Genomic DNA, 57,671 nt, shown 5'->3' on the forward strand with positions numbered 1-57,671 from the left:
AATCAACTCAGCGCATTAGTGAATTTTTAGGCTCAATTAAAATCTCTTTACCTACCCTACTGCTCACTTTTCTCGGGCGGCGTCCAGATAGGTACATCAGCGCGCTCGGGTTCTTGCCAGTCTTGCTGCATCGCGCTGTTGAGTGATTCCTCCAGTTTCATAAACAGCTCACCGTAACGTGGGCTAAAGCTGATGCCGCCTTCAATCTCTTGCCAGGCGTTAAACAGCTCGTCCTCGTGAGCCTGCTCATTTTGCACAAACGACCAGGTCATTTGTTTCGCCCGCATGGGATGCACGCCCATGGCCGTCAACGCGTGGCCACCCAGTTCCAGCGCGGAGTGGTAGGTTTCACTGACCACATCATCGGCGCCAGCTTTACGCAGCTGATACCCGTGCCCGCGGTCAAAGGCCCGCGCCAGCACCCACACGTTAGGGTAATAGTGCTTAACATGCTGGATCATGTGCACCGCGCGATCACGGTCGTCAATGGCCACCACCAACATTCGGGCGCTTTCGATGCCCGCTCGTTCCAGAAGGTCCGAGCGGCTGGCATCACCAAAGTAGCTTTTGATATTGATCCGCCGTGAGTTTTCAATCTGCTCAAGCTCAAGATCCAGCACGACCATGGGAATATTATTAGCTCGCAGCAAACGGCAGATGATCTGCCCAAAACGCCCTACCCCAGCAACGATTACCGGCGCCTGTTCTTCGATATCATCAGCGTCGCGCGCCTCCCCTTTCGCACTCAGGTAACGGGGTAGAACAAGTCGGTCATAAGCGATAAAGAGAAGCGGTGTTAAAAACATTGAAAGCGCCACCACCAGCGACAGAATCTGCGCGGTATCCGGCGCAATAACACTGTTCTGTACGCTGTAGGTCAGCAACACAAACCCAAATTCACCGGCCTGGGCAAGGCTGAGCGCAAACAGCCAGAAGTTACTTCCACGGATCTTGAACAGCCAGGCTAGCGCCAGCAAAACGATGGCTTTAACCGCAATGACCGCTAACCCCAATGCAACGACCGTGACCCACTCGGCCGCCAATACTTCAAAATTGATCCCGGCGCCCACGGTGATAAAGAAAAGCCCCAATAAAAGCCCTTTAAATGGCTCTATATTGGCCTCAAGTTCATGCTTGAATTCACTGTTGGCAAGCACGACGCCCGCTAAAAATGCGCCTAACGCGGGTGATAAATTCACCAGGCTCATCAGTGCGGCAATACCAATTACCACCATCAGCGCGGTGGCGGTGAATACTTCGCGAAGCCCTGCCCCTACCACGTAGCGAAACAGCGGCGGGCCCAGGTAATAACCGCCCGCGATAACCGCGACAATGGCCCCGATGACGACCAGGGCATGGGCCCATCCAGGAAGATGCGTTACCAGATTAAAACTGCCGTGGTCATCTCCACCGCCACCGGTTCCCATCAACTCCGGCAGCGCCAGTAGCGGAATCAACGCGAGCATAGGGATTACGGCAATATCCTGAAATAGCAGCACCGAAAAAGCGCTACGCCCGCCCTCGGTTTTAGCCAGGCCTTTTTCATTTAACGATTGCAGTACGATAGCGGTGGAGGAAAGCGCAAAAATTAACCCAACCGTTAAGGCGGTTTGCCATACCAGGCCCAGCCACCAGGCAATGGCCGTACCCGCAATGGCGGTTATCACGACTTGCAACCCGCCAAGCCCCACCAAACGGACCCGCATTGCCCAGAGGCTTTTGGGGTCTAGCTCCATACCGACCAGAAAAAGCATCATCACCACGCCAAATTCGGCAAAGTGCTGAATAGTGGTGGTCTCTTGCCCTACCAGTCCAAAGACCGGCCCAATGGCAACCCCGGCCACGAGATATCCCAGCACCGACCCCAAGCCAAACCGTTTGGCAAGCGGCACTGCGATTACTGCCGCCAGAAGGTAGATAAATGCCTGGATAAAATAAGCCGTCATGCCGTACCCCTTAATCAAGATGACGGTATAGTAATCTATTACCGTCTGCGAACAAGCACCTTCCTCAAGACCCATTAGCGCTGAGCATTTAACGCCTATCCGTCTGCTTTCTCATCAATCCTATCGCTAACCCCAATGCCAGCCCTATTTCTTCCAGCCCTATTTCTTCCAGGCCTATTTCTTCCAGGCCTATTTCCAAGTCTGGGAATTACTTGACTTCTTCGCCAATCAATATATCGTACTAGTACGCTAGTACAGCCTTTCTATTATCGGTGCGCTCATGTCTTCAAAGAATTCGTCTTCACATGATTCCTACCACACCGAATTGATTACCTATCTATTGGCGATTGATAGCCCTGACGCCATGCATGAAGCGCTAAGCAATCTGCTAACGCCAGCGGAATATCTGGAAATCAGCAAACGGCTGCAAATTTTCAATCTGCTTCGTGAGGGAGTTCCCCACCGCAAGATTGCGGAAATGTTAGGGGTTGGCATTGCGACCGTTTCGCGTGGTTCACGCGCGCTAGGCACTTCTCACTCATTAATGGACCGCTGAACCATGACCATCCAAGCTACGCCTCAACAACACAGCCCGCGCCCGTTTACGCTGCCGCGTAAACCTCACTACGTCACGCTCGCGGCAGACTGTGATTTCTTTGCCTTATTCAAGAAGATAGAAAAGCAGTTTGCTACCTGCTACATGCTGGAGTCACTGGGCGAAGATAGCCATATGGCGCGCCATTCGATTATTGGCTTTGACCCTGAGTACACTATTTACGCGAATGGCCAAACGCTGAGTATTGAAGAGCGCGACGGCCATACCGAGCACTATTCAAGCGACAACCCTTATGCCCTGCTGCGTAGCCTGATACCGCAAAATATTATTTCGCGAAAATATGCCGGCGGGCTAAGCGGCTATTTAGGCTACGACGCGATGCAATACTTCGAGCCTACGCTTTCGTTAAAGGCCAATGATGACTTCGATACGTTTCGGTTTGGGCTTTATAAAGACGGGCTTATCCTCGACAAGATGACCGGCGAGGTAACCTACTTCTATTACGACCATAGCCGCTTTGATTTTCTGCAAACACTTATCGACGCCGAGGATATCGAGAGCGACGAACTGAAAATTACCGCGCTGGGCGACACCATGAGCCAGGCAGAACACGCCGCGGCGGTCGCCAAGGTCAAGCAGGATATTATCGACGGCAAGGTGTTTCAGTGTGAAGTCGGCTTTAAAAAGCGCTTTCGGGTAGAGGGCGATACGGTCGCCCTTTACGATCAGCTGCGAACAATCAACCCTTCGCCCCAGATGTACTATATGAAGTTTGGTGAACAGAAGCTGATTGGGGCAAGCCCTGAGCTGCTGTTTCGTCTACGCCAGGGTGAAATGGAAACTTTTCCCTTGGCAGGTACGACGACGCGGGGGCAAACGGCACAGGAAGATACCCAACTGGCGCGGGCGCTGCTTAACGATCCCAAGGAGATTGCCGAGCACAATATGATCGTTGATCTGCACCGTAATGATATTGGCCGGGTTGCCCAGTTTGGTACCGTTAAAGTGCGCAGCCTAATGGATATCAAGCGCTTTAGCCACGTTCAGCATATTTCCAGCGAAATTGTCGGCATTATTGCAGAGGGCGAAGACATGTTTAGCGCCCTGGCCAGCAACTTCCCGGCCGGCACGTTGACCGGCGCGCCCAAGATTGAAGCCATGAAAATCATCGATGACCTGGAAACCGATGGCCGCGGACCGTATGGCGGCGCGGTGGGCCAGTTTTCGTTTAACGGCGACTGCACTTTTGCCATTCCTATTCGTACCGTGTTTGTAAATGGCGAAAACGCTTATGTGCAGACCTGTGGTGGCAACGTGTTTGATAGTAACGCAGACGACGAGTATGAAGAGATTCGACGTAAATTCGCGGGTACACGTAAAGCCCTAGCGCCCTTTATGGATTCGGAGAGCCCGGCATGAAAGTGTTGATCATCGATAACTACGATTCGTTTACCTACAACCTTTATCAGTTCATTGGTGAGATTCTCACTACGGAAAAAAACCGCGGCTCGCTTGACGATTTTGACATTATCGTTGAGCGCAATGACCAGATTGAGTTTGCCGATATTGTCGCGATGGCGCCTGACCGTATTATTATTTCACCCGGGCCCGGCTCGCCCGATGACCCGCGCTACTTTGGCGTATGTGCCGATGTAATCAAGGAGTTGGGTAAAACCACGCCCCTGCTGGGGGTTTGTTTAGGCATGCAAGGCATCGTGCATGTGTTTGGCGGCAAGGTGGTAAAAGCGCCATTACCCATGCATGGCAAGATCAGCCCGGTCACCCATGATCAGCAGTCGGTATTTAAAGGCGTACCCGACCAGCTAGAGGTAATGCGCTACCACTCGCTGATTGCCGATGCAGACTCGCTACCTGAATGTCTGGAAGTGACCGCTACGGTGGGTAGCTTGCAGGCTGCTGACTTTGAACAGCGCAGTCGCTGGAACACTGTCGGCGAGTTCGAGCTAATGGGGGTCAAGCACCGCGATTATCCGATTCACGGCATTCAGTTTCATCCGGAATCCTTTGCGACCGAAGGTGGCAAAGAGCTGATTGCCAATTTTTTGCTGGCATAGCGATTGATTGACATTGCTTAACTGCATAAAAAAACTGGGGTTGCGGTCTGCAACGCCCAGTTTTTTTAGTGTTGAAGGATGAAGGCTTAAGCGTAATGCCTCCGTTAACGCCCTTTGCCTTCATCACCCAAGGTAAATGAGGGCGGGTCACTGGCGGGGAACGTATCTTCGACCGTATCGTCCACGTCGCCTTCGGTCCAATCGCCATTGACGCTATCAGCCGAGTAAACCGTGTAATCTTCGGCAAGCGTCAATTGACCATAATTTTCGCTCAGGTCATTTCGCTCTACCCAGATCCGATTACCGTCTGATTTGAGTATTTCAAGTTTCGTTTCAGCACTGGCATCCGACACGGTGCCTAGTACACTCCCATCCTGGGTATATATTATGGCATCTTGCAGCTCAGGCTTTGCCATCACAAGGTCCTCCATTGATATCCGAGTATCAATACCTTAGTTGGCGTTCTCATACTTGGGCAAGGTACGGGCGTCAACTTTGCTTTATAGCAATATTGAGATTTCTAAGCCTCATTTGCTTATTGAGGATAACTGTAACCAAAGCCCGTGCAAGCGCCTAAAAAGCCTAACGTTTTGTTTTGGGACGCGGTGCTTTTCCACGTGCAGCGGGTTTTCCAGCACTGGGGCGAGCTTTACTCGTGGGCTTGGCACTGCGCTTGCCTGCCGCTGCCGGTTTCCCCCCCGAGGCGGCTTTTGCCTTGGGATGTGTCTTGCCAGCCGCACCGGGCTTACCCTTAACGCTTGAGCGCGTTTTACCCGAAGCTGATTTTCCAGAGGCAGCTTTACCATTAGCCGGTTTACCAGAGGCCGCTTTACCAGCGCTGTGGGATTTTACCCCCGGCTTGCCCTGACGCGCATTTTGGCCGTTTTGCGTGCGGGGCTTGGCTTTCGGTTTAGCCTGTTTGGGCGCTGCCGGGGTAGCTTCAGAGCCCTCGGTAAGCGTGATAATCGTATCGATCTCTTTGGGCGTTAAATCGCGCCAGTCCCCTAGTGCTAACCCTTTAAGCGATACGTTCATGATCCGAGTGCGAATTAGCTGAGTAACCTCGTAGCCAAAATATTCACACATACGGCGAATCTGGCGGTTCAGGCCTTGCACCAGCGTAATCGTAAACGCAAACGTGGAGACTTTCTCTACGCTGCACTTTTTGGTCACCTGCCCCAGAATCGGCACGCCTTTTTGCATGCCTTCAACAAATTCATCCGTGATCGGCTTATTGACCGTCACTTGATACTCTTTTTCGTGATTGTTGTTGGCGCGCAGGATCTTGTTAACCAGATCACCGTTATTGGTCAGAAAAATCAGACCCTGGGAGTCTTTATCCAGCCGACCGATGGGAAAAATACGCGCGCCATGCTTTACAAACTCAACGATATTGTCTTTTTCACTCGACTCCGTGGTGCTCACAATGCCCACGGGCTTATTGAGCGCAATCAGAATCAGATCTTCCTCTTCCTGAGGCTCGATCTCCTGACCATTCACTTTTACCCGGTCGCCCGCCACCACCTGATCACCCGTGGTGGCCCGTCGGCCGTTAATCCAGACGTTACCCTGCTCCACAAACCGGTCCGCCTCTCGGCGCGAGCAAAGGCCGCTTTCACTGATGTACTTATTGATTCGGGTCGATTTTCGTAATGACATAACACGCCGTAAGGCTAAAAGGAGTTAAAAGCACCGCTAAAAAGAGGAGCCTGGCTGTTTTAAAAAGGCGATCTCTTCATCGGTTGATGCCCTCCCCAAAACCGCATTGCGGTGTGGGTAGCGGCCAAAGCGATCAATAATCACCTTATGGCGAATTTCAAAATCCAGGTTGTTTTCAAGCCCTGGCTGGTCAAACAGGCTAAGCGCCAGCGCGTGAATTGCCTTGGACTCGCTGTGCATATACGGCATATATAAAAAGCTGCGCTCTGCGGGGCTTAGCTCATCATCCGCACCTGCCGCCACGGCTTCCTGTGCCAGGGCTAAGGCCAACGCATCATACCCAAAGGCGCGGGCGTTATCGCGGTACATATTGCGAGAAAATTGGTCAAGCACAATAATTTCGGCCAAGCGGCCGTGGGAGGTCTCGCGCCATGAGTAGCATTCACATTGGGCAACTCGGGCATACAGCTCTGCAAACCGGGTAACAATTATCCGATCCATCTCGAGATCTTTTTTAAACCATTGCGCTGGCGTTAGTTCGTTAAACCAGAACTGTAGCACCGCTTGGGCATCTGGATTCATTGACGACTCCTGAAGTGTTAATTTATGCCGCCAGCGGCGCTGGCGGCATAAGCACAACTAGCCTGGGCACCTAGCCGGTATTGCGTAAGCCCGCGGCAATACCCGCCATCGTCACCATTAACGCGCGGGAAAGATCTGCGCTAATGGCGCCATCGGCATCGCGGTTACGCTGTAAAAGCTCGGCCTGTAACCCGTGCAGCGGGTCAATATAGGGGTTACGCACATCAATCGCCTGACGAATCAGCGGCGTATTCTCAAGCAGCTTTTCCTGCTGCAGAATATTCAACAGCACCTCTTCCAGGCGGGCAAAGCGTTCGCGTAGCTCTTTGCCCAGCAATTTAAGCGACGGCTCGTCGACCAGGCGGTGTTCATAGTACGCGGCAATGGCGGTGTCGGCCTTGGCGAGCAGCATCTCCAGCATGTCCAGATAGGTGCCAAAAAACGGCCAGTTCGTACGCATCTCCTGAAGCACTTCCAGTCCGCCCGGCTCCTCCAGGCGGCGGGCGAAGGCCTCGCCACTTCCCAACCACGCGGGCAGCATCAAGCGGATCTGTGTCCAGGCAAATATCCAGGGAATCGCGCGTAGCGTTTCAACACCTCCATCCTGGCGTCGCTTGGCGGGACGCGAGCCGAGCGGCAAACGCCCCAGCGCGCCTTCCGGCGTCACCGCGCGGAAATACGGCACAAAATCCGGGTTTTCACGCACGACGCCCACGTACCCTGCATGCGCAATGTGGGCGAGTTTGTCCATCTCTTCGCGCCAATGGGGCTCTGGCGCGGGAGGCGGCAGCAAGGTGGCCTCAAGCACAGCACAGGCATAAATTTCCATTGAGCGAAGGGCAATGTCCGGCTGGCCGAACTTGAAACGAATCATCTCGCCCTGCTCAGTGACCCGCAGGCTGCCATTTACCGAACCCGGGGGTTGCGACAAGATAGCGGCGTGTGCCGGACCGCCCCCACGGCCCACGGTACCACCACGCCCGTGTAACAGGGTCAAATCAACGCCATGCCGCTCACAAACATTCACCAGCGCTTCCTGGGCGCGGTACTGAGCCCAGGCAGCGGCTAACTGCCCGGCATCTTTGGCGGAGTCGGAGTAGCCGATCATGACTTCCTGACGATCCCCGATCAGCGCTCGATAACCGGGTAGCGTCAGTAGCTGCTCAATCACATCGCCCGCATGGTCCAGATCGTTGAGCGTCTCAAATAGCGGTGCAATGGGCAGCGTGACCTCACCACCAGCTTCTTTCATTAACAGCGCCACGGTGAGTACGTCCGACGGCTCGGCGGCCATGGAGATAATGTAAGTGCCGAGCGCTTCAGTATGTTCCTGAGCGATCACCTTAAAGGTATCCAGCACCTCACGGGACTCAGCGGAGCACTCCCAGCGGCGCGGAATAAGCGGGCGCCGCGAGGCAAGCTCTTCGAGCAGAAAGGCCTGGCGCTGGGCTTCGTCCCACTCTTCATAGTGGCCCAGCCCCAAGGTGCTGGTGAGCTCTTCAATGACCTGAGCGTGGTGGCTGGCTTCCTGACGCAGGTCCAGCTTGGTAAGCGTAACGCCAAACACGGCGACACGGCGCAGAGTATCCAGCAGTGAACCGTTGGCGACGGTATCCAGCCCCACATCGCAAAGCGAGCGATAGCAGGCAAGCAATGGCGCGTATATCTGATCGCGGGTTTCAACAATCGGACCGCCATCATAATTACGACCATCCAGTTTGGCCTTGGCCCAGTCGCGGGTGGCTTCCATTTTAAGCAGCAGGCGTTTAAGCAGTTCGCGATACGGCTCGGCCACATCGCCGACTTCGGCTTTCAAAGCGCTGTTGGCCTTCCACATGGAGAGCTCGGTTTTGAGCTGCTCTAAATCGCGCAGGTAAAGGTCTGCCGCCATCCAGCGCCCTAACAGAAGGACTTCGCGAGTAACGCGTGCGGTCACATTGGGGTTACCGTCGCGGTCCCCACCCATCCACGATGCATAGCGAATAGGCGCGGCATCCAGGGGCAGGCGCTCGCCGGCATTTTCCAGAAGCAGGTTATCCAAGTCGCGATGAAAATCCGGTACGGCCTGCCACAGCGAATTCTCGATGACCGCAAAGCCCCATTTGGCCTCATCAACCGGGGTAGGTCGTTCATGACGAATTTCATCGGTATGCCATGCCTGACTAATAAGCTCTTCGAGGCGCCCCTGGGCGCGAGCGCCGCGCTCGGGGTAGTCTTCAGAACCCTCAATCGCGGTCAGACACTCATCGATAGCATCGTATTTTTGAATCAACGTGCGGCGGATAACCTCGGTGGGATGCGCGGTAAGCACCAGCTCGACACGCATGTTGGCGAGAGTTTCCACCAGTTTGCGCGGTGAGTTACCTGCCTGTTGGGCACGCGCCAGCAACTCGTCCAACGCTGGCTGTGAGCCAGGTTTGTAATCCTCTACGCGCCGAAAACGCGCCCGATAGTGCTGCTCGGCAATGTTGGCAAAGTTTAAAAACTGGTTAAAAGCGCGCGTTACCGGCAGCAGGTCACGCTCGGGTAATTTGCGTAAATATTCGATAAGTTCGCGCTGCTGAAGGGAGTCCCCTTGGCGGCCACGCTTGGCATGTGCCCGGATTGTTTCTATTTTATCGACAAAAGCTTGGCCCAGATCATCGGCGATTGTACGCCCCAGGCTATCGCCCAGAATACGGACGTTATCGCGCAGCGATTCGTGTAGGTCATGACTCATTGGCAAGGCCTCCTAGCGGGGTCGCGTCGTTATCAGGTTAACGTTAAAAATTTATTCTTGATCTTTAGCCGCCTGCCAGTGGGCTTCCATCTCATCCAGGGAAGCCTCGGTTAGCGGACGTTGGCTCGCATGTAACGTGCGCTCCACATAGCGAAAACGGCGCTCGAACTTGGCATTGGTACCACGTAAACACTGCTCAGGGTCAGCGCCGAGCGTTCGGGCTAAATTTGTCACCGCAAACAGCAGATCCCCCACTTCCGCTTGGGCGTGGCGGGTATCACCTTCCGCCAGGGCTTGTTCCACTTCCTCAAGCTCCTCACGGATTTTATCGACAACGCCGCGCGCATCGGGCCAGTCAAACCCCACCCGCGCCGCACGTTTGGAGAGCTTGGCGGCGCGGCTTAATGCTGGCAGCGTATGGGGCACATCATCCAATACAGAAGGTGCATCAGCGGCGGTGCGCTCGGCGCGCTCTTCTGCCTTAAGCGATTCCCAGCGGCGGTTAACCTGTTGGGTTTGTAGTTCTTCAGCGCTCACACCCGGTGGGCGGCGCGAGGCAAGCGTGCCCTCTGGAAACACGTGCGGATGACGGCGCAGCATTTTAGCCGTCAGCGTATGCACGATATCGTGAAAATCAAACCGCTGCTCTTCCGCGCCAAACTGGGCGTAATACACCACTTGAAAGAGTAGATCGCCAAGCTCGCCCGGCAGCTCATCGAACGCGCGCCGCTCAATGGCATCGGCAACCTCGTAGGTCTCTTCCAGGGTATGCGGCACAATACTGTCCCAGCCCTGCTGAATATCCCACGGGCAGCCCTGTTCAGGGTCACGCAGCACCTGCATCAACGTCAGCAGGTCATCCAGGTTATAGCGCATCAGCGCCCTCCATGCTGATCGTCTTTATTAGGGTCTGCGTTTCGAAGACGACGTACTTCAGTCACATTGGGCAGCTGCTGGATACGCGAAAAGAGCCGACCCAGTGACTCAAGACCATCTACCTCGAGCGTAATCCGCAGCCGCGCGATGCCTTCGTTGGTGTCGGTCAGGGTATTGACCGCCAGCACATTGACCTTTTCATTGCCCAGCAGGCCCGTTACATCCCGCAGTAGACCGGAGCGGTCCCAGGCCTGAATTTCGATGGTGACCGGGTAGCGGGTATGTGCGCGTTCGCCCCACTCCACTTCAATAATCCGCTGCGGTTCTTCCATGCGGAGCTGCAAAATATTGCTGCAATCCTGACGGTGAACCGTCACTCCTCGCCCCTGGGTAATAAACCCGACAATCGACTCGCCCGGAACCGGTCGGCAGCAGTTGGCCATGCTGGTTTTTAAATTGCCTACGCCGAGTACCGTGATGTCGCTTTTGGGCGTTTTACTGGGTAGCCGACGGGGCTTGGCAAGCAGGCGCTCCAGCTGTTCCTGATCGTCGGTTTCGCCAAACAGCTGCTGCGCTTGATGCAGCACTTGTCCGATCCGTAAATCTCCCGCACCAATCGCTGCGTACATATCATCAGCGTTTTGATAATTGACCGCATCAGCAAGCTTGGGTAGATCCAGCCCATCGACGTCCAGACGGCGCATTTCTCGCTCAAAGATTGCGCGGCCCTCGTCCAGGTTTTGATCGCGCGCCTGATGCTTGAACCATGCCTGAATTTTGGCGCGCGCCCGGGAAGTGCGCACATAGCCCAGACTGGGGTTTAACCAGTCCCGGCTCGGACCGCCTTTGGTGGCGGTAAGAATTTCCACCTGCTGGCCCGACTTGAGCTTGTAAGTCAGCGGTACAATGCGGCCATTGACCTTGGCGCCCCGGCAGCGGTGGCCGATTTCGGTATGAACGCGGTAGGCAAAATCGATGGGCGTGGCAATCCGCGGCAAGTCGATAACGTGCCCGTCGGGGGTAAATACGTAGTTGCGATCCGGCGCGACATCGCTTGAAAGCCCTTCGCGTAGATCACCAAAGCCGCCCACTTCATCCTGCCATTCCAGAACCTGACGCAGCCAGGCGATTTTTTCTTCATAGCTGCGGCTTTTGGCGTTGGTATCGTGGCCCTTGTAACGCCAGTGGGCACATACTCCAAGCTCGGCGTCATCGTGCATGGCAAAGGTTCGGATCTGGATTTCGAGCACTTTATTTTCAGGCCCGACCACCGCGGTGTGCAGCGACTGATAGCCATTTTTCTTGGGGTTGGCAATGTAGTCGTCAAACTCGTCGGGTACGTGGTGCCAGCGCGAGTGGACAATGCCCAACACGGTGTAGCAGTCGGTCACTTCGGGAACCAGGATACGCACTGCACGGACGTCGTGAACTTCAGAGAAGTCGATCCCCTTGCGCTTCATTTTGCGCCAGATCGAATAGATATGCTTGGCCCGGCCGCTCACGTCATGATGGGTAATGTGCTGCGCTTCCATCAGACCTTTGAGGGTTTCCACCACGTCATGTATGTAGCGCTCGCGATCAAGACGCTTCTCGGCGAGCAGCTTGGCGATTGCTTTATACTCATCTTCATGCAGATAGCGAAACGAAAGGTCTTCAAGCTCCCACTTGATCTGTCCGATGCCCAATCGGTGAGCGAGCGGCGCGTAAATATCAGCCACTTCCCGCGCCACCTGCAGGCATTTTTCAAGCGGGGCGTCCTTGACCTGACGTAGCGCACAGGTGCGCTCGGCAATCTTGATCAGCGCAACGCGAACGTCCCCCACCATGTTGACCAGCATTTTGCGCAGATTTTCCTGCTGATTATGCTGGCTCATACCGTGATTGGGGGCGAGCGGATAGCTGATGGCCGCCATTTGCAGCACACCATCGATCAAGGTGGCGACTTCACTGCCAAACCGCTTGGTAACGGCGTCCAGGCTGAGCAGTTCTTCGCGCACGGCGCGATAGAGTACGGCGGCTTCCAAGGTTGCCTGGTCGAGTTTCAGGTCGGCCAGGATATCGGCCATTTCAAGCCCCATACGGAAGCTTGAACCGGGAGATAGCCATACGCGATGGTTATTAGGCGCCTCACGATCCAGCTTTTCAGCCAGCTCACTGGCCTCTATAAGGCGTTCGGGTTCACGTAAGCGCACATCTTCTTGTAGGCGCGTTAACCATTGTTGTATGTCCACCTTGCCGCTAGCCATCAGCGGTTGGTCTTCACGCACTTTCACCATGACTATGATTCATCCCTTCAGGGTGTTAGCCAACACTGGCCAACACCGTGGCTTGATGCGATGGGCAGGCTAGCCCTCGTACTCGAACAGCATCAGCGTTTCCATATGCGCAGTGTGCAGGAACATATCCGCCACTGCCACTTGCTTGATTCGGTATCCTGCATGCAACAGATGCGCCGCATCACGGGCAAGCGTTGCCGGGTCGCAAGAAACATAGGCCACACGGGGGACCGGGTAACGGCCAAGCGCCTGACAAATACTTTCGGCACCGTTACGGGGCGGGTCCAGCACCAGTGCATCAAGGTTGCCCTGGGCCTTTAATAGCCCATTAATCGCCGCGTCATCGCTTAGATCAGCCTGTTGGGCACTAACGTCTAGCTGATTACGAGCTGCGTTCGTCTTGATCCGTGCCACCATGCTGGGGCTACCCTCGACCGCATGAACCTGGGCGCCGCCCATTGCCAGCGGCAGGCTGAAATTGCCCATTCCGGCAAATAGATCCACGATGCGCTGGCCGGGCGAAGGCGCTAACCACGCTACCACTTCAGCTACCATCAATTGGTTGACTTCAGCGTTTACCTGCAAAAAATCGCCGGGTAAAAATGTCAGCGGTAGCGGCGGCTGGCCCTGTATACGCAAGGTTTCTTCAAGCACGGGTTCTGCGCTGTACCAATGCAGTTCAGCTGACTCGCGCCCCACCCAGGCGCCAAGCGCGATGCCCTGCTGCTCGGCAAACTGCTGCCAACGCTCGGTATCACCCGCATGCTGTTTAAGCTGACGCACCAACAGCACGCATTCAGAGGCGGTTGCCAATAGCTCAATATGACCTACCTGACGGGGTGCCTCAAGCGTGGTCAAGAACGTCCGTAAAGGAGGCAATAGCGCTTGTAGCGGTTCGACCAGCACGTAACACTGGTTGATATCGATAAGCCGGTGGCTATGGGCAGCCCGAAAGCCAAGCAGGACGTTATTTTGTCCATCGACCTTAACGCCCAGCCGTGCCCGGCGCCGATAGTGTTCCGTGCTGCCGTGTAGTAAACGGGGAGTATCTAATGTAATCCCTTGGCGGGCAAAGAGCTCACGCAACACGTCCTGCTTATGTACGCGCTGAGTCTCGATATCCATATGCTGCAGCTGGCAGCCGCCGCACTGGCCAAAATAGCCACACGGCGGTTCAACACGCTGCGCTGAACGGCTCAGCAATGCTTTTACATGCGCTTCATCAAAGCGCTTACGGTTAACGTGCACGGCCACTTCGACCCGCTCGCCAGGCAGCGTGCGGTCAACAAACACCGCCTTGCCGGCGGCGTTGTGGGCAACGCCCCGGCCATCATGGGCCAAGCGTTCAATGACTAATGAGTCGCTCTCAGAAGAGACCGGCGTTTTTGGCGCGGACGTTCGCGTAAGCCCTGATTTTCCTGACGCAGCACGCGATGGACGCCGCTTACCCAGCATGGCCATTTATAGCTCCGGGGCGTACAAGCCCGTTGAGAGGTAGCGGTCACCCCGATCACAGACAATAAAGACAATGACCGCATTTTCGGTTTGCTCGGCAATTCGCAAAGCCCCTGCCAGGCTGCCGCCGGAGGATACCCCAGCAAAAATGCCCTCTTCACGCGCTAGGCGCCGCATATGTTCTTCGGCCTCTTGCTGGCCAATATCCAGAGTGGTATCCACCCGTGGCGCTTCAAAGATGCTCGGAAGATAGGCTTCGGGCCAGCGACGAATACCCGGGATGCTCGCGCCATCGGCAGGCTGCAGGCCGACAATCTGAATAGCTGAATTTTGCTCTTTCAGATACCGCGAGACGCCCATAATGGTGCCTGTAGTGCCCATGGAGCTGACGAAATGGGTGATCTCACCCTGGGTCTGCTGCCATAACTCCGGCCCCGTGGTACGGTAGTGCGCCAGCGGGTTATCCGGGTTGGCAAACTGATTCAGCGGCTTGCCCTCGCCTTTGGCAATCATGCTGTCAGCAATATCCCTAGCTTCTTCCATGCCGCCGGCTTTGCTGGCAGAAATTAGCGTGGCGCCATAGGCGGCCATCGCCTGTTTGCGCTCTTCCGAAGAGTTTTCAGGCATGATCAGGACCATTTTGTAGCCCTTGATGGCCGCCGCCATGGCAAGCGCAATGCCCGTATTGCCCGAAGTAGCCTCGATGAGCGTGTCGCCGGGAGTGATATCACCCCGCGCTTCTGCTTCATTGAGCATGGATAACGCGGGCCGGTCTTTAACAGAACCAGCTGGATTATGGCCTTCAAGCTTGGCGAGCAGCGTATTGTTGCGTCCTGCGGTAATTCTTTTTAGGCGCACCAGCGGCGTATTGCCTACTACATCCTCTAGCGTGGGATAATTCATCTTACGTTCCTTATCATAACCGTTATGCTGCATTATATCGGTGCTGCCTTACGCTTGACAGGCAACCTTATTGAATTGCGGGCTTCTTTCATGTCATTGAACACGCGTTTGTTATTTGCACTACTCGGTTTTCCGCTATTGGTGTATGCCATGATGTCTGTTTTGTTGATGGTACAAAGCGAGACAGCACAGCGCGATGCTTTTAAAGAACGCCTTCAAGATGTTGGCGAGTTACTAGCCCCCAGCCTTCAAACTGCGATGGTAGAGGCTGATTCTGAGCGTCTGGAAAGACTGGCTCGCCAATTATTGGATCATCACGGGCTCAGCGCGGTGAGCCTTTTTGATGAGCAGGGCAACCGTTTGTTGGCACTTGGGCGCTCAACCAAGCTCTCCCCACGACTAATGCCACCCCTCTCAACCCAGGTGGAAGAGGAAGATACTATCTGGCGACTGCTGGTGCCCCTGGGTAATGCTCAGTTCGACATACGCCGCACCGGAACAGGCTGGCTTGAAGCAGAAGTGAATACCCATCCACTGACACTTGAACGCTATAAGCTTCTAGCCAGTTTAAGCCTGGGGGGTATGCTGCTGGGATTGCTGCTGTTTCTCGGCGCCTTCGCCCTCAGTCGGTATATTTCCCGTCCTATCGAAGAAGCCAACCAAGCGCTCTATCGCTTGTCGCGGGGTGACTACCGGCAGTATTTAACCCCCGCCCGGCCTATTGAGCTTAACCAGTTAGCGGTTCATGTAAATAGCCTGACAGAGCACTTTCAGCAGTCGCAACGTGACATGCAAACGCAAATCGAGCAAGCCACCAGCGAACTGCAAGAATCAATGGAAACCATTGAAGAGCAAAATATCAAGCTCGACTTGGCGCACCGCAGCGCGTTGCGGGCCAATGCGGTTAAATCAGAATTCTTAGCCAACATGAGCCATGAAATACGCACACCGCTCAATGGTATTATTGGCTTTTGTCGTTTACTGGGCCGCTCAACGCTGGATCATCGCCAGCAAGAGTGGCTTGAACACGTTCATCGCGCCTGCAATAACCTGCTAATGCTGGTCAATGACGTACTCGATTTCTCCAAGCTTGAGGCCAATCGCCTAACGCTTGAAGAAGTCGATATTGATATTGTGCCCCTTCTGGATGAAGTCATCGGCCTGCATGCGCCAGAGGCCCAGCGTAAACGTCTACATCTGGTTACCATGGTTTATGATGATGTGCCCACGCCGCTTAGCGGCGACCCGCTGCGTATCCATCAGGTACTTAGCAATCTAATTGGCAATGCCCTCAAATTTACCCATGAGGGTGAAGTGATTGTGCGCGTGATGCTCGACAATCAGGAAGGTCAGCACGTGGTGCTGCGTATCAGTATCAGCGACACCGGCATTGGCCTGAGTGAGGAGCACCAACAGCAGCTATTTAGCGCGTTTTCCCAAGCGGAACCCAGCCATTCACGCCAGTTCGGCGGAAGTGGCCTGGGGCTTACCATCTGCCGCCAACTGATTGAACGCATGGGGGGCGAGATCAGCGTGGAAAGCGAGCTTGGCCAAGGAACGACGTTCTCCTTTACCCTGCCCCTACTGGCCAACCAAAGCGGTGAACGGCTGCCCGAGCTAAATCTGGAAAGCCCTCTCATACGCCTTTATGAGCCGCATATTCCTACCCGTCATGCATTGGAATATTTACTGGAGCGCTGGGGTGCAATCCCCATGGCGTTTAGCGCCAAGGGCGAAGAAGACCTGCTGATTTTAGGCCTTGAACAAGAAGAGTTTGAAGCTGCGAAAAGACATGAATGGCAACAATTAATTGAACAGGCCGGCTGCCCAGTGCTGATTCTGGCCAACACCACTAGCTTTGATTTACCCCCCTGGGAGCTTCCCCATGGCGGCGAAATGCTGTGTAAGCCGTTTACCCGCGTACAGCTAGCTACCACGTTGCGCCACTTACTTCAGCCGGTGCAAAAAAAGCTCGCGCCCCCCATATCCCGCTCACTTAAACCGCCGGTCGCCTCGGCTATCCATATTCTGATCGTTGACGATAATGCATCCAACCGAGAACTACTTAAGGCTATGCTCGAAACTGAGCAAATACGCATTACGCTGGCATCCAGCGGTCAGGAGGCGCTGGCCTTTGCGCTTAATCACACGGCGGATATCGTGCTTATGGATATCCGCATGCCCGGCATGGACGGTGTTCAAACAAGCCAGGCACTACGCCGCATCAGCAATCGCTGGTCGCGCTGCCCGATTGTCGCGGTCACCGCGCATGCCTTAAGTAACGAGCGCCAGCAGTGGCTGGCGGCGGGTCTGGATGATGTGCTGATCAAGCCTATTGATGAAACGCAGCTTCAGCAGCTATTGCAGCGTTTTTTGGACATTACAGCTTATCTGCCCGCCAGCACGCAGGCCACTTCCCAGGAGAGCTCGCTGAGCTCCCCGACGAGCGAAGCGCTGCCTGCCGTCGATCTGGCGCTGGGCACACGGCTTGCCGGAGGTAAGAAGCACCTTGCCTACGAGCAGCTAATTCGCTTGATCGATAATCTGGAAGAAACCGAAGAAAAAATACACACAGCTTATGCGCGCAAGGATGTAGAAGCCCTCATTGACTGGGTGCATGGTCTCAACGGCGCTAGCCGCTACTGTGGTGCGCCTGAGCTTGCATTGCTGGTTGAAACGCTGGAAACACGGCTGCGCACCAGTGGGTTGAACCACGCCGAAAGCCTGCTGGAAGCGCTTTATAGCGCCATGGCCCGCCTGCGCACGCAGCGTAGTATGCTGGCCCGTGGGGCTAACGCTCAAGAATGACAAAGGCGACGGCATACTCGGCTTCATCACTTAACGTGATGTGGCTGGTGGTGGCACCCGATGCCTGCATTAGCCGCTTGGCTTCATGACTTAACTGCAGATGGGGCTTACCCAGGGCGTCATTGACGACCTGAATATCGCCCCACTGCATACCGCTGCGAAGACCCAGCCCTAGCGCTTTTACAAAGGCTTCTTTAGCGGCGAACCGTTTGGCCAGATAGGCCGTTGGTTTGCCCTTTTGCTGCCAGGTGGCGTACTCATCAACCCCCAGAATCCGCCTGGCAAAGCGTGGCCCATGACGCTCCATCGCCTGCGCAAAGCGCGCAACCCGGGCAATATCCGAGCCGATACCCACGATCATGATTTAGTGACCGCAGCATTCATGGTGGTTATGCGCATGATCATGGTCGTGTTCGTGGTCATGCGCATCTAAAGCGGCCATCAGGCCTGCTTCCTGACCGGCGATAATAAGCCGTTTCATTTCCTGCACGGCCTCTTTAAGGCCGACAAACAGCGCGCGGGCAATAATGGCATGGCCAATATTTAGCTCATTAACCCCGGGCAGCGCGGCTATCGCTTCTACGTTGTGGTAGTGAAGGCCGTGCCCTGCGTTAACCACCAGACCTAGCGATACCGCGTGCGTGGCGGCAGTGGTCAAACGCTCATACTCTGCATTGGCCACATCACTGCCCGGCTTGGCTTCGGCATAAGCGCCGGTATGCAGCTCAATGGTCGGTGCGCCAGCGCGATGGGCCGCGTCGATTTGCGCTTCTTCAGGGTCGATAAATAGCGACACGTCACAACCGGCTTTTTTTAGCCGTTCACACGCGCTGGCAATAGCGTCAAAGCCACCGACCACATCCAATCCGCCTTCGGTCGTAAGCTCTTCACGCTTCTCCGGTACCAGGCAAACGTGAGCCGGACGCACTTCCTCGGCCAGCGCAAGCATCTCCTCGGTCACCGCCATTTCCAGGTTCATACGAGTATTGAGCATCTCGGCCAATAGCCTTACATCGCGAGGCTGAATATGGCGCCGGTCTTCACGTAAGTGCACGGTAATACCATCGGCGCCCGCTTCTTCGGCAAGTAAAGCGGCCTGCACCGGATCAGGGTAGCGGGTGCCGCGCGCCTGACGCAGCGTGGCGATATGATCAATATTAACGCCTAGCAAAATGCGAGGAGGATGCATAACTGTCTCCAATCAAGAAAAGTCGTAAACGTAGACTATGGTTGACGTCGGCGGGCTAGCGCCACCATAAGCTCTCGAGAACGCAGAGCGGTCGACCCCAAGTGCGGCGCCAGCGCGGCACGCATAACGGATTTTAGAACGTTGGCAAGACCCGCATGCTGCCAGTCGCCTTGTTCCACATAGCGCAGTGCGCGAGCTTCGAGCCCGTTATCTGCGGGTAGAAAAGCGCGGCTCTGCGGATCAAACCGGTAGCGAACCTGTGGGTCTAGCGGATTGCCGTCGGGTGTACAAAAACGCGGCGTCGCTTCGAGCGCTTCAAGCAAAGCCCACTCGTAGCGGCGCAAGGCTAAAGCCCGTTCAGAAGGGATAGGTAGCGCTTCAAGCAGGGCCGTATAGAAGGCAAAAACATCGCCCGCAATAAGCTCTAATGGCAATAAGCGGGTGGCAATTTCATTGGCGTAAAGGCCGCATAGCAAGCCCTCACCCGCCAATAATGCCGTCTGCCCACGCGACTCCATTAAAGTAAGCCGCTTGAGATCCCGCTCACCGCGCCAGCTAACAAACAGTGGCGTGAACGGCTGCAAGCGTTGACGTGACTTTGACCCCGGCCGTTGCCCGCCATGGGCAACGGCGCGTATGCGGCCATTATTCAGCGTTAATAAATCTACCAGTGCACTGGTTTCACGATAAGGCTTGCGGTGCAGTAAGAACGCGGGCTCCGCTGACATCGCAACACTCAATCGAGGTCGTAACCCAGGCTTTTCAAAGCACGCTCGTCATCGGACCAACCGCGCTTCACTTTCACCCACATATTAAGCATGACCTTGGTGCCCAGCGCACGCTCCATATCCAGACGCGCTTCACGGCCAATGCTCTTGATCCGATCGCCGTTTTCACCGATCAGAATCACCTTCTGACCCTGGCGTTCCACCAGAATCAACGCGCTGATATGCGTGACGCGCTCGGTTTCGCGGAACTCTTCGATCTCGACGGTCATCTGGTACGGCAGCTCGTCACCCAGCTGGCGCATGACTTTTTCGCGCACCAGCTCCGCGGCCATAAAGCGCAGGCTCTTGTCGGTAATCTGATCTTCGGGGAAGAAATGCACGCTTTCCGGCAGGTACTTGGCCACTTCCTCTTCCAGCGTATCCACCTGAGTGCCGTGTTTAGCCGAAATAGGCACTACCGCTGCAAACTCGCGCCGCGCGCCCACTTCCGCAAGCCAGGGGAGTAAATCACCCTTGTCCTGAAGGCGATCGACCTTGTTGACCGCCAGAATCACCGGCGCTTTAACGTGTTCAAGGCGCTTGAGTACCGCCTGATCTTCCTCGGTCCAGCGAGTGCGGTCGATAATAAACACCACACAGTCGACATCACGCAGCGCCTGGGTAGCCGCCTGGTTCATAAAGCGGTTGATGGCTTTATTGCGGTCTTTCGACATGATGTGCATGCCGGGCGTATCCACGTAGATAAACTGCGTGTCCTCAACCGTTTTAATGCCCATTACCTGGTGACGCGTGGTTTGTGGACGCCGTGAGGTAATGGAGATTTTTTGCCCCAGAATTCGATTCATGAGGGTTGATTTGCCTACGTTAGGCCGTCCGACGATGGCCACAAAGCCGCAGGATTGGCTCATGATTTGTCTCCTGATTTTTTCTCAAGGTACGAAAGCGCTTCTTCGGCCGCCTGCTGTTCAGCATGGCGGCGGCTAGGGCCTTTACCGGTGGTATGCTCGCTTAGTAGCTCAATGTAGCACTCCACGGTAAAGGTCTGGGCATGCGCCTCGCCCTTTACAGAGACCACTTCATAGCGCGGCAGCGCTGCCTGACGCGATTGCAAAAACTCTTGTAAGCGTGTTTTAGGATCTTTCTGGGTATCTTGTAACGAGATATTCTCTAGCCGCTCGGCGTACCAGGAAAGAACGCGTTCTCGGACGACATCCATACCGGCGTCCAGATAAATGGCCCCGATTATCGCTTCAACCGCATCGGCGAGGATCGACTCGCGACGATGCCCTCCGCTTTTCATTTCCCCGGAACCCAGGCGCAAGCATTCGCCAAAGGTCATTTCACGGGCTAGTTCAGCCAGCGTCTGGCCTTTCACCAAACGTGCACGAAGGCGCGACAACTGCCCTTCGCGCGCCTGAGGGAAACGCTGAAACAAAGCTTCTGCGATAACGAAGTTAACAATCGAGTCGCCTAAAAACTCCAGGCGCTCATTGTTACGCCCACCGTAGCTTCGGTGAGTCATGGCCAACTCCAAGAGCGATTCGTCGCCAAAGGTGTGGCCGATTCGTCGGCAAAAAGCGTTTAAGGAATTACTCACAGAGCTCCTACGTCATTGACGTTAACTAAAGTGACATGATTGATCAAAACCAACCTAAACCCGTTCATTCAATGCTTCGCACACTGCTAAAGCTTGGCAGACCGCCATCCCAATGCATCCATACGGCAAAGGCACGCCCCACGATATTTTCTTCGGGTACAAATCCCCAGTAACGGCTATCGTTGGAGTGATCGCGGTTATCGCCCATCATGAAGTAGTGGCCTTCGGGCACTTCGACTTCACGCATCTGCGGCCCAGGGTCGCGCGGGTTGTTATAAATGGCGTGGCTCGCGCTGCCCAGCTGCTCTTGCAATAATAGCTCTTGAGGCGCGGTTTCGGGACCTTCTTCGACCAGCGTCTTGGCTATCGGCTCATCGTTAATGTATAGCTGCTTATCTTCGTAGCGAATACGGTCACCCGGCAGGCCTACCACACGTTTGATGAAGTTGACCGATGGCTCGTCGGGAAAGCGGAATACCATCACATCGCCGCGTTCAGGATCATCCACTTCCAGGATACGGTCATGAACGACAGGCAGGCGAAGTCCGTAGGCAAATTTGTTTACCAGGATAAAGTCACCAACCTCGAGGGTTGGCCGCATTGAGCCCGAGGGGATCTGGAACGGCTCGACAATGAAGCTGCGTACCACCAGCACCACCAGCAGTACCGGGAAGAACGAGCGCGCGTAGTCCACAGGCCATGGCTCTTTGAGCAGCTTATCCCGCGTAGGCCCATCCACGCCTTCAACCGTCGCCGCCTCCGCCTTGGCCAGGCGTTCACGCCGCTTGGGACGCAGCCAGACAGCATCAATGAAATAAATGACCCCTGAAATTGCAACGGCCAGTACCAGCAGTAATGAAAAATCCATAGAGGACGTATTCCCTAGTCGTTAACCTTGAGCACAGCGAGGAAGGCATCCTGGGGGATTTCAACACGCCCCACCTGTTTCATCCGCTTTTTACCGGCTTTCTGTTTTTCCAGCAGTTTCTTCTTACGGCTTACGTCGCCGCCATAACACTTGGCGGTCACGTTCTTGCGCAGTGCCTTGACCGTGGAACGTGCCACGACCTGACCACCAATGGCCGCCTGAATAGCCACGTCAAACATCTGACGCGGAATCAGCTCTTTCATTTTCTCGACCAGCAACCGGCCACGGCTGTGGGCGTGGTCACGGTGAATGATCACCGCGAGGGCATCTACCTTTTCGCTGTTGATCAGTACATCCAGACGCACCAGCTTGGCCGCTTCAAAACGCTCGAAATTGTATTCAAGCGACGCATAGCCACGGGAGATGGATTTCAGACGGTCAAAGAAGTCCATGACCACTTCCGACATCGGCAGCTCATAGGCCAGTTGAATCTGATTACCCAGGAACTGCATGTCCTTCTGGGTCCCACGGCGCTGCTCACACTCGGTGATCACGTTGCCCACGAACTCCTGCGGTACCAGAATGCTGGCCCGTACGATAGGCTCACGCATTTCATCCACGTCTGCCATATCCGGCAGTTTGGAGGGGTTGGAGACGTAGGTGACATCGCCATTTTTCATGGCGAGTTCGTATACCACGGTAGGTGCAGTGGTAATGAGATCAATGTCGTATTCGCGCTCAAGCCGCTCCTGGATGATTTCCATGTGCAGCGTGCCGAGGAAACCAACGCGGAAACCAAAGCCCAGGGCATCCGAGTTTTCCGGTTCATACTCTAAAGAAGCATCGTTGAGCGCGAGCTTTTCAAGCGCATCACGGAAGTCTTCGTAATCATCGGCGCTGACCGGGAACATCCCGGCATACACCTGAGGCTTCACCTTTTGGAAACCCGGCAGACGCGGCACATCGGGCGTTTTGGTATGGGTGATGGTGTCACCCACCGGCGCGCCGTGGATCTCTTTAATCCCGGCGACAATAAAGCCCACTTCACCGGCGCGCAGAATGTTGGTTTCTTTGCGCAGCGGAGTAAAAATGCCCACTTCGGTGGTGTTCCAATCGCGGCCCGTTGACTTGATACGGATTTTTTCGCCCTTGCGCAGCGTGCCGTCAAACAAGCGCACCAGCGAAACAACGCCCAGATAGTTATCAAACCAGGAGTCAATGATTAGTGCCTGCAGGGGCGCATCCCGGTCGCCTTTGGGCGGCGGAATATCCCGAACCAAACGCTCAAGCAGACCATCAATACCGATACCGCTTTTGGCTGACACCTGACAGGCGTCAGTAGCATCAAGGCCAATGATTTCCTCGATTTCTTGCGCTACCTTGTCCGGGTCGGCCTGGGGCAAGTCGATTTTATTGAGGACGGGCAGCACTTCCAGGCCCTGCTCAATAGCGGTGTAGCAGTTAGCCACCGACTGCGCCTCGACCCCTTGGGCCGCATCCACAACCAGCAGCGCCCCTTCGCAGGCATAAAGCGAGCGCGATACTTCGTAGGAGAAATCCACGTGCCCGGGCGTATCGATGAAATTGAGCTGATACACCTCGCCATCGGCCGCGGTGTAATCGAGCGTCACTGACTGCGCTTTAATGGTAATGCCGCGCTCGCGCTCAATATCCATGGAGTCGAGCACTTGCTCTTTCAGCTCACGCTGGGTCAGGCCGCCACAGGTTTGAATCAAACGGTCAGAAAGGGTCGATTTCCCGTGGTCAATGTGAGCGATAATTGAGAAGTTTCTTATGTTTTTGAGCTTGCTGCTAGAAACGTCATGGGACATCGAAAGTGTTCTGCCTTAGTGGTACGCAAGCGGCTCTAAAACTGGCCGCCTCGAAAGTTTAAAGCTCGAAAACAGTCGGCCCATTGGCCGCTTTATCTATTTTCGTTAAAAAGATAAGCGCTATTGTAGCGATATGCGGGGGATAGGAACAGCAGTCCGGCGTGAACCGCCGGACTGAATAGGCAGGAAAAGCGTTTATTCTAGGCGCAGAGCGACAAACAGTGAGCGACCATCACGATAAATACGCAGTGGAATTGCCCGATCGCTAGGCAGTCCTTCAACAATGCTTAGCAGCTCATCGGCTGATGACACACCCCGGTGGTCAATGCTTACCAGTACATCACCCACTTGCAGGCCCGCCTGTGCGGCAACGCTACCCGGCTCAACCTGGCGAACTTCAACACCTCCATCGATGCTCAAGCGCTCACGCACGGTATCGTCAAGCTCAGCGACCGAAATACCTAAGCGAACCTGGTTATTGCTGCCCTCGCCCTCGGCCTTTTCAGAATCCGGCCAATGGCCCAGTTCAACGGTTTCGGTGACCTGTTCGCCATCGCGCATCAAGGTCAGTTCTACCTCACTGCCTGGAGCTGCACGACCAATCAAACGCGGCAATGAGCTTGAACGATCGACCTCATCCCCATTAACGCTAATGATCACATCGCCTGCACGTAAGCCACCTTGGGCCGCGGGGCCTTCGGGGTCTAGATCCGCAATTAGCGCGCCACTGGCGTTTTCCATACCAAACGATTCGGCTAAATCACGCGACACCGGTTGAATCATGACACCCAGCCAGCCGCGGTCAACGTGGCCGCCTTCGCGCAGCTGGTCGGCAACGTCCATGGCCACATTAATCGGAATCGCAAACGAGAGCCCCATAAAGCCGCCGCTGCGGGTAAAGATTTGCGAGTTAATCCCGACCACTTCGCCGTCCAGATTAAACAGCGGGCCACCTGAGTTACCGGGATTTATCGCCACATCGGTTTGAATAAACGGAACGTAAGCATCCCGCGGCAGCGTACGATTAATCGCGCTCACAATGCCAGCGGTTACCGAATGGTCAAAACCAAAGGGAGAACCGATGGCAGCGACCCACTCGCCCACTTTCAAATTATCAGAATTACCCAGGTTTAGAACGGGCAAACCGGTTGCTTCAATTTTTAATAAGGCCACATCCGTCTGGGCATCGCTACCAACGAGCTCAGCGGGAAGTTCACGACGGTCATTTAAACGCACCAGAATTTCATCGGCATCCTGCACCACGTGGGCATTCGTCATGACATAGCCGTCTTCGCTAATTACAAACCCGGAACCCAGCGATTGGCGCTCTTCGCTACGCCCCGGGCCACTCCCTGGCGGCGAGGGGAAACTATCGCCAAAACTATCGCCAAAGAAATGCCGAAAAATTTCCGGAATTTCCTGCCCGCCGAATCCCCCAATAGAAGGAGCATTACTACGTTGAACGGTACGGCTTGTTGAGATATTGACGACTCCAGGGGCGGCGTCCTCAACCAGCTCTGTAAAATCAGGTAAATCATAAGCGTAAGCACTTTGACCTACCGTCAAGAGTGCCATCAGGCATAGCCATAGTGCCGAGGGGAGAACCAAGCGCTTCATGCAAGAGCTCCTACTAAAGCAGACATCAAACGAAAAGAAATGCAACTCATGCGAGGTGCAGGACAATTAACTGACCAACCGGGGGCGAAAGCGTTCCGTTCGCCCGCTAAGCAAATGCTTTAAACCTACCACCCCGATTAACAGGGTTGCAAAAAAGCTGGCAGGCACGATCCAATCCGTCACCCTTAGCGCAACCAGACATCCAGATAACGCCAGTGCCAATAAAAGCGGCAACGCATAGATGAGTAACGCCAACAACGTTATATCTGAGCGCTCAAGGCAAAGCGTTACTGGGCTACCCAGCGGATAGCGCTCGCCAAGTAAGAGGACAGGATGGGAAGAGATTACTTCGATGCACTGGCGTTGCTGCCGGGCCAGTATGCCCATGCCACAACCTCGACCCTGAGCACACTGCTGACACGTCTCTTTAATCGATACATCGACTAACAATCCATGCTGGGTATAGCCGACGACGTTTCCATAACGCGTTAAGGCATCACATGAGGGCTTAATCACTGCACATTACTCTGACGTAATTTACTCGTAGTAAAGGACATTAATAGTAAAGGGCATCAACCGTTAACGACGTTTAATCAAACTCGACCGAATGAACGATACGCTGAAGCATGGACGGAGGGACTTCACCAATGCCTACCAACTGCCATTGCAAGTCACCTTGGGTATGCGCTTCAACCGCAATCGAGGAGACACCAATTTGGCTAACGCCACTTTTAAGATTTTGTGTGCCAGCCTGCGGCTCAGCAAAAATACTTACCGTTGCCAAGCCATCGCTATACAGGCGTTGATGCGCCTCTTCATCTCGCGCGGAAACGGGCTGCGCGACAAAACCTTCGGGCAACCACTCTGCATGCCAAGATGGCTCAGAGGCGGGTTGCGTGGCGTCCACGACAATTTGCCCCTCGTAGCGCTCGGGCTCATGCAGCTGGGTTACCTGAAAGGTTTCGAGAATTCGGTCGGTAGGATCACTGAGCACGTGCTTAAGCAACAGTCCCGTGGCGTTATCTAACCACCATTCATGGGTATAGCGCTGATTATCATGCGGTTCAAAGCGCAACTTCACCGCGTCTCGCCCAGCAACACGCGCGCCCTCTTCTAAACTAATGTCGTAAACCTCTGACGTGTGCTCCGTCCAACCTTTTAGCGAAGGAAAGCCATTGCTTCCATTAGCTTTCCAGGCTAGCTGCCCTACTCGCGAGCGGCGCTCAACACTGATGGAAGGCCCATCAAGTTGCTGCACCACCTGCTGGCGGATGCCATCCTGAATGCGATGGGAAAGCGCTAACGTGCGCACATCGATAGAATTAATCGCCACCGCTCTGGCCTGGAAGGTATAGCAGTGGCTCGCCTGTAAACTTCGTTCGAGCCACTGCTCAATGCTGGCGGGCGTTTCAGCAGCAGACGTATCAACACAAAGGTTCTGGGTATCGCTTTGTGCATACGCCTGTAAAGGCAACAGGCTGACGCTCATTAATGCGCCCAGAGCCACCAGCCTGCTTCGCCAAGTTACCATCATGCGGGGTATTCCTTCACTAACGATCGTCGCCTTATTAAGCCAGCGCTATCAACGCTGACCCAGCGGCTCAGTGACGGAAGAAGAACGCATCAACGGCATCCAGCTGTCGCCATTACCGTAAGCGGCACCTTGAGAGTGCTGCTCCAAATACGACTGCAGAAGCCTTATTTGATCAACATCAATGGCAGTACTTTGTTGCATGGTGGCAGTTTGCGGCACGGCTGCCGACTCAAAGCCCGCATCGCTTACATTCATAAAGCCGCTTTGCGACTGCCCCGTTAGCCTGAACGGCGTCGGTTCAAACATGGGCATGTTGGCAGACATCACGGAGGCAGGCTGAGAAGCGCCCAGGCTTACCGGCTGCACCTGCCCAGCCATAGAGCCGCCGTTTGATGCAGTCACCGCCATGTCGCCGCCAGTGCTAACACCCGTGCCACTGCTGTTACCGTTACCTAAAAACTGCACACCAGTGATCACCATCAAAGATACAGCAGCGGCCACACCCGCACCCCGTGCAAAAGAGATACCGTTTGAGCGCATGGGAGCGCGTTCTTGAGCATCATCAAGCAGCGGCGCAGGCTCGTCTTGCAAACGCGCCATAATACCGGCCGACAGATCAACGCTGATATCCACGCCTTGCTCACGCTGCATCATGCTGCGGGCCAAGTGGTAACGTCGCCACGTATCTGCCGCGTCAGCGTCATTTGGTAGTGCCTTCAACACTCGGCGTAGTTCCAGCTCATCACTTTCGCTATCCATTAATGCTGAAAGTGATTCCCGTGTGTTTTGACTCATACTTCACACCCTCACACTGTGTTAAATGAAGTCCTACCGCAGTACGGCAAATAAGCAGTGACCGCTGTAATAACTTCACAGGCTAAGACCTGAACAACTTGCCCTGCAATAAGCACTTACGTTAGTTCTAACTTAGGGCTTGTTGCTTAAGGCGCTGCTGTAAATAGCGTCACGGCTGTTAACTCTCTTCCGCTTATCGAAAGCGGTCAGCCTGTATGACGCTCCACTTTCCAGACAGTTCACAAAAAAAGTAAAAACGTAATTATTTGTGACCAATCCGTTAGCTACCCGACAAGGTCTAATGCGCAAAATACGCTATTGGGTACTGCTGTTATTGACCATTAATCGTCACGACTGTTCCGTGCGGTAGTCACCAAAGGGCGAATATGTTCATCCACCGCTTCACGAGCACGGAAAATTCGTGAGCGCACGGTTCCCACCGGGCACTGCATTATCTGGGCAATATCTTCATACGCCAGGCCATCAAGCTCACGTAACGTAATGGCGGTACGTAGATCATCCGGTAGGTTTTCAATCGCCTCATAAACCGCTGCCTCAAGCTGATCACGGGCAATGGCGGCTTCCGGCGACTCGGCATCGGCCAGCCGACCGCTTTGATCAACAATTTCGGCATCGACAATATCCAGGTCGCTACCGGGCGGGCGACGACCACGTGACACTAGGTGGTTTTTAGCCGTGTTGATGGCGATCCGGTACATCCAGGTATAAAAAGCGCTCTCGGCACGAAATTTACCCAGCGCCCGGTACGCCTTGATAAATGCCTCTTGCGCCACGTCCTGAACTTCCGAGTGATCATGTACGTAGCGTCCGATCAACCCAATAATTTTATGCTGATATTTTTTTACCAGCAGATCAAAAGCGCGCGTATCGCCTTTTTGGGCACGTTCGACAAGCTGTTGGTCCGTTTCCCGAGTGCCCATTCACACGCTCCTCCAGCTCGTACGACGTGCGTCGAGCCTTATTCCTATTAGCCCCTTTGCGCGGGCCTTCACAGCAAGCAACATAGTGTCCCTTGGGGATTAATTAATGATAGTGATGAAAGAGGCTAACAAAACAATGCCCCATAAATGATTCATAGCGCTAAGTGTTACGCGTTCTGTGCGACGCATCAAGCGCTTACCCCCTACTTGCAAAATCCAGGAGCTGACACTGTTCAACGCTGCCAAGTTCCTCAATAATTGATTTTTACCACTGTGACACGCCATAGTAGGTGCCATTTTCCGTTCATTGCGCAAGCATAGGTAGCTAGATGTCAGAACAGCAGGTTCACAATCTTAACGTCCTCGCTCAGGATGTTCTCACGACGCCGGACGCGCTTAAACAGGCCGTTCCTCTTACCGACGCGGCTGAACGCACGGTTATAGAAGGGCGCCAGACTATCCAAAATATCCTGGATGGCAAAGACCCCCGCCTATTGGTTGTGGTCGGCCCCTGCTCCATCCATGATGTTGAGGCAGCCCTGGATTATGCCCGTCGCCTTCGCACACTGGCCGACCAGGTAAGTGATAGCCTGTACATCGTGATGCGCGTTTACTTTGAAAAACCGCGCACCACCGTTGGCTGGAAAGGCCTGATCAACGACCCGCACCTTAACGACTCGTTTGAGATCGATGAAGGACTGCACATTGCTCGCAAGCTGCTCGTTGACCTGGCGGAGCTTGGTTTACCGCTTGCCACAGAAGCACTTGACCCCATTTCGCCCCAGTATCTTCAAGACTGTATCAGCTGGTCTGCCGTGGGCGCGCGTACCACAGAATCACAAACCCACCGCGAAATGGCTTCCGGTCTTTCCTCGCCAGTCGGTTTTAAAAACGGCACCGACGGCAGTCTGGATGTTGCCATCAACGCGCTGCAGTCCGTTGCCAACCCACACAATTTCTTGGGCATTAACCAGGCAGGTCAGGTATCGGTTATTCGCACTCGGGGCAATGCCTACGGCCACGTCGTGCTACGCGGCGGTAACGGCAAACCCAACTACGATAGCGTAAGCGTCGCCCTGGCGGAAAAAGAGCTTAAAAAAGCCAATATTTCGCCCAACATCATGATCGACTGCTCCCACGCTAACTCAAACAAAGACCCTGCTCTGCAGCCACTAGTCTTGGAAAATGTTACTAATCAGATTCTGGAAGGTAACACATCCATCATCGGCCTGATGATAGAGTCCAACATCGGCTGGGGAAGTCAGAAAGTACCTGCCGACCTCAGCCAGCTAGCGTATGGCGTCTCAATTACTGATGCGTGTATCGACTGGGATACCACCGTTGATGCCTTTAAGCGTATGAACGATAAACTGGCGTCGGTATTAGCCAAGCGTATTACTGTGTAACGATGCCTTGCCTTACCCCACTGCAGTAAGCTTCGCAGCGGGGTAAGGTTAGTGTATTTCTCTTCGAAATGGCGGCAACGCATCTAACAGCGCCTGACCATAGCGGCGAGTTATCACACGCTTATCAAGCAGTGTAATCGTCCCGTGGTCACTCTCTTTACGAATGAGTCGCCCGCAGGCCTGCACCAGTTTGATGGAAGCATCAGGTACGCTGATCCGCATAAAAGAGTTTCCCCCCTGACTTTCAATCCATTCGGCAAGCGTTGCGCCCACGGGGTCATCGGGCACCGCAAACGGCAGCCGGGTAATCACCACGTGGGTCAGATAATCTCCAGGCAGGTCGATACCTTCGGCAAAGCTTGCCAGCCCGAAAATAATACTCCCCTTACCTTTATCAACCGCCGCGCGGTGCTGAGTGATGAGCTCCCGTTTGGGCAGCGCATCCTGGGCAAGCACACGCTCCTTGATAGCCGCTGGCAGGCCCTTTTCCACGGCGCGCAGCTGCGCCCGTGACGAAAACAGCACCAGGGCAGCCTCTTTATCGGCTAGTTGCGTTACAAATTGCACAATAGCGCTTTCATGCGCTTCCCGGTCACTGGGATCGGTAGCCTCTTTGGGCACCCGTAGTACCGCATTAGCATAATTGAACGGGCTAGGCAGCGCCTGATAACGGTAGCGGTTTGCCAGCCCCGCCCGCTCCTGCAGCCGTTCAAACCGACCCAGTGCGGTAAGCGTAGCCGACGTTACCACCGCACCGTGGCAGCGCCCCCATAAATGCTTGGCCAGCGTATGGGCGGCCGATACCGGGCTTGCCGAAAATTCGATTTCAGGTTCACCCGCAACGCGGCTAAGCGTTACCCACCTGGCGCTGGGCGGCGCGTTGGGCGGGTCCTGCTCGCTAAAGGCCTGCCATAGCGCATGGGCCTCAAGCGCCCGGCCATGCAGTAAGGCCACTAGCGGTAGCCAGCTTTCGGCCTGCTCGCGATCAAGGCCGGTCTGTTTATCCGGATCAAGACTCTCACGTAAAATATCGCTGATACTCTCCAGACACCGCGAAAGCGTGGCGAACATGACCAGCAGTTGCTGTGCCTGGTCGCGCAGCGCATCGGGCACCTGGCCCTTTTCAAAGCGCGACTGCAGGGTGTTTTCTTCCTCTGACAGCCCGTTGGACCGGCCGGCAATCTGATGCCCGACGCTGAACACATCGCCAAGCACCGGCTCAAGACCCTGAATCACCTCTGGCAGACCCGCCAGCAAACGCGCGATGGTTGGCTGTATTGCCAGCGCTTGGTGCAGATCTGTCAAACTGCTTTTCAGCGTTTTTAGCCAGCGCACACAGCCGTGTACCGCAAATCGATGGGCAAAATGCGAGAGCGCCTTATCGGGCAGGTGATGGCCTTCATCGAAGACAAAAATGCAGTCCGCCGGATCGGGCAGAATAGCCCCGCCCCCCAAGGCCAAATCAGCCAGCACCAGATCATGATTGGCCACAATGACGTCGGCATTTTCAAGTTCACGCCGCGAGCGAAAAAAAGCGCAGGCGCCAAAATGGCCGCAGCGCCTTCCCGTACATTGGCGATGATCAACGGTAAGCCGTCGCCAGTGCGTATCCTCAATGGCGACTGGCCAGTTATCACGATCACCTTCCCACTCGCCCTGCCCGTAGGCTTCCGCCATATCGGTAGCCAGTACGGTAAAATCACTGCTTTGGGTTTGCAGGGAATGCTCGAATAGCGAAAGCGTGGGGTTAGGTTCAGAGCCTTCCAGCACCTCATCCAGCTTCGCCACGCAAACATAGCGGCCGCGACCTTTGGCCAGCGCGTAACGAAAGGCAATACCGCTATGGCTGGCAAGCGCGGGCAGATCCTGGTTAAGCACCTGTTCTTGCAGGGCGACCGTCGCTGTCGAAATGACCAGCCGCTTGCCGCGGGCTTTCGCAATCGGCAAGGCGGCGATCAGGTAGGCCAGCGTTTTTCCCGTGCCGGTACCCGCTTCAAGCACGCATACATGGCTGTCGCTTACACGCTTACCTTCACTATCGCTTTCGATATCCCCCAGCGTACGGGCAATTTCGGCAATCATCAGCCGCTGCCCGTAGCGTGGGGTAAGCTCGAGCTTTTCCACCACGCGACGGTAGGCGTCTTGAATATCGCTTTTTAAGGCATTATCGAGCATGCGCTTTACAGCATGCCTTCCGGCGGATGCTCGCAGGGAAGCTTGTCATTGATATAACGCTCGATTTCCGGCAGCGAGAAGGCATCTTCTTCACCCACAAAGCTGATCGAAACGCCTTTAGCGCCCGCACGACCGGTACGGCCAATACGGTGAACGTAGTCTTCCGGGTCTTCAGGCAGCGTATAGTTGATGACGTGGCTTACGTCTTCAATATGAATACCGCGCCCGGCCACATCGGTGGCTACCAGCACTTGAATTTCCCCTTCACGGAAACGCTCAAGCGTGGTGATCCGCTGACTCTGCGGCACATCACCGGACAGCATGGCAACGCTGACGCCGGCTTTCTTAAGCAGATCATCCAGCTTGCGAACCAAGTCACGGCGATTACCAAATACCATGACGCGCTCGAAACTCTCCTGCTCAAGCAGATTCACCAGCAGGCGCTGCTTGTCGTCATCGGAGACAAGGTAAACGCGCTGGTCGATATCGGCCTGGTTTTCAACCGTGACTTCAATCTCAACGTGGGCCGGGTTCAGCGTCCACTGACTGGCCAGATTCAGGATATCGTCGGTAAAGGTTGCCGAAAACAGGAACGTCTGACGCTCTTCTGTCTTTGGCGTGTAGCGAATAATACGCTTCACGTCTGGAATAAAGCCCATCGACAACATGCGGTCAGCTTCATCCAGCACCAGTACTTCGACTTCAGAAAGGTCGATATCGCGCTTTTGATGAAAATCCAACAGGCGGCCCGGGGTGGCAACCAGGATATCGATCTTTTTACCCAGGCTTTCACGCTGCTTTTGATAGTCCATTCCACCGACAACGCTTGCCACATTCAACTGAGTGAAGCGGGCTAGCGCTTTGGCATCTTTTTCTATCTGCAGCGCCAGCTCACGGGTAGGCGCAATAATCAGCGCACGCGGCGCCCCCGCTTTTTGACCATCAGGCGTCGGCTCTTCCAGGAAGTAAGCCAGCACCGAGATTAAAAACGCTGCGGTCTTGCCGGTACCGGTCTGCGCTTTACCGACAATATCGCCACCCAGCAGCGTTTGGCGTAACGCCTCGGCCTGGATCGGCGTGCAGTATTCAAACCCTTGGGCATGGATAGCGCGCATTAGCGGTAGCGGCAGATCAAAGTCATGGAAGCGCCATTTGCCGGCCACGGCAGGCACCTGAAACTGACGAAGATCCCAGCTAGACTGACGACGACGCGGTTTCCGACGGCGGCGTTTTGGCTTACGGTTCTGGGCCGATGCTATGGTCTGTTCCGACTCGCTCATAGGCTATGTATCTGTCCATTGCTGTGAATATTAGGCATCACGAAGTGCGCATTGTATCAGGGGTTGGCGTTAAGAGCGCGTCCTGCTGTCGAAGGTAGGCCAGAGCCTGTTAGAATGTGGCTTAAATCGACGTAAGGAGCGCGACATGACGCGTAAGAAAAAGACACGTTCGCTGGCCGACAAGGTGACGATCCGCACGGGGCGACGCAAAGATTACAAAAAGTGGCGCCACGATAACCCCGATCAGGTGGCGCCGTCACGCCGCTTTGTAGCAAAAAAGCAGCAGCAGCGTAAATTGCAGGCGGTTAAAAAACTGGCCCGCCAGCAAAGTGGTCAAAACATTGCGATTCATCCAGACAAAGGGGCTGAGCAAAAACCAGAGGATAAATCGTAATGCGTTTGGTTTCTTTCAATATCAACGGCATTCGTGCTCGACTTCATCAGCTACAGGCCTTGATTGATACCCAACAACCTGACGTTATTGGCCTGCAGGAAACCAAAGTTCAGGACAGCGAATTTCCCCTGGCCGATGTGGAAGCCATGGGTTACCACGTGTATTACCATGGTCAGAAAGGTCATTACGGTGTGGCACTGATGTGCCGCCAGAAACCTCAGGACGTTTTTTACGGATTCAGTGACGATGACGAAGACGCCCAGCGACGCATGATCGGGGTACGTCTGCTGGCCGATGACGGCGAGCCGATCACCGTATGGAACGGATATTTCCCTCAGGGCGAAAACGTCGAGCACCCCACCAAATTTCCGCACAAGGCGCAGTTCTATCGCCAATTAAAGCGGCTGCTTGATGAACAGCACCGTCCTGACGAGCGCTTGGCAATAATGGGTGATTTTAATATCTCCCCTGAAGATCAGGATATTGGCATTGGCGAAGATAGCCGCAAGCGCTGGCTGCGCGAAGGTAAAGCCAGCTTTCAACCGATTGAGCGTGAATGGCTTGAAGGCATTAAAGCCTGGGGCCTCACCGACAGCTATCGCCTTTGTCACCCAGAAAACAACGAGTGGTTCAGCTGGTTTGACTACCGCTCCAAGGGCTTTGACCGCGAGCCGAAACGTGGCCTGCGTATTGACTACATTCTCGTGACGCAGCCTTTAGCCGACTGCGTTCAGGCCGCCGGGATCGATTACGCAATGCGTGGCATGGAGCGCCCGTCTGACCATGCGCCGACCTGGAGCGATTTTGCGATCACGTTAAAAGCGTCTGCTTAGCCAGCTAGTGCCTGCCGCCACTGCGCGCAGGCAATCTCCCCCCTTAGTCCAGGCTAATTAGTAGCCGAAACCACTCAGTCGAAATTACTCAGCCACTGGCTTGCTTCTTCATCCCCCAGGCTAGCGGCCTGCTCTAATGCCTGCTCGGCCTGTGTTTCCTCTCCCCAGGCATAGGCTAGCTGACCATACTGGCGCCAGTCCTTGGCTGCCTGGGTTTGCTCAGCCAGGGCCTGCCACGCGCTTAACGCATTGTCGACGTGCCTGGCCTGCTGCCAGGCCGTCGCCAGCAGCCGTAACGTCTTTTCATCGCTTTCAACATCGCCGTTTTCCAGCGCTTGAGCTAAATGCTCGGCAGCACGCGCAGGCGTTCCTCCGGCCATATGCAGCTGAATAAGCAGCCACTGATCTTCTGGCGTCTCAAGCTTACCTAACTGCCAGGCCATTTCCCAAAGACCCGCCGCCACACCGGCCTGACCTGCCTGCTGGGCAAGCCCTGCCGCCTGACGCCAGGTTTCTATATCACTATCAGGGCTCAACCCATCCACCAGCCAGCTTAGTGCCTGCTCGTTCTGCCCGGCATGGCGCATTACGGCAAGCGCCAGCGCTTGCTGGCTTTCGTTGAGCTCTGGCGTTTGGCCAATGGCTTGCTCCAGCCGCTCAGCGGCGGCGTCCCACTGCTGCTCTTGCGCCATCAAGCCGACCAATCGCCATAACGCCTGGGTGTCCTGCTCGCTATCCAGCCACTCGCTTAGTAAGCCAATCGCCTGCTCATTTTGGCCCGCCGCGCGGCGCAGCGAGGCTTCTTCACGCAGCCAGCGCGCCGCTTGGTCTGTACCAACGCCACTGGTTTGGCGTGCCGCGGCTAAATGGTCGGCTGCCTGCGCGGGCTGATCCTGGCGAGCCAGGGCGCCGGCGGCCAGCTGATGATAGAGCGCACTCGCCCAGCGATCAGACGCATTGCCTCCACTTAAGCGCTGGGCCTGGGAGGAAGCGCGCTCGGCCACCGCCTCAACCGCACCCTCCTCCAACTGCTCCTGCAGGGCTTTCAGATCACGGATGATATCGCCAGGCAGCGGTGCATTGGCCTGGGCGACAGAAGCCCACACGCTGAACATTAGAATCCACGCTAAACGCTGCATACCGCTACCTCAACTGAAACTCTATGCGTTGTGTGGCGCGCCGTATCTGCTGGCTGCCCGCAAACTGCCATTGCGCAATCGCATCCTGCGCGGCATCTTCAAATACGCGCCGCGGCTGAGCATTGGTTACCCGAATGGAGGAGCGATCAACGCTGCCGTCACGCCGAATAATAAATTCCACCTCAACAAACCCTTCCATGCCTCGACGCTGTGCGCGTGAGGGGTACGTGGGGTTGACGCGGTTGGTGGGCGCTACCTGGCCTACACTCACCGGCTCATTAGACGGCGGTGCTTCAGCGACGGGCGCTGCTTCACGCGGCGCGGGCGCTTCGGTGGGCGTCGCGGCAGGTGCTGGTTCAGCTGGCGGCTCAGGCGTTGGCTCCGGTGCAGGGTCTGGCCGCGGCGTTGGCTCGGGCGTGGGCTCGGGGGTAATTTCCGCTAGCTCCGGCAGCTCATTATCCATTTCAACCGGCTCGAGGGGCACCTCGGGCAGCTCGACCTCAGGTAGCGTAATAGCGCTATCGGTTACCGGAGGAGGCTCAGGCGTTGGCATGGGGGGTGGCGCCTGCTGGGGAGCCGCCTGTGCAGGCTGAGGTGCAGGCGCCTCTTGCTCAGGCGCGACCTCAGGTGCTTCAACCATATTCATCGTCATGGTCATTATGGGCTGTTCGGGCTCACTTTCTGGCGGTGTTACTAATAGCGCCAGCAGCCAGAACAGCCCGACTGCCAACGTAATTCCCACAAGAAACGATACCGTATGACGTATCATGGCGCGCTCCGACTCGCCGCCACGGCCACCTGGTCAACGCCAGCCTCTTTCAAGCGGTCCATGACTTCAATCAACAGCCCCGTGGTGGACTCACGATCCGCCTGGATAACGGCAGACCCCTGCTCGGTCAACATTCCGGCCACTTCGCGCCCGACCTGATGGACATCCACGGGCTTGCCGTCCACCCAAACGGCGCCTTCAGGAGTAATGGCCACCAGCACCTGGGCTTCCGGACGCGGGCTTGCCGCACTCGATTCTGGGCGTTCAATCTCGATACCGCTTTCTTTAATAAAACTGGTCGTTACGATAAAGAAGATCAGCATAATGAACACCACGTCCAGCATGGGCGTCAGATTGACCTCATTGCTTTCTGCGTTTGCGTCCATTGAACGGCGTCTACGCATCATTCTCCTCCAAGGCACGTGCCAAGCGGTCATGTAACCGCTGGTCTTCGCGACGAATCACGTGCTCTAAACGACTAATAAACAATAGCCCCACCACTGCAATCGCCATACCGGTCAACGTGGGCAGCGTTGCACGCGCCACACCGTCGGCCATGGCGCGCGCCTGATGCGTGTCACTCATAGAGAGGCTATCAAAGACAGTAATCATGCCGGTGACGGTGCCCAACAGACCTAACAGCGGGCAGAGCGCCACCAGCAGTTTTAACCAGGGCAGCGGACGACGAAGCCTGGCAACCAGCGCTTCTGTCCATACGTGGCGCAGCGTACGCGCGCTCCAGCTGCGGTGGTCGCTGCGCGCAGTCCAGCGGCGAATCAACTGCCGACGGGCGGAGCGCCAGGTAATGCGGTAGTACCACCAGCGCTCTATCGCCATGCCAAACACCAGCACCGCGACCAACGCCAGCACGACCAGCACCGCACCACCGGCATCGACCAGCCGCTCTACCGGTTCAAGCCAGAGAGGTAGCGTGGGCATATCAATTCACCGCAGTGGCATGAACAGTAGATTGAGCTTCCAAATGATCTGCCAGGGTCGCACTCGCCTCGCCTTCGATCACTTGACTTAGATGACGGCTGCGGCTCGCCAGCGCCGTTTGCGCAAACAGCAACGGCACCGCCGTAATCAGGCCTAATACCGTGGTAACCAATGCTTGGCTAATCCCCCCAGCCATTAACTGCGGGTCGCCGGTACCAAACACGGTGATGGCCTGGAACGTTACGATCATGCCGGTTACCGTACCCAGCAGCCCCAGCAGCGGCGCAATGGCGGCCAGCAGCTTAACAATCGGCTGGCCCCGCTCAATGCGCGGCAACTCTGCCAGTACCGCCTCATCCAGGCGCGCTTCCAATGCTTCAGGGGTCTGGTGCTTATCCATTTCCTTAAAGCGTAGCAGTACGCGACCTAGCGGATTATGCGTCTGCAGCTGGTCAAGCGACTGGCGCTGGCGGCGCACGCGGACGCTCTGCAGTACTAAATAGATATATTGAACCAGTGCTACCAGCAGACCCAACACCCCCAGCACTACAATCACGTAACCCACGTAACCGCCTTGCTGGAAACGCTCCCAAAGGCTTGGGCGCTGGGAAAGCGCCTGTAGAACAGGCCCCTGAGTGGGGTCGATCATGAATTCCCGACTGTCACCCTGATGATAAGCCGCGAGAACATTCTGAATTTCAGCTGGCGTGCGCGGCACTTCAGCCAAGTGGTCGTTATCGCCATCCTGACGCAGCAGCGCGGTTTCGGTAAACGCGGCAAAATCACCTAAACGCACCACGTCACGCGGCGCAATAGTGCCACTAGCATCGGCTACCGGCAGCTCCAAACGCTCAGCCTGGCCGGTTTTTGCCGTTAGTATGGCCAAACTATCGACCACATCTTCCAGCTGGATACGCTCAAGCACTTCGGCATCATCCAGGCGAGGTGGCAACACTTCCTCCCGCAAGGTTAACCAGCTTTCTTCGCCTAGCGCGCTGCGCACTTCGGTGCTATGCCGGGCAAGGTTCGCAAGCAGCCCCGAAAGCGCTTCGCCCTGTTCATCTTGTCGCGCGGTTAATTCACTGGCCTGCTCAGACTGTTCGGCCTGCTGAGCTTGCAGCGCCTCACGCCGCTCTTCAGCCGACTGATGGGCCGCTCGGGCGTCTTCAAGCGCGGCGTTTAACGCTTGCTGGTCTTCCAGAAAGTTTTCCAAGCGCTCCTGGTCGCGCATTTCGGCGGCCTGACGCGCTTCACGCAGTGATGAAACGCTATCGCTTTGCGCCGAAGACACACCGCTGACAGCAAGAAGCCCCATCAGCAGGCAGGCGCCGCCCAGACGCTGAAGACGCTGGCTATTCAGGCTCATGGCTGACCTCCCTGTTGTTCTGAAAAGATTGTTCTGAAACGGTGATCGACAGCGGCAACCGCAGCAGATCCGGTGTGCGCTGGTCGGCCGCGATACGCAGACCGTTGCGCACTTCGCGTCGCGCGCGTTCATCCAAGGGCTGCCACTCGTTGCTCGCAGCGTCCCAAACGCCCCCTTCACGTGCATCAGGCGTCAGGTAATAAAAGCCGATACGGCCTACGCGCAAATAGTCCACTTCGTGCACGCTGCCTTCAGCGCTCTGCAAACGTCCGCGCCAGTTATCGATTTCACGCCCGTAGTCCAGCTCGGCTCGCCATGCTTCCAGCAAGCTATTGATGCGCTCAACCGTATCTTCGCCCTGCTGCCCTTCAGAAGTTGTCACTCGCGCCAAACGCTCATCGCGTAAAAACGGCAGGTCGCGCTCAATCCAGCGGGTTAGCTGTTCTTGCATATCCTGCTCGATCAGGGGTAGCGCGGCACGGGTCTCTTCGAGCGTATCCAGCGCGGTATTTAAACGCTGCTGGCGCTCGGCTTCCTCTGCCAGACGCACGCTTAACGAGGCGTTTGTGGCATCCATTTGGCGCGTTTCACGCTCCAAACGGCGCAGTTCTTCTAGCGCTTCTCGGGTTTCTTCATCGGCTGCGTCAATTTGCTGTTGCAGAGCCGCTTGGGTTTGCTGGGCTTCTACACTCTGGGCCGCCTGGCCCGCTGTTTCATCGCTTGCCATTAGCGTACCGCTGACTAGCACGCAGGCTAGGCAGCACCCACGCAAAACAAAGAAAGGCCTGTTCAGCACGTCGACTCTCCGTTACTGCCTAGCGGGCTTTAAAAATGGCCGCGCTAGAAACTAATTAGTTATAAGAACGATTTGCGTTTAAACTCTACGTGCCTAGCCTACCACCATTACAATAAATGACAATATTTATCATTCACATCAAGGCGCTTTTTGCTTTCTTTCGGATATAAAAAAGGGCGCCTACTGGCGCCCTGGTTATAATGCTGAATTAGCCACTTAGGCTTGGTACTTTTAAACGTTCAACATTACATAGTCTTTGGTTAGCGGAGCCAGAGGAAGCTCCCACGCCTGCTCACGGCTGACCCATATGGCTTCTGCTATTTCAGCCGCAGCCTCTACCGGCTCATCAATCACCAGCCCATAAAGCTGCGCTTCTATAGTCACGCCAGGCTCATTCGCCGCCGGTGCCGTTTGCACACCCAAAGAAAGCAGCCGATCTTCAGTGACCTGCAAACCTAGCTCTTCTTGAAGCTCACGGCATAGCGCCGCCAACGCGGTTTCGCCCGGGTCGATCTTGCCGCCCGGCTGCATAAAGAAAGCCGTGTCCTGTTTACGCACCAGCAGCAGGCGACCATCGGGATCACTCACAACGGCCGCTACAATTTTCATTACGCTGACTGTTGGCGTTACATCTGGCATGGCTCTTCCCTCTTTTTATACGTACCACTTACCACTTACCACTTACCGTTTACTCTAACACTTATCGGGCTAGCGCTATTAGAATGCCCAGTCGTCATCTTCTGTGGCAATGGCTTTACCAATCACATACGAGGAGCCTGAGCCTGAGAAGAAGTCATGGTTTTCATTAGCACTGGGCGATAACGCCGCCATGATCGTCGGATCAACGTCGGTAACGCTGCTTGGGAACAGAGGCTCATAGCCCAGGTTCATCAGCGCCTTATTGGCGTTGTAGTGAAGGAACTTCTTCACATCTTCAGAGAGGCCAACCTCGTCATACAGCGACTCGGTGTAGCGCACTTCGTTATCGTAAAGCTCAAGTAGCAGCTCGTACGCATAATCTTTGACTTCCTGCTGACGCGCGGGTGTCGCTTCCGCCAAAGCCTGCTGGAACTTATAGCCAATATAGTAGCCGTGTACCGCTTCATCACGAATGATCAGGCGAATAAGGTCAGCGGTGTTGGTCAGCTTGGCATGGCTTGACCAGTACATGGGCAGATAGAAACCGGAGTAGAATAAAAACGACTCCAGGAAAACGCTGGCCACTTTACGCATCAACGGATCATCGGAGCGATAGCGCTCCAGAATTAGCTCGGACTTGGCCTGAAGCGTGGGATTCTCTTCACTCCAGCGGAAGGCATCGTCCACATCACGCGTGGCACACAGCGTTGAGAAAATCGAGCTGTACGAACGCGCATGCACTGACTCCATAAACGCGATATTGGTATATACCGCTTCTTCATGAGGTGTGCGGGCATCTTCCATTAGTACCGGCGCACCAACGCTACTCTGAACGGTGTCCAGCAGCGTCAACCCTGTAAACACGCGAATAGTCAGCTGCTTTTCTTGCTGAGTCAGCGTATTCCACGATTGAATATCGTTGGACAGCGGCACTTTTTCCGGCAGCCAAAAATTGCTGGTCAGACGGTTCCACACTTCAAGATCCTTGTCATCCTGAAGGCGGTTCCAGTTAATCGCATTAATCCGCGATAAGCGTTGCGTGGTGGTCATGATATAACTCTCATCAAAAAGCGCCGTATTACATACGGCGCGTAAAATACGCATATCAGGTGCTGGCGCGAGCTTCAGGCACGAGGATCAAAGCGTGCAGGAAACACAGCCTTCAATTTCCGTACCTTCCAGCGCGCTTTGGCGCAAACGAATGTAATAGAGCGTTTTAATGCCTTTGCGCCAGGCGTAAATTTGCGCCTTATTGATATCGCGCGTTGTTGCGGTATCCGGGAAGAACAGAGTCAGCGAAAGCCCCTGGTCTACGTGCTTGGAGGCCTCGGCATAGGTATCAATAATTTTCTCAGGACCAATTTCATAGGCGTCCTGGAAGTAATCGAAATTTGCTTCGTTCAAGAACGGCGCCGAGTAATAAACACGCCCAAGCTTGCCCTCTTTACGAATTTCGATCCTGGCCGCTACCGGGTGGATACTGGAGGTCGAGTGATTAATATACGAAATCGAACCAGTAGGCGGCACCGCTTGCAAGTTGCGGTTGTAAAGCCCGTGCTCCATGACTGACGCTTTCAACTCCTGCCAATCCTGCTGAGTGGGTAGCGTAATACTGCTACGCTCAAACAGTCCACGGACTTTCTCGGTACGCGGCAGCCACTCTTGATCAACGTACTTATCAAAAAACTCGCCCGTTGCGTACTTGGAGTCCGCAAAGCCCGCAAAGGTATCGTTCTGTTCAATCGCCAGACGATTGGAAGCGCGTATGGCATAAAACGCAATGCAGTAGAAGTATAGGTTGGTGAAGTCCAACCCCTCTTCGGAGCCATAATAAATGTGCTCGCGTGCCAGGTAGCCGTGCAGGTTCATTTGACCAAGGCCGATCGCGCGAGATTTCGCATTACCTTCAGCAATGGAAGGTACGCTGCGCAGGTTGCTCATTTCAGAAACAGCCGTTAACCCGCGAATCGCAATTTCAACGCTTTCACCAATATTGCCAGCATCCATCACCTTGGCGATATTCATTGAGCCCAGGTTACAAGAAATATCCTGGCCCATTTGGCGGTAGCCAAGGTCATCATCATATTCTGTCGGCGTATTCACCTGCAGAATTTCCGAGCACAGGTTACTCATATTGATACGCCCGGCAATCGGGTTGGCCCGGTTGACCGTATCTTCAAACATGATGTACGGATAGCCCGACTCAAACTGTAGTTCTGCCAACGTTTGGAAGAAAGCCCGCGCGTTAATTTTTTGCTTATGGATACGCGCGTCCGCCACCATCTCATGGTACTTCTCGGTGACGCTGATATCGCCAAACGGTACGCCATACACACGCTCAACGTCGTAGGGCGAGAACAGGTACATATCGTCGTTACGCTTGGCAAGCTCAAACGTAATATCTGGAATAGTGACGCCCAGCGACAGCGTTTTAATACGGATTTTTTCATCCGCATTTTCACGTTTGGTATCCAAAAAGCGCAGAATATCCGGATGGTGCGCGTTGAGATAAACCGCACCCGCACCCTGACGAGCACCCAACTGGTTCGCGTAGGAGAAGGCGTCTTCCAGCAGTTTCATAATCGGGATAATGCCCGATGACTGGTTTTCAATACGCTTAATAGGCGCGCCTGCTTCGCGAATATTGCTCAGCAGGAAGGCAACACCGCCGCCACGCTTGGAAAGCTGGAGCGCTGAGTTAATCGAGCGGCCGATTGACTCCATGTTGTCTTCAATACGCAACAAGAAGCACGACACCAATTCACCGCGCTGCTGCTTACCGCAGTTAAGAAAAGTAGGCGTAGCCGGCTGGAAGCGACCACTGATCACTTCATCCACCAAGGATTTTGCCAGCGCTTCTTCACCGCGGGCCAAGGTCAGTGCCACCATGCAGACGCGGTCTTCGTAGCGCTCAAGGTAACGCTTGCCGTCGAATGTTTTTAGCGTATAGCTGGTGTAGTACTTAAAGGCGCCTAGAAAGCTTGGGAAACGGAATTTGTAGGCATACGCCTGCTCAAACAACGCTTTAATAAAGGCGAAGCTGTATTGGCCCAGCATTTCCGCTTCGTAGTAGCCCTCTTCCATCAGGTAGTCGAGCTTTTCTTCCAGCGAGTGGAAAAAGACGGTGTTCTGGTTAACATGCTGCAAAAAATACTGGCGCGCAGCTTCACGGTCTTTATCCAGCTGTAATTCGCCGTTGGCACCGTACAAATTAAGCATCGCGTTGAGCGCGTGATAATCCAATGTACGCGCCTCGGAGGCTCCCGTAGCCGGCTGCTTTGGTTCAGCCAAGTTTTTCGTGACTAGGTTTGTCGTTTCCAAAACTCTTCTACTCCTTTGCGGACCTTGGCTACGTCGTCATCGGTGCCAAATAATTCAAATCGATATAACAATGGCACACGACACTTTTCTGCAATAACGCGACCAGCCAGGCCATACGCTTCGCCAAAATTAGTGTTTCCGGCAGCAATGACGCCGCAAATAAGGCGTCGATTCTGTTCATCGTTGAGAAAACGAATAACTTGCCCTGGCACTGCACCTTTTGCTTCTCCGCCCCCATAGGTGGGCGTGATTAGTATGTAAGGTGTAGTGACACGTAGCATCGGTTCATCACGCCCAAGCGGTAGCCGTTGAGCAGCCAGACCAAGTTTTTGTACAAAACGATGAGTATTACCTGACTTGGTGGAAAAATAGACCAGGCTGCCAGCTATTGGTGTTTCAGCGGCGGCGTCCACCAACATAAAAATTTACGCCAATGCTTGAATACGATCAGGGCGGAAGCCTGACCAGTGATCATCGCCTGCCACCACAACGGGAAGCTGACGGTACCCAAGGGCCTCCACTTCTTGTTGGGCACCCGACTCGGCCGTAATATCGATAACGGTATACTCTAAACCGTGCTTATCCAGGGCGCGATACGTAGCAGTACATTGGACACAAGCAGGCTTGCTATAAATTTGGATTGCCATGGTCATTTTTCCTTTTCATAGCGGTATTTTTCGGGTAGAGCAGCATTAGTGCTTCACCCTCTCTAAAGACAGCACGCATACTATATATAGACCATGAGAAAATCAATTCAAGCATATATGGTATTTTTTTCATCCACAGGTTATTGACAGCTCATACCCAGCATCCCCTTTGAAAATAAAAAAACCGCCCCACGAAGGGGCGGTCTTTTGTAGACGCCATAAGCTGGCATCTTAGCGTATATAGCGCGAAATTAAGCGATTGCTGCTTGGTAACGACGCTCTACATCTTCCCAGTTAACTACGTCAAAGAACGCAGAAATATAATCAGGACGCTTGTTCTGGTACTTCAGGTAGTAAGCGTGCTCCCAGACGTCCAGAACCAGCAACGGCGTGTTGCCGTGCATCAGCGGGCTATCCTGGTTCAGGGTGTTTTCAACAACCAGTTTTTTCTCAGGTGTAACGCTGAGCCATGCCCAGCCGCTACCAAAACGGCCTAACGCCGCTTTCTTGAACTCTTCTTTAAAGGCGTCTAAGCCGCCCAGTTCGCTCTCAATGGCGTTTGCAACATCACCCTGGGGCTGACCGCCACCGTTGGGTGACATCATTTGCCAGAACATGGAGTGGTTAGCATGACCACCGCCGTTGTTAATAACCGCCTGACGCTTAGCTTCAGGTACGCGATCCAGATTAGAGACGAGCTCTTCAATCGCAACGTCCTCAAGACCCGTGCCTTCTAGTGCAGCATTGAGGTTATTTACATACGTTTGATGATGACGCGAATGGTGGATTTCCATGGTCATCGCATCAATATTCGGCTCGAGAGCGTCATACGCGTACGGCAGTTCGGGAAGTGTATGTGCCATATTATCATCTCCTTGAGTGGCTTTCGTTGCGTTCACTACTAATAGGTGCGGCCAACCGACACCTTTTTCAACCGCCCTGGCGGCGTTTTCTCATGTCGTGCCCGTACTTTAGCTAACAACGGCGTGTTTATCTAATACATGCATACGAAAAAGCCGGCTAACAAACGAGCCGGCTTAAAATCACTGGCCTAAAGTGCAATCCGGCGTAGCGATTTATAGCTTGCTTTCAAGCTCGGGCAGAATCTCGAACAGATCGCCCACCAGGCCGTAGTCGGCCACCTGGAAGATCGGCGCTTCGTCGTCCTTGTTGATCGCAACGATCACTTTGGAGTCTTTCATGCCCGCCAAGTGCTGAATGGCGCCGGAGATCCCCACCGCGATATACAGATCTGGAGCGACGATTTTACCGGTTTGACCAACCTGCATATCGTTGGGTACAAAGCCTGCGTCCACCGCGGCGCGCGAGGCGCCTACCGCCGCGCCCAGCTTGTCGGCAATCCCGTTAAGCAGTTTGAAGTTGTCGCCGTTGCCCATGCCGCGGCCACCGGAGATGACGACCTTGGCACCGCCGAGTTCGGGGCGGTCAGACTGCGCCAGTTCTTGTTTCACAAAGCTTGACTGGGTGTTCTCGACCACCACGTCTACCGCTTCCACCGTGGCGCTACCGCTATCGCTGACCGCGTCAAACGCGGTGGTGCGTACGGTCATCACTTTAAGCGCATCATCGCTTTTCACCGTGGCGATGGCGTTGCCCGCGTAGATCGAGCGCTTGAAGGTATCCGCGCTTTCCACCGCAATCACGTCAGACAGCTGGCTGACATCTTTCAACGCGGCCAAGCGCGGCAGGACGTTTTTGCCCGTGGTGGAGGCGCTGGCCAATACGTGGGTGTAGTCGCCGGCCAGCTCGACCAGCAAGGCGCCCATGGGCTCGGCGAGCTGGTGGGCATAGACGGCGTTATCCGCCACGCGCACTTTGCTGACGCCGTCCAGCTTGGCGGCCGCGTCGGCGGCGGCTTGAACGCCTTCCCCGGCGATCAGCACGTCAATATCGCCACCGATCGCTTTGGCGGCCGCCACCACGTGGGCGGTTGCGCCCGCCAACTGGCCTTCATGAAGGTCGGCAAGTACCAGAATGCTCATGCGTTCGACTCCTCTTAAAGCACCTTGGCTTCGTTTTTAAGTTTATCGATCAGTTCGTCCACGGAGGCGACCTTGATGCCGCCTTTGCGCTCGGCCGGAGATTCCACCTTGAGCAGGCTGACCTTGGACGCCACCTCGACGCCATAATCGGCGGGGGTCTTGACGTCCATGGGCTTTTTCTTGGCCTTCATGATGTCCGGAAGCTTGGCGTAGCGCGGCTCGTTCAGGCGCAGGTCGGTGGTCACAATCGCCGGGAGCGTCAGCGCAATCGTCTGCAGACCGCCGTCGATTTCACGGGTGACGTTGACCTTGTCACCATCGACAGCCACTTCCGAGGCAAACGTGCCCTGAGGCAGATTGGTCAGCGCAGCGAGCATCTGGCCGGTTTGGTTATTGTCAGTGTCGATCGCCTGTTTACCCAGAATCACCAACCCCGGCTGCTCTTCATCGACGACGTTGGCCAGCAGTTTGGCAACCGCCAGTGACTCGGCCCGTTCGTCGGTTTCGATATGCAGGGCGCGGTCGGCGCCCAGCGCCAGCGCGGTACGCAGCTGTTCCTGGGCGGCCTTGGGGCCAATGCTGACGGCAACGACTTCCGTGGCCACGCCCTTCTCTTTGAGGCGCAGAGCCTCTTCCACGGCGATTTCGCAGAAGGGGTTCATGGCCATTTTGACGTTGGTAAGATCCACGTCGGAGTGATCCGCTTTAACGCGGATCTTGACGTTGTAATCGATGACGCGTTTAACCGCGACGAGTACTTTCATAGGTTCCTCGCTTGGCTGGTGGCAAAAGCCGTTTACCCAAGTCGGCACCCGCTTTGCGGACACCGCTTATAAAAGAGTCAGCCTCGCCATGGTGACGTAATGGCAAGGCTTCGATAAATTCATGCAAGCGTTTGATAGGTACGCAATCAAAAAACCCTATCAATTTGCCACAGCCTGCTGGGTGGCAACAATACCCATTCTCAGCGCAATGGTCGAAGGACTGCCCTAAATAGCACTACCTGTGGCTCACTTAGCCGGAAAGGCGGGTTTTACCATCGTAGGCGTGACCTGACACAGGTATTATGCCTATCATGGAGTATAACCAGAAGCAAACGACCGTTTTAAATTAAGGCCGTGTTTTTATAAGGCACTGCACTTATGAGAATAAGGAGAAACCAGGTGGAAAATGTTGAACGCGATGTCATGGACTTTGATGTAGTGATTGTAGGCGCGGGTCCGTCCGGACTTTCCGCAGCCTGCCGCCTGATGCAGCAAGCCAATGAAGCCGAACAGGAGCTGACCGTTTGTGTTGTGGAAAAAGGCTCTGAAGTCGGTGCACACATTTTATCCGGCGCTGTTTTTGAACCGCGGGCTCTGGCGGAGCTGTTTCCCGACTGGCAAGAGCGTGGCGCTCCCTTAAACACCCCCGCCACTCGTGACGATGTTTACCTGCTTAAAGACGCGCACAAAGCTCAAAAGCTGCCAAATGCCGTAGTGCCCAAGAGCATGCACAATACCGGCGGCGATATCACCCGCTATGTGATCAGCGCCGGCAATCTATGCCGCTGGCTCGCCGAACAGGCAGAGAGCTTGGGCGTTGAAATCTTCCCGGGCTTTGCCGCACAGGAAGTGATTATTGAAGAAGATGCCGTACGCGGAATTATCATTGGCGATATGGGTGTGGCCGCTGACGGCACGCCGAAAGATGGCTATATGCCCGGCATGGAGCTGCGTGCCAAGTACACGCTGTTTGCCGAGGGCGCGCGTGGCCATTTAGGCAAGCGTCTTATCGAGCACTTCTCTCTTGATTCAGGGCGCGATCCGCAACACTACGGCATTGGCCTGAAAGAGCTGTGGGATGTGCCCGCCGACAAGCATGAGCCCGGTGTGGTCGTGCATGGTTCTGGCTGGCCTTTGGATAAGAACGCTCATGGGGGCTGGTTCCTTTATCACGCTGAAAACCAGCAGGTCGTGGTTGGCCTGATTATGGATCTGTCTTACCAGAATCCCTGGCTGTCGCCGTTTGATGAATTTCAGCGCATGAAGCATCACCCGGCACTAAGCCAATATCTGGAAGGCGGCAAACGTGTGGCTTATGGCGCTCGGGCCATTACCAAAGGCGGGTTTAACTGCTTGCCCAAGATGACCTTTGCAGGCGGCTTGTTGATTGGCTGCGATGCCGGCACGCTTAACTTCTCCAAGATCAAGGGCCTGCATACGGCAATGAAGTCAGGGCTGGTCGCGGCAGAAAGCGTCTTTGAAGCGATTAAAGGCGGCGATGAAGGCGCCCAGGAACTGACTAGCTTCACTGAGAAGTGGGAAGCCAGTTGGGCCTATCAGGAGCTAAAAGAGAGCGCCAGCTTTGGTCCGGCGATTCACAAATACGGCACGGTGGGCGGCGGCGCCTATAACTTTGTTAACCAGCTACTGGGCAGCAAATTACCCAATGTGCACGACACGTCTACCGATCATGGCGCGCTAAAGCTTGCGTCTGAGTTCGAAAAAATCAACTACCCAAAGCCTGACGGCAAGCTGTCTTTTGATAAGCCGTCTTCGGTGTTTCTCTCCAACACTAACCACGAAGAGGATCAGCCGTGCCATCTGCGCCTTGATGACCCCAAAATTCCTATCCAGGAAAACCTGCCCAAGTACGCCGAGCCTGCTCAGCGCTACTGCCCAGCTGGGGTTTATGAAGTGGTGGAAGATACGGCAGGCGAACCACGCTTTCAGATCAACTTCCAAAACTGCGTGCACTGCAAAACCTGTGATATTAAAGACCCGGCCCAGAACATCAACTGGGTAGCGCCAGAAGGCGGCGGCGGCCCCAACTATCCGAACATGTAATACCCGCACGTGCTCTTTAGAGCACGCCCAAATGCCAGCCTAAACCTTACACGTTCAGGCTGGCTGAGCGGGCGGCTCCAGCCGCTCAATGGGTGCACGGCGAGCAATCAAACGTCGCCGTCCTGCCTGGACAAAACGTACATCAATCACCGGATCAGCAGGATTACCCTCAACCGACGCAATCTCTCCCTCACCAAATACCGCATGATGCAGCCGCTGCCCTGGATAAAAGGGCTCGCCCGGCGCATAAGAGGCCTTGGGCTCCCGAACCTCAGGCACCGCGAGGGTAATATCATCGCGCCCCAAGCGCTCTAGATAGCGCTTAACAATAGCGGGTGACGCCACGCTCAGTGCAGCACTGCCAGGCGCATTCTGTGCCAGACACTCAGCAATACGCATACTGTCCTGCCACGCGCTTTCAGCGATAAAGCGGCTAGGGCGATGCGCGCCGCCATCGTGCAACACTATTAGCTGCTCTTCTGCACGGGTAATCGCCACATAAAACAGCCGTCGCTCCTCTTCCAAGCGCTCATCACTTAGCGGCGTTTCACGACTATAGTGGGGGAAATCTTCTTCATTGACGCCAGCCACCACAACCAGCGGCCACTCCAGCCCTTTGGCGCCGTGTACGGTTGAAATCAGCACGCCCCCCGCCTGGTTTTCAACCGGGCGCTCTAAAAGCTCAATAAACGCATCCGGGTCTTGAACGCTTTGCGCCTGCTCGATCAGCACGTCCAGAAGACGCACATCCTCTTCGCCTTTATCACGCCGTGCCGCAGCACGTTTTAAGGTCTTCTCGGCGTCGATACTTTCCACTACATGACTGAGCAGTTTGGCCGGCGGCCAGGCGCTTAACCTGGGAAGCTCACACAATAAAGCCCAGCGTTTTTTTAGCGTACGCCGCTGCAATGGCTTTAGCTCCGTGAGGACGGGGTCATGCCGCTCTGGCCAGCTCTGTGTAGTTGCCAGCTGATACGCCAAGCGCTGTAGCCGATCGCGTGCTACGAAAGGTGTTGGTTGCGAAAGCAACAGCAGCAGATGTTCAGGGTGATGAAGTAATTCAGGGCGACGCGAAAGCTTTAAATAGCCGACCAATGCCTGCACCAGTGGCAAACGAAATACAAAGCGGTCTTCACGCAGCAGACGAAACGGAATGCCCGCCTGGAGAAGCGCCAATTGAAAAGGCACGGAAAGCGCCCAGCTACGCACTAGAAGACTCACCTGGTTAAAGGCGCGGCCCTGCGCTTTCCAGTCGATCAAGGTATCCAGCAATACGGTATTGCCCTGCCCGACCGACACCCGCGTATTCGGGTTATGCGGCGCGGCCAAACACAGCTGATCAGGACGCCGCCGATTGGCCACGATCGCGTGGTTCGCGGTAAGTGCCAGCGCGTGACCATGGCGAAAGGTCGTGGAAAGCGGGTAGTCGGTTGCTTGCCCAAACGTAGCGGTAAAGTCTTCTAGCATGGTATCCGGCCGGGCGCCGCGCCATTCATAAATGCACTGGTTAGCATCACCTACCGCCATTACCGACGCCGTACTGCCCGCCAGCACTGCCAAAAGGCGCTGCTGCGCAGCGTTGATATCCTGATACTCATCAATAATCACGTGATCCAGAAAGCCTTCGACCCGCTGGCGTAGTGTACTGTCAGCTTCCAACACCTGTAGCGGCCGATACAAAAGATCGGCGTAGGTCATCAGACCTTCGTTACTGAGCATTTTTTCCGCCTCATCAAAGGCGGCAGGAAAATAATCGGTATCGGGCTCGTAATTAAGCCGCTCATAAAGCGCTTGAGGCGCGGCCATTTCGGCTTTAACCAAGTTACAAAAATGCGCCAGCGCTTCCAGGCGGTCACCTTCAATCGCCGCATCGCGGCGCTCCACGCTGTCACGCAGCACATTGATACTCGCTTGGCGCAGCAAGCGCTCCAGCTGCCAGTCAGCCGAGAGTAGCCGCCGTGGCGCAAGCGCGCCCCAGCGGCACAGGCTTTGAGTAAGCCGGTGACCCAAGGAATGAAAGGTGCGCACGGCGGGCAATACCTGGCCGTCAGGCGCCATCTTGACCAAGCGCTGATGAAAGTCATCGCGCGCCGAGCGGTTAAACATCAGCACCAGCATCCGTTTTGGCTCTACGCCGCTGGCAAGCAAATGCAAAACCCGCGCCGCCATAGTGGTCGTTTTGCCGGCGCCCGCAACAGCCGCTACCCGCGCATGACCACCGCTATGATGCACTACGGCATGCTGCTCAGCGGTTAACTTCACGAAACCTCACTTGGCGAGCCATCATCCATAGCGTCGACCTGGCCTAGCGGATACCAGTCACCGGCGCTCCAAATACCCACCTCACATTGACCGTTAGCAAGCTCCCGGGTGCTGGAGGCCTCAACCAATTGGTAAAACACATGGCGATGCAATCTGGCCGCCAACCCATAACGCACGCTGACTTCCGGCACCGACTCGCCCTGCGGCGTCTGGCTAATGGATAAAGGGTGCGACTGGTCCAAACGTACGACATCATCAAACTGGGTGGTAAACCACCAGGCGTCATCACGGAAATCGGCCTCGACCGCCACAAAAGGCAAATCCTCAACCTGAACGCGCCAACGCTCAACCGGCGTTACCAGGCAAACACCGTCTGAATCATGGCGCAAAAGCGTAGATAACAGGCGCGCAATATTCGGCCGGGCAAACGGCTGCCCATCGTGCAGCCAGGTACCATCGGCCTGAATCACAATATTGATATCACCCGACAGCGCTGGCTGCCATTGATCTAAAGGCGGAATACTGGCCGCGCTTTGACGTTGCTGGAGTAGTCGATCAATATTCATCGCACCCACCTTACGCTTGCACAGTTTAACGTGATGACACTAACCCAGCCTGCGCCAGTGCGTCTTTGATATGCGCCGGGGCATCGGGCACTGTCGCTTTAAAAAGCTGATAGAAATTAGCGGTTGTCTGCATGGCCACCTCATCAACACTCACCCCACGCTCCTTGGCGATACACTCCGCCACCTCGACCACCCAGGCAGGCTCATTGGGTTTGCCGCGGTATGGCACAGGCGCTAGATAAGGGCTGTCGGTTTCAATCAATAGGCGATCAAGCGGCAGTTGGCGAGCCAGCTCACGCAGTGATGCAGCGTTGTTGAAGGTAATAATACCTGACAACGAGATATAGAAGCCAAGCCGCACGGCCTCGCGGGCCATATCCAGGTCTTCGGTAAAGCAGTGAAGTACGCCCCCGACCCGCGGGTTACTGTGTTCGCGCAATAAGGCGAGCGTATCTTCTTTAGCTTCGCGAGTATGCACGATGACCGGCAGTTCAAGCTCCCGCGCGGCCAACAAGTGGCGCTTGAAGCGTTCATGCTGCACATCAGCCGACACGCTGTCCTGATAGTGATAATCCAGCCCGGTTTCACCAATGGCCACCGCGCCATATCGCTCGGCGGCTTCTTGAATATCGCTGATACTGGGTTCCTGCTCAGGCTTGTGCAGCGGGTGCAGGCCTGCCGAGATAGCGACATCAGCATGCTCGCGGGCAATCGCAGCAAGTCCCGGCATATCGTCAAGCGTTACCGCAACCGCCAAAAACTGACTGACGTCGGCCGCCCGCGCCGCGTTCAGCGTGGCGGCTATATCGCCTCCATGGGTATGTTCAGATAAACGATCTAAATGACAGTGCGAATCAACAAACATGAACGTCTCAGCAACAATAAGGAAGAATAAGGCAGGATATTAAAGCGTAAACGAGGGAGTCGTAGAACTTGCCTCTGTCAGTAACGTTTCGATACGCTCGCGCAGAGCATTATCCTGTGAGCGAAAATGCACGCCAATGCCCGGCGTACGCTGGGTGTCTGCTTCGCTGGGTGTCACCCACACAACATCACCCGAAACGGTGACCCGTTCGCTTTCATCCGGCAAAGTAAGAAGTAAAGTGACCTGATCGCCCAACGCATACGGCGTTTTGGTGGGAACAAAAATGCCCCCACGGTCTAAAAACGGCATATAGGCAGACAATAGCGTAGCAATATCGGGCACGGTCAGGGCAAGGGCTTTGTGAACATTCATATCATCCTCGCGCGCCATAGAAAATTACGACCGCAGTAGCGCGGCCCAACGCACTAGCCAGGCTTCCAGCACCAGCTGCGGATTGGGGTTGGCTCCCACCGCCAACAGGCGCCGCTGTTCACGGGCGTAGTCCAATAAACGAAACCAGTCCTGAACACGGCCGTTTTTAACCGCCTGACGATAAAGAGGCTCTAAATCGGGGTTGTGTAATACGTCCGCTTCGCCGGAGATACCCAACCGAATGAGATCTTCAAGCCAGGCAATACCGTACCACAGGATGGCATCAATCGCCTGACGATCAAGCCGCGCGGCTTCTGACACCGGCTCAGCACCGCGCACCAGCTGCTCAAAGCAGTCATGGATCTGATGGCGTAATGCCCGCTCTTCAGGCGAAGCCAGCTCAACCGCCAAAAGCGGCAAACCACCCGACACACGCCACCAAAAATACGCTTCATCCTGGCTGCCCAGTTTTTCAATCAGCCAGCTTCGCGATGCCTCGAACGCGACGCTCGGCAATGACCACTGCTGACAACGCGAACGTATGGTCGCCAACATGCGCGAGGGCACATCAGAAAGCAGAATAAATAGCGTCTTGGCGCCCGGTTCTTCGAGGCTTTTCAGCAACGCATTGGCAGCGGCGATGTTCATGCTCTCAGCCGGAGAAATCACAATCACGCGATAGCCGCCCTGCTGGGCGGTCTGCGACACAAACCGGTTAACGTCGCGGATAGGGTCAATACGTATCTGTCGTTTGCCCTCTTCAGGAGAAACGCGCAGCAGATCAGGATGGTAGCCTGATGCAAGCATAGAACAGCTATGACACTGGCCGCATGCCAACACATCGGGGTTTGCGCATAGCGTGCGGGCAATCAGTGTCTCAGCCAGCTGCTGCTTACCCACGCCGTGGGCACCGCTTAGCAAAATCGCATGCGGCATACGCCCCTCATCCGCCAGGCGCACCAGCTGTCGCCAAGTGACTTCCTGCCACGGCAGTATGCCGGTTAACGCCATAGCGCTATCCGTTCGGCGAGCGTGTCGTGAATGTCGGCTTGCACACTGGCAAGTGACTGATGCGCATCAATCAGCGCAAAGCGCTCCGGTTCGGCGTCGGCTCGGGCCAGATAGGCTTCGCGAACAGCCTGGAAAAATTCGCCACGCTCCTGCTCAAAACGGTCACGCTGCTCGTTTTGACTATTCAAACGTGACTCAAGACGTGATTGCGCGGCAGTTAACGGCATGTCCAACAGCAGGGTCAGATCAGGTGCGAGCCCCTTTTGCACAAACGCCTCAAGCTGGGCAATCCGCTCAACCGACATGCCTCGCCCGCCCCCCTGATAGGCAAAAGTTGCGTCAGTAAATCGGTCGCACACGACCCATGCTCCACGCTCCAGCGCCGGCACTATTTTTTCGGCCAGATGCTGGGCACGCGCGGCAAACATCAATAAAAGCTCAGCATCGGCATGTAACGGCTCCTGCGGAGCAGGGTCGAGCAGGAGCGTACGGATCGCTTCGGCGCGCGGCGTACCACCTGGCTCCCGCGTACTTACAACCTCAAAACCCTGCGCTTCAAGCGAGGCGACCACAAAGGCCATATTGGTGGATTTGCCTACGCCTTCGCCGCCTTCCAGCGTAATAAAGCGTCCCCGCTTAGTCATTGCGATCCCTTAATCAACGGTTGCGAATATAACGATTAACCGCATTATTGTGCTCACGCAGCGTGCGTGAGAACTGGTGCGTACCATCGCCACGCGATACAAAATACAGCGTATCACCGGGCAGAGGATTAACGGCCGCTTCAAGCGACGCCCGCCCCGGCATGGCAATCGGCGTGGGCGGCATACCATTAATCACATAGGTATTGTAAGGCGTGGCTTCGCGCAGGTCGGCATAGGTAATACGCCCCGCGTAGCGCTCACCCATGCCGTAAATCACGGTAGGGTCGGTTTGCAGGCGCATGCCCTGCTCCATACGGCGCTTAAAGACACCGGCAATTTCACGCCGCTCTTCAGGCGCCCCGGTTTCCCGCTCGATAAGCGATGCCATGATAAGCGCCTCGTAAGGCGATTCAACGGTCAGGTCTTCTGCACGAGATTCCCACACTTCCTCTAAAATACGCTCCATGCGCGCAAGCGCTTGACGCAGAAGATCGACGTCATCCATCCCTAGGTGATAACGGTACGTATCGGGGAAAAACCAGCCTTCTGGAAAGGTACCTTCCCGGTCCAGCAGCGCCATGATCTCTTCATCACTCATATCGGCCGTTTGATGGCCAAGCTTTGGCGCATTATTGAGCAGCTCACGCAATTGATTAAACGTGCGCCCTTCGGGAAGCGTTAATGCATAGGTAACTACATTGTTACTGCCTAACAGCGCGATCATCTCAAGACCGCTCATCCCGGGTGTCAGCTGATACTCACCCACGCGAAGACGCGGAACGCGCTCTGGATGAACCCGTGCCAGCAATTGAAATGCCCAGGCATCATCAATAATGCCTTGAGACTCTAACTGCGCTACCACCTGATTAAAGCCAGCACCGGCGGGTACTTGGTAAAGAACTGGCTCATCAAGCGTTAAGGGTGCTTCCAGGCGGTTTTGCCAATACAGATAGCTACCTGCCGCGACAGCAACGCCCAACACCAGGATAATTCCAACAGCGGCCAATAACCGTTTCAACGTTTCACCTCAACAAAATAAGTTAGGGCTTACTGCATAGGAGTTGGCGCATAGCCCAACAGGCGGTGCGCCAGCGTTTGAAACTTGTCGTGCCTATCGCCCTGAAAGCGTTGCAGGCAAACATTGTCTTCCGATAGTAACGTGTGAACGGGCCAGACACCCTGCACGGAGTTAGCCACCCAAACGCGCTCCATCCTGGGTAGCAATTCAAGTGACAGGCTGGCTTCACTGACAGCGCCCTGATCAATTAACGCGCGACGCAGTGTGCCCGCCACGCCGCATTTATCCAGCGGCGGCGTAAACACCTGCCCTCGCTGTTGCCAGAACACGTTCATGCTTGTCGCTTCAACCAGCTGCCCTTGCTGATCGGCAAGCAAACCTTCGGCAATCATGGCATCGCGCCATTCCTGACGCGCCATTACGTTTTCAAGCCGATTTAAATGCTTGATACCGGCTAAAGCAGGCTGATGACCCAGACGTAAACAGCATATACGCACCGTTACCCCATTTTTCCAGCGTTCAACCATGGGGGCAAACACAGTCCGTTGGCTTAGTAAACGGGGCGCTGGGGGATCGGGTAGCGCATACCCTCTTCCACCGCTTCCCCGGGTGACGATCAGTTTTAATACTTCAAGCGGTGCCGTGGCCTTGCCCTGCCAAGTGGCTTCGATCGCCGCCTGGCAGGGAGTGGGGATACCCAGACACTGACATCCACGCACCAGCCGTGCTACGTGATACGGCCAAAGCACCGGCTCGCCGTGACGCAGTAGCACCGTTTCGAACACGCCATCCCCATACGCCAGTCCGCGGTCATCAAACGGTACCTGAGGCAGGGTCATCTTGCGTTATACCTTTTTAAACAACAGCGAACCGTTGGTGCCGCCAAACCCAAACGAGTTGGACAGCGCAACATCAATACGCATGTTACGCGCAGTGTGCGGCACATAGTCCAGGTTGCAGCCTTCCTGGGGGTTATCCAGGTTAATCGTGGGCGGTGCCACCTGATCACGAATGGCCAGAATGCTGAATACCGCCTCAACAGCGCCAGCAGCTCCCAGCAGATGCCCAATCATGGATTTGGTAGAGCTTACCGCCACATTCTGAGCAGCGCTGCCCATTACCCGCTCAACAGCCCGGCTTTCAGCCAGATCGCCCGCTGCCGTGGAGGTTCCATGTGCGTTGATATAATGCACTTCGGAAGGATCCATTTGAGCATCTTTAATCGCATTACTCATGGAAAGCGCAGCCCCGCGGCCATCTTCAGGCGGTGCCGTCATGTGATAGGCATCGTCACTCATGCCAAACCCGATAAGTTCGGCGTAGATATTCGCGCCCCGCGCTTTGGCATGTTCGTACTCTTCAAGCACCAGCACACCGGCACCGTCAGAAAGTACAAAACCGTCGCGATTTTTATCCCACGGGCGGCTTGCCGCTTCAGGATC

At 55.2% G+C, this 57,671-nt stretch carries 54 protein-coding genes (1 of these 54 running past the window's edge); 8 read left to right on the plus strand and 46 right to left on the minus strand.

The genetic code is table 11. The features are described from left to right. Positions 1 to 56: 56 nt before the first annotated feature. Entirely contained in the window at positions 57 to 1,946 is a 1,890-nt protein-coding gene (locus tag ACT3XD_RS00005) for a monovalent cation:proton antiporter-2 (CPA2) family protein (RefSeq protein WP_192538897.1), read from the minus strand. A 280-nt stretch (positions 1,947 to 2,226) separates the two neighbouring features. Between ACT3XD_RS00005 and ACT3XD_RS00010 the strand changes: the two genes are divergently transcribed. The 3 genes from ACT3XD_RS00010 to ACT3XD_RS00020 are packed head-to-tail and all read left to right on the plus strand — an operon-like array spanning position 2,227 to position 4,577. Beyond that, positions 2,227 to 2,502, plus strand: coding sequence for a Trp family transcriptional regulator (locus tag ACT3XD_RS00010; RefSeq protein ID WP_192538896.1), 276 nt, complete (start codon positions 2,227 to 2,229; stop codon positions 2,500 to 2,502). Between the two features lie 3 nt (positions 2,503 to 2,505). Further along, entirely contained in the window at positions 2,506 to 3,921 is a 1,416-nt protein-coding gene (locus ACT3XD_RS00015; RefSeq protein ID WP_192538895.1) for an anthranilate synthase component I family protein, read from the plus strand. After that, positions 3,918 to 4,577: an anthranilate synthase component II gene (locus ACT3XD_RS00020; protein WP_192538894.1), complete on the plus strand. Its 660-nt coding sequence runs from the start codon at positions 3,918 to 3,920 to the stop codon at positions 4,575 to 4,577. Before ACT3XD_RS00015 ends, ACT3XD_RS00020 begins: the two co-directional genes overlap by 4 nt. A gap of 104 nt (positions 4,578 to 4,681) precedes the next feature. Here the strand turns inward: ACT3XD_RS00020 and ACT3XD_RS00025 are convergent, their stop codons facing one another. From ACT3XD_RS00025 to cysM, 8 genes are all read right to left on the minus strand, one after another. Continuing rightward, positions 4,682 to 4,993, minus strand: a complete 312-nt coding sequence (locus ACT3XD_RS00025; protein ID WP_192538893.1) for a hypothetical protein — start codon at positions 4,991 to 4,993, stop codon at positions 4,682 to 4,684. 166 nt (positions 4,994 to 5,159) lie between these two features. Continuing rightward, positions 5,160 to 6,236: a 23S rRNA pseudouridine(2604) synthase RluF gene (gene rluF, locus ACT3XD_RS00030; protein WP_192538892.1), complete on the minus strand. Its 1,077-nt coding sequence runs from the start codon at positions 6,234 to 6,236 to the stop codon at positions 5,160 to 5,162. A gap of 36 nt (positions 6,237 to 6,272) precedes the next feature. Next, complete coding sequence (locus ACT3XD_RS00035; protein WP_192538891.1) at positions 6,273 to 6,818, minus strand: DUF924 family protein; 546 nt, start codon at positions 6,816 to 6,818, stop codon at positions 6,273 to 6,275. A gap of 70 nt (positions 6,819 to 6,888) precedes the next feature. Continuing rightward, the gene (ppc, locus tag ACT3XD_RS00040; protein WP_444280532.1) at positions 6,889 to 9,537 is read right to left on the minus strand and encodes a phosphoenolpyruvate carboxylase; all 2,649 of its coding nucleotides are present in this window, start codon (positions 9,535 to 9,537) and stop codon (positions 6,889 to 6,891) included. A gap of 51 nt (positions 9,538 to 9,588) precedes the next feature. Next, positions 9,589 to 10,413, minus strand: coding sequence for a nucleoside triphosphate pyrophosphohydrolase (mazG, locus tag ACT3XD_RS00045; protein WP_192538889.1), 825 nt, complete (start codon positions 10,411 to 10,413; stop codon positions 9,589 to 9,591). After that, on the minus strand, positions 10,413 to 12,689 hold the full coding sequence (relA, locus tag ACT3XD_RS00050) for a GTP diphosphokinase (protein ID WP_192538888.1): 2,277 nt from the start codon (positions 12,687 to 12,689) through the stop codon (positions 10,413 to 10,415). Before relA ends, mazG begins: the two co-directional genes overlap by 1 nt. Positions 12,690 to 12,758: 69 nt before the next feature. Continuing rightward, positions 12,759 to 14,150 (minus strand): 23S rRNA (uracil(1939)-C(5))-methyltransferase RlmD, encoded by a 1,392-nt coding sequence (gene rlmD / locus ACT3XD_RS00055; RefSeq protein ID WP_192538887.1) that lies wholly within the window; start codon positions 14,148 to 14,150, stop codon positions 12,759 to 12,761. After that, a complete protein-coding gene (gene cysM / locus ACT3XD_RS00060) occupies positions 14,151 to 15,047 on the minus strand; it encodes a cysteine synthase CysM (RefSeq protein ID WP_192538886.1) in 897 nt (298 codons plus the stop codon). A gap of 90 nt (positions 15,048 to 15,137) precedes the next feature. On the opposite strand from cysM, the gene ACT3XD_RS00065 reads away from it, so the two are divergent. Then, on the plus strand, positions 15,138 to 17,855 hold the full coding sequence (locus ACT3XD_RS00065) for an ATP-binding protein (RefSeq protein ID WP_192538885.1): 2,718 nt from the start codon (positions 15,138 to 15,140) through the stop codon (positions 17,853 to 17,855). On the opposite strand, the gene acpS is transcribed toward ACT3XD_RS00065, so the two are convergent. From acpS to rpoE, 12 genes are all read right to left on the minus strand, one after another. Next, entirely contained in the window at positions 17,839 to 18,216 is a 378-nt protein-coding gene (gene acpS / locus ACT3XD_RS00070; protein WP_192538884.1) for a holo-ACP synthase, read from the minus strand. The two genes, ACT3XD_RS00065 and acpS, sit on opposite strands and share 17 nt — an antisense overlap. Before the next feature lie 3 nt (positions 18,217 to 18,219). After that, positions 18,220 to 19,044 (minus strand): pyridoxine 5'-phosphate synthase, encoded by an 825-nt coding sequence (pdxJ, locus tag ACT3XD_RS00075; RefSeq protein ID WP_192538883.1) that lies wholly within the window; start codon positions 19,042 to 19,044, stop codon positions 18,220 to 18,222. Between the two features lie 35 nt (positions 19,045 to 19,079). Then, positions 19,080 to 19,772, minus strand: coding sequence for a DNA repair protein RecO (gene recO, locus ACT3XD_RS00080; RefSeq protein ID WP_192538882.1), 693 nt, complete (start codon positions 19,770 to 19,772; stop codon positions 19,080 to 19,082). Positions 19,773 to 19,780: 8 nt separating this feature from the next. Then, entirely contained in the window at positions 19,781 to 20,680 is a 900-nt protein-coding gene (era, locus tag ACT3XD_RS00085; RefSeq protein WP_018915846.1) for a GTPase Era, read from the minus strand. Next, positions 20,677 to 21,369, minus strand: coding sequence for a ribonuclease III (rnc, locus tag ACT3XD_RS00090; RefSeq protein WP_192538881.1), 693 nt, complete (start codon positions 21,367 to 21,369; stop codon positions 20,677 to 20,679). The genes era and rnc overlap by 4 nt, the downstream gene beginning before the upstream one ends. A 64-nt stretch (positions 21,370 to 21,433) precedes the next feature. Next, positions 21,434 to 22,237 carry a signal peptidase I gene (gene lepB, locus ACT3XD_RS00095; RefSeq protein ID WP_192538880.1) on the minus strand — a complete coding sequence of 268 codons (804 nt, stop codon included), beginning with the start codon at positions 22,235 to 22,237 and terminating at the stop codon, positions 21,434 to 21,436. A 14-nt stretch (positions 22,238 to 22,251) separates the two neighbouring features. Beyond that, positions 22,252 to 24,069, minus strand: coding sequence for a translation elongation factor 4 (gene lepA / locus ACT3XD_RS00100; protein ID WP_192538879.1), 1,818 nt, complete (start codon positions 24,067 to 24,069; stop codon positions 22,252 to 22,254). A 195-nt stretch (positions 24,070 to 24,264) separates the two neighbouring features. Continuing rightward, a complete protein-coding gene (locus tag ACT3XD_RS00105; RefSeq protein WP_192538878.1) occupies positions 24,265 to 25,686 on the minus strand; it encodes a DegQ family serine endoprotease in 1,422 nt (473 codons plus the stop codon). A 66-nt stretch (positions 25,687 to 25,752) separates the two neighbouring features. Further along, on the minus strand, positions 25,753 to 26,202 hold the full coding sequence (locus tag ACT3XD_RS00110; RefSeq protein ID WP_192538877.1) for a SoxR reducing system RseC family protein: 450 nt from the start codon (positions 26,200 to 26,202) through the stop codon (positions 25,753 to 25,755). 73 nt (positions 26,203 to 26,275) lie between these two features. Then, entirely contained in the window at positions 26,276 to 27,220 is a 945-nt protein-coding gene (locus ACT3XD_RS00115; RefSeq protein WP_192538876.1) for a MucB/RseB C-terminal domain-containing protein, read from the minus strand. Between the two features lie 48 nt (positions 27,221 to 27,268). After that, positions 27,269 to 28,015 carry a sigma-E factor negative regulatory protein gene (locus ACT3XD_RS00120; RefSeq protein WP_192538875.1) on the minus strand — a complete coding sequence of 249 codons (747 nt, stop codon included), beginning with the start codon at positions 28,013 to 28,015 and terminating at the stop codon, positions 27,269 to 27,271. Positions 28,016 to 28,356: 341 nt separating this feature from the next. Beyond that, positions 28,357 to 28,956 (minus strand): RNA polymerase sigma factor RpoE, encoded by a 600-nt coding sequence (gene rpoE, locus ACT3XD_RS00125; protein WP_018915838.1) that lies wholly within the window; start codon positions 28,954 to 28,956, stop codon positions 28,357 to 28,359. 329 nt (positions 28,957 to 29,285) lie between these two features. Between rpoE and ACT3XD_RS00130 the strand changes: the two genes are divergently transcribed. Further along, positions 29,286 to 30,362 carry a 3-deoxy-7-phosphoheptulonate synthase gene (locus ACT3XD_RS00130; RefSeq protein ID WP_192538874.1) on the plus strand — a complete coding sequence of 359 codons (1,077 nt, stop codon included), beginning with the start codon at positions 29,286 to 29,288 and terminating at the stop codon, positions 30,360 to 30,362. Between the two features lie 48 nt (positions 30,363 to 30,410). Here ACT3XD_RS00130 and dinG read toward each other — a convergent pair whose 3' ends face one another. Further along, positions 30,411 to 32,537, minus strand: a complete 2,127-nt coding sequence (dinG, locus tag ACT3XD_RS00135) for an ATP-dependent DNA helicase DinG (protein ID WP_192538873.1) — start codon at positions 32,535 to 32,537, stop codon at positions 30,411 to 30,413. 5 nt (positions 32,538 to 32,542) lie between these two features. Continuing rightward, positions 32,543 to 33,817, minus strand: a complete 1,275-nt coding sequence (gene rhlB / locus ACT3XD_RS00140; protein WP_018915835.1) for an ATP-dependent RNA helicase RhlB — start codon at positions 33,815 to 33,817, stop codon at positions 32,543 to 32,545. 145 nt (positions 33,818 to 33,962) lie between these two features. On the opposite strand from rhlB, the gene ACT3XD_RS00145 reads away from it, so the two are divergent. Both ACT3XD_RS00145 and xthA read left to right on the plus strand, forming a co-directional pair. Next, complete coding sequence (locus tag ACT3XD_RS00145) at positions 33,963 to 34,211, plus strand: hypothetical protein (RefSeq protein ID WP_018915834.1); 249 nt, start codon at positions 33,963 to 33,965, stop codon at positions 34,209 to 34,211. After that, positions 34,211 to 35,044 carry an exodeoxyribonuclease III gene (gene xthA / locus ACT3XD_RS00150; RefSeq protein WP_192538872.1) on the plus strand — a complete coding sequence of 278 codons (834 nt, stop codon included), beginning with the start codon at positions 34,211 to 34,213 and terminating at the stop codon, positions 35,042 to 35,044. Before ACT3XD_RS00145 ends, xthA begins: the two co-directional genes overlap by 1 nt. Positions 35,045 to 35,118: 74 nt before the next feature. On the opposite strand, the gene ACT3XD_RS00155 is transcribed toward xthA, so the two are convergent. From ACT3XD_RS00155 to ACT3XD_RS00220, 14 genes are all read right to left on the minus strand, one after another. Beyond that, the gene (locus tag ACT3XD_RS00155; RefSeq protein WP_192538871.1) at positions 35,119 to 36,183 is read right to left on the minus strand and encodes a tetratricopeptide repeat protein; all 1,065 of its coding nucleotides are present in this window, start codon (positions 36,181 to 36,183) and stop codon (positions 35,119 to 35,121) included. Between the two features lie 4 nt (positions 36,184 to 36,187). Further along, positions 36,188 to 36,952 (minus strand): energy transducer TonB, encoded by a 765-nt coding sequence (locus ACT3XD_RS00160; RefSeq protein WP_192538870.1) that lies wholly within the window; start codon positions 36,950 to 36,952, stop codon positions 36,188 to 36,190. Beyond that, positions 36,949 to 37,356, minus strand: coding sequence for an ExbD/TolR family protein (locus tag ACT3XD_RS00165; RefSeq protein WP_192538869.1), 408 nt, complete (start codon positions 37,354 to 37,356; stop codon positions 36,949 to 36,951). The genes ACT3XD_RS00160 and ACT3XD_RS00165 overlap by 4 nt, the downstream gene beginning before the upstream one ends. After that, complete coding sequence (locus ACT3XD_RS00170; protein ID WP_018915829.1) at positions 37,349 to 37,891, minus strand: MotA/TolQ/ExbB proton channel family protein; 543 nt, start codon at positions 37,889 to 37,891, stop codon at positions 37,349 to 37,351. The genes ACT3XD_RS00165 and ACT3XD_RS00170 overlap by 8 nt, the downstream gene beginning before the upstream one ends. A gap of 1 nt (position 37,892) precedes the next feature. Continuing rightward, on the minus strand, positions 37,893 to 39,257 hold the full coding sequence (locus ACT3XD_RS00175) for a MotA/TolQ/ExbB proton channel family protein (RefSeq protein ID WP_192538868.1): 1,365 nt from the start codon (positions 39,255 to 39,257) through the stop codon (positions 37,893 to 37,895). Beyond that, positions 39,244 to 40,053 carry a DUF3450 domain-containing protein gene (locus ACT3XD_RS00180; RefSeq protein WP_192538867.1) on the minus strand — a complete coding sequence of 270 codons (810 nt, stop codon included), beginning with the start codon at positions 40,051 to 40,053 and terminating at the stop codon, positions 39,244 to 39,246. Before ACT3XD_RS00180 ends, ACT3XD_RS00175 begins: the two co-directional genes overlap by 14 nt. Positions 40,054 to 40,284: 231 nt before the next feature. Then, entirely contained in the window at positions 40,285 to 40,692 is a 408-nt protein-coding gene (locus tag ACT3XD_RS00185; RefSeq protein WP_192538866.1) for an NUDIX hydrolase, read from the minus strand. Positions 40,693 to 40,770: 78 nt separating this feature from the next. After that, positions 40,771 to 41,742, minus strand: a complete 972-nt coding sequence (gene nrdF / locus ACT3XD_RS00190; RefSeq protein WP_192538865.1) for a class 1b ribonucleoside-diphosphate reductase subunit beta — start codon at positions 41,740 to 41,742, stop codon at positions 40,771 to 40,773. Positions 41,743 to 41,829: 87 nt separating this feature from the next. After that, entirely contained in the window at positions 41,830 to 44,013 is a 2,184-nt protein-coding gene (gene nrdE, locus ACT3XD_RS00195; RefSeq protein WP_444280533.1) for a class 1b ribonucleoside-diphosphate reductase subunit alpha, read from the minus strand. Then, the gene (gene nrdI, locus ACT3XD_RS00200; protein ID WP_192538864.1) at positions 43,995 to 44,432 is read right to left on the minus strand and encodes a class Ib ribonucleoside-diphosphate reductase assembly flavoprotein NrdI; all 438 of its coding nucleotides are present in this window, start codon (positions 44,430 to 44,432) and stop codon (positions 43,995 to 43,997) included. Before nrdI ends, nrdE begins: the two co-directional genes overlap by 19 nt. Positions 44,433 to 44,438: 6 nt before the next feature. Continuing rightward, on the minus strand, positions 44,439 to 44,660 hold the full coding sequence (gene nrdH, locus ACT3XD_RS00205) for a glutaredoxin-like protein NrdH (protein WP_018915822.1): 222 nt from the start codon (positions 44,658 to 44,660) through the stop codon (positions 44,439 to 44,441). Between the two features lie 251 nt (positions 44,661 to 44,911). Continuing rightward, positions 44,912 to 45,523, minus strand: a complete 612-nt coding sequence (locus ACT3XD_RS00210) for a superoxide dismutase (RefSeq protein ID WP_192538863.1) — start codon at positions 45,521 to 45,523, stop codon at positions 44,912 to 44,914. Positions 45,524 to 45,736: 213 nt separating this feature from the next. Continuing rightward, positions 45,737 to 46,663, minus strand: a complete 927-nt coding sequence (locus ACT3XD_RS00215) for an electron transfer flavoprotein subunit alpha/FixB family protein (RefSeq protein WP_444280534.1) — start codon at positions 46,661 to 46,663, stop codon at positions 45,737 to 45,739. Between the two features lie 14 nt (positions 46,664 to 46,677). Next, complete coding sequence (locus ACT3XD_RS00220; protein ID WP_444280535.1) at positions 46,678 to 47,427, minus strand: electron transfer flavoprotein subunit beta/FixA family protein; 750 nt, start codon at positions 47,425 to 47,427, stop codon at positions 46,678 to 46,680. Between the two features lie 399 nt (positions 47,428 to 47,826). Between ACT3XD_RS00220 and ACT3XD_RS00225 the strand changes: the two genes are divergently transcribed. After that, positions 47,827 to 49,491 (plus strand): electron transfer flavoprotein-ubiquinone oxidoreductase, encoded by a 1,665-nt coding sequence (locus ACT3XD_RS00225; RefSeq protein ID WP_192537319.1) that lies wholly within the window; start codon positions 47,827 to 47,829, stop codon positions 49,489 to 49,491. Between the two features lie 54 nt (positions 49,492 to 49,545). Here the strand turns inward: ACT3XD_RS00225 and ACT3XD_RS00230 are convergent, their stop codons facing one another. The 9 genes in view from ACT3XD_RS00230 to fabF are tightly spaced (at most 39 nt apart) and all read right to left on the minus strand, a layout consistent with a single transcriptional unit that may run on beyond the window. Continuing rightward, entirely contained in the window at positions 49,546 to 51,753 is a 2,208-nt protein-coding gene (locus ACT3XD_RS00230) for an ATP-dependent helicase (protein ID WP_192537318.1), read from the minus strand. Further along, positions 51,750 to 52,319, minus strand: coding sequence for a DUF1285 domain-containing protein (locus ACT3XD_RS00235; protein ID WP_192537317.1), 570 nt, complete (start codon positions 52,317 to 52,319; stop codon positions 51,750 to 51,752). The genes ACT3XD_RS00230 and ACT3XD_RS00235 overlap by 4 nt, the downstream gene beginning before the upstream one ends. Positions 52,320 to 52,344: 25 nt before the next feature. Next, positions 52,345 to 53,184, minus strand: coding sequence for a TatD family hydrolase (locus ACT3XD_RS00240; RefSeq protein WP_192537316.1), 840 nt, complete (start codon positions 53,182 to 53,184; stop codon positions 52,345 to 52,347). 39 nt (positions 53,185 to 53,223) lie between these two features. Further along, a complete protein-coding gene (locus tag ACT3XD_RS00245) occupies positions 53,224 to 53,556 on the minus strand; it encodes a PilZ domain-containing protein (RefSeq protein ID WP_192537315.1) in 333 nt (110 codons plus the stop codon). A 24-nt stretch (positions 53,557 to 53,580) separates the two neighbouring features. Further along, the gene (locus ACT3XD_RS00250; RefSeq protein WP_018915812.1) at positions 53,581 to 54,567 is read right to left on the minus strand and encodes a DNA polymerase III subunit delta'; all 987 of its coding nucleotides are present in this window, start codon (positions 54,565 to 54,567) and stop codon (positions 53,581 to 53,583) included. Continuing rightward, entirely contained in the window at positions 54,558 to 55,211 is a 654-nt protein-coding gene (gene tmk / locus ACT3XD_RS00255) for a dTMP kinase (RefSeq protein ID WP_018915811.1), read from the minus strand. The genes ACT3XD_RS00250 and tmk overlap by 10 nt, the downstream gene beginning before the upstream one ends. Before the next feature lie 13 nt (positions 55,212 to 55,224). Then, complete coding sequence (gene mltG, locus ACT3XD_RS00260) at positions 55,225 to 56,229, minus strand: endolytic transglycosylase MltG (protein WP_192537308.1); 1,005 nt, start codon at positions 56,227 to 56,229, stop codon at positions 55,225 to 55,227. Between the two features lie 29 nt (positions 56,230 to 56,258). Beyond that, positions 56,259 to 57,068, minus strand: coding sequence for an aminodeoxychorismate lyase (gene pabC / locus ACT3XD_RS00265; protein ID WP_192537306.1), 810 nt, complete (start codon positions 57,066 to 57,068; stop codon positions 56,259 to 56,261). Between the two features lie 6 nt (positions 57,069 to 57,074). Beyond that, positions 57,075 to 57,671: the 3' end of a beta-ketoacyl-ACP synthase II gene (gene fabF / locus ACT3XD_RS00270; RefSeq protein ID WP_192537304.1), read on the minus strand. Its footprint extends 642 nt past the window's final position; only the last 597 of its 1,239 coding nucleotides appear in the window; its start codon lies off the right edge, out of view; its stop codon occupies positions 57,075 to 57,077.

This window comes from Halomonas sp. AOP7-B1-5, from assembly GCF_052353045.1.
Taxonomy (GTDB): domain Bacteria; phylum Pseudomonadota; class Gammaproteobacteria; order Pseudomonadales; family Halomonadaceae; genus Vreelandella; species Vreelandella colorata.

What these genes read in the sequence shown, in the direction of transcription:
- lepB (WP_192538880.1), bottom strand. Translation starts at nt 22,237, where the DNA reads ATGGATTTTTCATTACTGCTGGTACTGGCCGTTGCAATTTCAGGGGTC.
- xthA (WP_192538872.1), top strand. Translation starts at nt 34,211, where the DNA reads ATGCGTTTGGTTTCTTTCAATATCAACGGCATTCGTGCTCGACTTCAT.
- ACT3XD_RS00005 (WP_192538897.1), bottom strand. Translation starts at nt 1,946, where the DNA reads ATGACGGCTTATTTTATCCAGGCATTTATCTACCTTCTGGCGGCAGTA.
- ACT3XD_RS00170 (WP_018915829.1), bottom strand. Translation starts at nt 37,891, where the DNA reads ATGCCCACGCTACCTCTCTGGCTTGAACCGGTAGAGCGGCTGGTCGAT.
- cysM (WP_192538886.1), bottom strand. Translation starts at nt 15,047, where the DNA reads ATGAATTATCCCACGCTAGAGGATGTAGTAGGCAATACGCCGCTGGTG.
- ACT3XD_RS00115 (WP_192538876.1), bottom strand. Translation starts at nt 27,220, where the DNA reads ATGATGGTAACTTGGCGAAGCAGGCTGGTGGCTCTGGGCGCATTAATG.
- ACT3XD_RS00165 (WP_192538869.1), bottom strand. Translation starts at nt 37,356, where the DNA reads ATGCGTAGACGCCGTTCAATGGACGCAAACGCAGAAAGCAATGAGGTC.
- ACT3XD_RS00220 (WP_444280535.1), bottom strand. Translation starts at nt 47,427, where the DNA reads ATGAAAGTACTCGTCGCGGTTAAACGCGTCATCGATTACAACGTCAAG.
- ACT3XD_RS00105 (WP_192538878.1), bottom strand. Translation starts at nt 25,686, where the DNA reads ATGAAGCGCTTGGTTCTCCCCTCGGCACTATGGCTATGCCTGATGGCA.
- ACT3XD_RS00235 (WP_192537317.1), bottom strand. Translation starts at nt 52,319, where the DNA reads ATGAATATTGATCGACTACTCCAGCAACGTCAAAGCGCGGCCAGTATT.
- ACT3XD_RS00185 (WP_192538866.1), bottom strand. Translation starts at nt 40,692, where the DNA reads ATGCCAGATGTAACGCCAACAGTCAGCGTAATGAAAATTGTAGCGGCC.
- acpS (WP_192538884.1), bottom strand. Translation starts at nt 18,216, where the DNA reads ATGATCGTGGGTATCGGCTCGGATATTGCCCGGGTTGCGCGCTTTGCG.
- dinG (WP_192538873.1), bottom strand. Translation starts at nt 32,537, where the DNA reads ATGCTCGATAATGCCTTAAAAAGCGATATTCAAGACGCCTACCGTCGC.
- nrdF (WP_192538865.1), bottom strand. Translation starts at nt 41,742, where the DNA reads ATGACCACCACGCAACGCTTATCGCGGATTAATGCGATTAACTGGAAC.
- ACT3XD_RS00250 (WP_018915812.1), bottom strand. Translation starts at nt 54,567, where the DNA reads ATGGCGTTAACCGGCATACTGCCGTGGCAGGAAGTCACTTGGCGACAG.
- ACT3XD_RS00120 (WP_192538875.1), bottom strand. Translation starts at nt 28,015, where the DNA reads ATGAGTCAAAACACACGGGAATCACTTTCAGCATTAATGGATAGCGAA.
- ACT3XD_RS00240 (WP_192537316.1), bottom strand. Translation starts at nt 53,184, where the DNA reads ATGTTTGTTGATTCGCACTGTCATTTAGATCGTTTATCTGAACATACC.
- ACT3XD_RS00155 (WP_192538871.1), bottom strand. Translation starts at nt 36,183, where the DNA reads ATGCAGCGTTTAGCGTGGATTCTAATGTTCAGCGTGTGGGCTTCTGTC.
- pabC (WP_192537306.1), bottom strand. Translation starts at nt 57,068, where the DNA reads ATGACCCTGCCTCAGGTACCGTTTGATGACCGCGGACTGGCGTATGGG.
- ACT3XD_RS00215 (WP_444280534.1), bottom strand. Translation starts at nt 46,663, where the DNA reads ATGAGCATTCTGGTACTTGCCGACCTTCATGAAGGCCAGTTGGCGGGC.
- rpoE (WP_018915838.1), bottom strand. Translation starts at nt 28,956, where the DNA reads ATGGGCACTCGGGAAACGGACCAACAGCTTGTCGAACGTGCCCAAAAA.
- ACT3XD_RS00015 (WP_192538895.1), top strand. Translation starts at nt 2,506, where the DNA reads ATGACCATCCAAGCTACGCCTCAACAACACAGCCCGCGCCCGTTTACG.
- era (WP_018915846.1), bottom strand. Translation starts at nt 20,680, where the DNA reads ATGAGCCAATCCTGCGGCTTTGTGGCCATCGTCGGACGGCCTAACGTA.
- pdxJ (WP_192538883.1), bottom strand. Translation starts at nt 19,044, where the DNA reads ATGCATCCTCCTCGCATTTTGCTAGGCGTTAATATTGATCATATCGCC.
- nrdI (WP_192538864.1), bottom strand. Translation starts at nt 44,432, where the DNA reads ATGTTGGTGGACGCCGCCGCTGAAACACCAATAGCTGGCAGCCTGGTC.
- nrdH (WP_018915822.1), bottom strand. Translation starts at nt 44,660, where the DNA reads ATGGCAATCCAAATTTATAGCAAGCCTGCTTGTGTCCAATGTACTGCT.
- mazG (WP_192538889.1), bottom strand. Translation starts at nt 10,413, where the DNA reads ATGCGCTATAACCTGGATGACCTGCTGACGTTGATGCAGGTGCTGCGT.
- ACT3XD_RS00020 (WP_192538894.1), top strand. Translation starts at nt 3,918, where the DNA reads ATGAAAGTGTTGATCATCGATAACTACGATTCGTTTACCTACAACCTT.
- relA (WP_192538888.1), bottom strand. Translation starts at nt 12,689, where the DNA reads ATGGTGAAAGTGCGTGAAGACCAACCGCTGATGGCTAGCGGCAAGGTG.
- ACT3XD_RS00245 (WP_192537315.1), bottom strand. Translation starts at nt 53,556, where the DNA reads ATGAATGTTCACAAAGCCCTTGCCCTGACCGTGCCCGATATTGCTACG.
- ACT3XD_RS00130 (WP_192538874.1), top strand. Translation starts at nt 29,286, where the DNA reads ATGTCAGAACAGCAGGTTCACAATCTTAACGTCCTCGCTCAGGATGTT.
- ACT3XD_RS00210 (WP_192538863.1), bottom strand. Translation starts at nt 45,523, where the DNA reads ATGGCACATACACTTCCCGAACTGCCGTACGCGTATGACGCTCTCGAG.
- rlmD (WP_192538887.1), bottom strand. Translation starts at nt 14,150, where the DNA reads ATGGCCATGCTGGGTAAGCGGCGTCCATCGCGTGCTGCGTCAGGAAAA.
- ppc (WP_444280532.1), bottom strand. Translation starts at nt 9,537, where the DNA reads ATGAGTCATGACCTACACGAATCGCTGCGCGATAACGTCCGTATTCTG.
- ACT3XD_RS00010 (WP_192538896.1), top strand. Translation starts at nt 2,227, where the DNA reads ATGTCTTCAAAGAATTCGTCTTCACATGATTCCTACCACACCGAATTG.
- ACT3XD_RS00145 (WP_018915834.1), top strand. Translation starts at nt 33,963, where the DNA reads ATGACGCGTAAGAAAAAGACACGTTCGCTGGCCGACAAGGTGACGATC.
- ACT3XD_RS00175 (WP_192538868.1), bottom strand. Translation starts at nt 39,257, where the DNA reads ATGAGCCTGAATAGCCAGCGTCTTCAGCGTCTGGGCGGCGCCTGCCTG.
- ACT3XD_RS00025 (WP_192538893.1), bottom strand. Translation starts at nt 4,993, where the DNA reads ATGGCAAAGCCTGAGCTGCAAGATGCCATAATATATACCCAGGATGGG.
- lepA (WP_192538879.1), bottom strand. Translation starts at nt 24,069, where the DNA reads ATGTCCCATGACGTTTCTAGCAGCAAGCTCAAAAACATAAGAAACTTC.
- recO (WP_192538882.1), bottom strand. Translation starts at nt 19,772, where the DNA reads ATGTCAGCGGAGCCCGCGTTCTTACTGCACCGCAAGCCTTATCGTGAA.
- ACT3XD_RS00160 (WP_192538870.1), bottom strand. Translation starts at nt 36,952, where the DNA reads ATGATACGTCATACGGTATCGTTTCTTGTGGGAATTACGTTGGCAGTC.
- ACT3XD_RS00035 (WP_192538891.1), bottom strand. Translation starts at nt 6,818, where the DNA reads ATGAATCCAGATGCCCAAGCGGTGCTACAGTTCTGGTTTAACGAACTA.
- ACT3XD_RS00065 (WP_192538885.1), top strand. Translation starts at nt 15,138, where the DNA reads ATGTCATTGAACACGCGTTTGTTATTTGCACTACTCGGTTTTCCGCTA.
- tmk (WP_018915811.1), bottom strand. Translation starts at nt 55,211, where the DNA reads ATGACTAAGCGGGGACGCTTTATTACGCTGGAAGGCGGCGAAGGCGTA.
- rhlB (WP_018915835.1), bottom strand. Translation starts at nt 33,817, where the DNA reads ATGAGCGAGTCGGAACAGACCATAGCATCGGCCCAGAACCGTAAGCCA.
- rluF (WP_192538892.1), bottom strand. Translation starts at nt 6,236, where the DNA reads ATGTCATTACGAAAATCGACCCGAATCAATAAGTACATCAGTGAAAGC.